The sequence below is a fragment of the Synechococcus sp. C9 genome, from assembly GCF_022984075.1.
Classification (GTDB): Bacteria; Cyanobacteriota; Cyanobacteriia; order Gloeomargaritales; family Gloeomargaritaceae; genus Gloeomargarita.
Window position 1 is genome coordinate 1,893,071 of record NZ_JALAAD010000001.1, and the last position, 57,671, is coordinate 1,950,741.

General features: G+C 54.4%; 56 protein-coding genes, 1 tRNA gene and 1 riboswitch (1 of these 58 cut by a window edge). Of the genes, 32 read left to right on the top strand and 25 right to left on the bottom strand.

From position 1 onward, the window contains the following. Positions 1–348: 348 nt before the first annotated feature. Positions 349–422, bottom strand: a tRNA-Pro gene (locus tag MLD66_RS09280). Positions 423–523: 101 nt separating this feature from the next. Between MLD66_RS09280 and eno the strand changes: the two genes are divergently transcribed. Continuing rightward, positions 524–1,822, top strand: a complete 1,299-nt coding sequence (gene eno, locus MLD66_RS09285) for a phosphopyruvate hydratase (RefSeq protein WP_247217205.1) — start codon at positions 524–526, stop codon at positions 1,820–1,822. A gap of 10 nt (positions 1,823–1,832) precedes the next feature. Here eno and MLD66_RS09290 read toward each other — a convergent pair whose 3' ends face one another. Then, positions 1,833–1,970 carry a photosystem II reaction center protein K gene (locus MLD66_RS09290; protein WP_247217207.1) on the bottom strand — a complete coding sequence of 46 codons (138 nt, stop codon included), beginning with the start codon at positions 1,968–1,970 and terminating at the stop codon, positions 1,833–1,835. A gap of 63 nt (positions 1,971–2,033) precedes the next feature. After that, the gene (locus MLD66_RS09295; RefSeq protein ID WP_247217209.1) at positions 2,034–2,945 is read right to left on the bottom strand and encodes a pentapeptide repeat-containing protein; all 912 of its coding nucleotides are present in this window, start codon (positions 2,943–2,945) and stop codon (positions 2,034–2,036) included. Between the two features lie 475 nt (positions 2,946–3,420). Between MLD66_RS09295 and MLD66_RS09300 the strand changes: the two genes are divergently transcribed. Then, the gene (locus MLD66_RS09300) at positions 3,421–4,572 is read left to right on the top strand and encodes a response regulator (RefSeq protein ID WP_247217211.1); all 1,152 of its coding nucleotides are present in this window, start codon (positions 3,421–3,423) and stop codon (positions 4,570–4,572) included. Here the strand turns inward: MLD66_RS09300 and MLD66_RS09305 are convergent. Next, positions 4,569–4,889 (bottom strand): phasin family protein, encoded by a 321-nt coding sequence (locus MLD66_RS09305; protein WP_247217213.1) that lies wholly within the window; start codon positions 4,887–4,889, stop codon positions 4,569–4,571. The two genes, MLD66_RS09300 and MLD66_RS09305, sit on opposite strands and share 4 nt — an antisense overlap. A 35-nt stretch (positions 4,890–4,924) precedes the next feature. On the opposite strand from MLD66_RS09305, the gene MLD66_RS09310 reads away from it, so the two are divergent. Beyond that, the gene (locus tag MLD66_RS09310; RefSeq protein WP_247217215.1) at positions 4,925–5,383 is read left to right on the top strand and encodes a L,D-transpeptidase; all 459 of its coding nucleotides are present in this window, start codon (positions 4,925–4,927) and stop codon (positions 5,381–5,383) included. 518 nt (positions 5,384–5,901) lie between these two features. On the opposite strand, the gene MLD66_RS09315 is transcribed toward MLD66_RS09310, so the two are convergent. The 3 genes from MLD66_RS09315 to MLD66_RS09325 all read right to left on the bottom strand — a co-directional run bounded on the left by MLD66_RS09315 (position 5,902) and on the right by MLD66_RS09325 (position 8,351). After that, a complete protein-coding gene (locus tag MLD66_RS09315) occupies positions 5,902–6,330 on the bottom strand; it encodes a hypothetical protein (RefSeq protein WP_247217217.1) in 429 nt (142 codons plus the stop codon). Between the two features lie 141 nt (positions 6,331–6,471). Continuing rightward, positions 6,472–7,743 (bottom strand): valine--pyruvate transaminase, encoded by a 1,272-nt coding sequence (locus tag MLD66_RS09320; protein WP_247217219.1) that lies wholly within the window; start codon positions 7,741–7,743, stop codon positions 6,472–6,474. Between the two features lie 47 nt (positions 7,744–7,790). Next, complete coding sequence (locus tag MLD66_RS09325; RefSeq protein WP_247217220.1) at positions 7,791–8,351, bottom strand: DUF2808 domain-containing protein; 561 nt, start codon at positions 8,349–8,351, stop codon at positions 7,791–7,793. A 166-nt stretch (positions 8,352–8,517) separates the two neighbouring features. On the opposite strand from MLD66_RS09325, the gene MLD66_RS09330 reads away from it, so the two are divergent. Both MLD66_RS09330 and MLD66_RS09335 read left to right on the top strand, forming a co-directional pair. Further along, positions 8,518–10,035 carry a serine/threonine-protein kinase gene (locus MLD66_RS09330; protein ID WP_247217222.1) on the top strand — a complete coding sequence of 506 codons (1,518 nt, stop codon included), beginning with the start codon at positions 8,518–8,520 and terminating at the stop codon, positions 10,033–10,035. A gap of 74 nt (positions 10,036–10,109) precedes the next feature. After that, positions 10,110–11,705, top strand: a complete 1,596-nt coding sequence (locus tag MLD66_RS09335; RefSeq protein WP_247217224.1) for a TolC family protein — start codon at positions 10,110–10,112, stop codon at positions 11,703–11,705. A gap of 299 nt (positions 11,706–12,004) precedes the next feature. Here MLD66_RS09335 and MLD66_RS09340 read toward each other — a convergent pair whose 3' ends face one another. After that, the gene (locus MLD66_RS09340) at positions 12,005–12,496 is read right to left on the bottom strand and encodes a hypothetical protein (RefSeq protein WP_247217226.1); all 492 of its coding nucleotides are present in this window, start codon (positions 12,494–12,496) and stop codon (positions 12,005–12,007) included. 310 nt (positions 12,497–12,806) lie between these two features. Then, positions 12,807–12,951, top strand: a riboswitch (cobalamin riboswitch). Between the two features lie 22 nt (positions 12,952–12,973). On the opposite strand from MLD66_RS09340, the gene MLD66_RS09345 reads away from it, so the two are divergent. From MLD66_RS09345 to mraY, 6 genes are all read left to right on the top strand, one after another. Continuing rightward, on the top strand, positions 12,974–13,732 hold the full coding sequence (locus tag MLD66_RS09345) for an energy-coupling factor ABC transporter permease (protein WP_247217228.1): 759 nt from the start codon (positions 12,974–12,976) through the stop codon (positions 13,730–13,732). A 5-nt stretch (positions 13,733–13,737) separates the two neighbouring features. Next, the gene (locus MLD66_RS09350; protein ID WP_247217230.1) at positions 13,738–14,049 is read left to right on the top strand and encodes an energy-coupling factor ABC transporter substrate-binding protein; all 312 of its coding nucleotides are present in this window, start codon (positions 13,738–13,740) and stop codon (positions 14,047–14,049) included. 33 nt (positions 14,050–14,082) lie between these two features. Further along, a complete protein-coding gene (gene cbiQ / locus MLD66_RS09355) occupies positions 14,083–14,871 on the top strand; it encodes a cobalt ECF transporter T component CbiQ (RefSeq protein WP_247217232.1) in 789 nt (262 codons plus the stop codon). After that, positions 14,868–15,698, top strand: a complete 831-nt coding sequence (locus MLD66_RS09360; RefSeq protein ID WP_247217234.1) for an ABC transporter ATP-binding protein — start codon at positions 14,868–14,870, stop codon at positions 15,696–15,698. Before cbiQ ends, MLD66_RS09360 begins: the two co-directional genes overlap by 4 nt. A 336-nt stretch (positions 15,699–16,034) precedes the next feature. Further along, positions 16,035–16,334, top strand: coding sequence for a DUF3134 family protein (locus MLD66_RS09365; protein WP_247217236.1), 300 nt, complete (start codon positions 16,035–16,037; stop codon positions 16,332–16,334). Positions 16,335–16,359: 25 nt separating this feature from the next. Continuing rightward, positions 16,360–17,421 (top strand): phospho-N-acetylmuramoyl-pentapeptide-transferase, encoded by a 1,062-nt coding sequence (gene mraY, locus MLD66_RS09370; protein ID WP_247217237.1) that lies wholly within the window; start codon positions 16,360–16,362, stop codon positions 17,419–17,421. Here the strand turns inward: mraY and acs are convergent. Beyond that, on the bottom strand, positions 17,409–19,379 hold the full coding sequence (gene acs, locus MLD66_RS09375) for an acetate--CoA ligase (RefSeq protein WP_247217239.1): 1,971 nt from the start codon (positions 19,377–19,379) through the stop codon (positions 17,409–17,411). The genes mraY and acs overlap by 13 nt on opposite strands. 188 nt (positions 19,380–19,567) lie before the next feature. Between acs and MLD66_RS09380 the strand changes: the two genes are divergently transcribed. Further along, complete coding sequence (locus tag MLD66_RS09380) at positions 19,568–19,918, top strand: thioredoxin family protein (RefSeq protein ID WP_247217241.1); 351 nt, start codon at positions 19,568–19,570, stop codon at positions 19,916–19,918. Positions 19,919–20,031: 113 nt separating this feature from the next. On the opposite strand, the gene MLD66_RS09385 is transcribed toward MLD66_RS09380, so the two are convergent. From MLD66_RS09385 to MLD66_RS09405, 5 genes are read right to left on the bottom strand one after another with little or no spacing between them, the layout of a single operon-like run. Beyond that, positions 20,032–21,201: a pentapeptide repeat-containing protein gene (locus MLD66_RS09385; protein WP_247217243.1), complete on the bottom strand. Its 1,170-nt coding sequence runs from the start codon at positions 21,199–21,201 to the stop codon at positions 20,032–20,034. A 44-nt stretch (positions 21,202–21,245) separates the two neighbouring features. Then, positions 21,246–22,226: a UDP-glucose 4-epimerase GalE gene (galE, locus tag MLD66_RS09390; RefSeq protein ID WP_247217245.1), complete on the bottom strand. Its 981-nt coding sequence runs from the start codon at positions 22,224–22,226 to the stop codon at positions 21,246–21,248. Continuing rightward, positions 22,220–23,155 (bottom strand): UDP-glucuronic acid decarboxylase family protein, encoded by a 936-nt coding sequence (locus MLD66_RS09395; RefSeq protein WP_247217247.1) that lies wholly within the window; start codon positions 23,153–23,155, stop codon positions 22,220–22,222. The genes galE and MLD66_RS09395 overlap by 7 nt, the downstream gene beginning before the upstream one ends. Next, on the bottom strand, positions 23,155–24,513 hold the full coding sequence (locus MLD66_RS09400; RefSeq protein ID WP_247217249.1) for a UDP-glucose/GDP-mannose dehydrogenase family protein: 1,359 nt from the start codon (positions 24,511–24,513) through the stop codon (positions 23,155–23,157). Before MLD66_RS09400 ends, MLD66_RS09395 begins: the two co-directional genes overlap by 1 nt. Before the next feature lie 48 nt (positions 24,514–24,561). Beyond that, entirely contained in the window at positions 24,562–27,711 is a 3,150-nt protein-coding gene (locus tag MLD66_RS09405) for an EAL domain-containing protein (protein ID WP_247217250.1), read from the bottom strand. Positions 27,712–27,943: 232 nt separating this feature from the next. Between MLD66_RS09405 and MLD66_RS09410 the strand changes: the two genes are divergently transcribed. The 3 genes from MLD66_RS09410 to MLD66_RS09420 are packed head-to-tail and all read left to right on the top strand — an operon-like array spanning position 27,944 to position 29,810. Continuing rightward, positions 27,944–28,156 carry an NAD(P)H-quinone oxidoreductase subunit O gene (locus MLD66_RS09410; protein WP_247217252.1) on the top strand — a complete coding sequence of 71 codons (213 nt, stop codon included), beginning with the start codon at positions 27,944–27,946 and terminating at the stop codon, positions 28,154–28,156. Beyond that, positions 28,147–28,803, top strand: coding sequence for a diacylglycerol/polyprenol kinase family protein (locus MLD66_RS09415; protein WP_247217254.1), 657 nt, complete (start codon positions 28,147–28,149; stop codon positions 28,801–28,803). The genes MLD66_RS09410 and MLD66_RS09415 overlap by 10 nt, the downstream gene beginning before the upstream one ends. After that, positions 28,779–29,810 (top strand): ABC transporter ATP-binding protein, encoded by a 1,032-nt coding sequence (locus tag MLD66_RS09420; protein ID WP_247217256.1) that lies wholly within the window; start codon positions 28,779–28,781, stop codon positions 29,808–29,810. The genes MLD66_RS09415 and MLD66_RS09420 overlap by 25 nt, the downstream gene beginning before the upstream one ends. On the opposite strand, the gene MLD66_RS09425 is transcribed toward MLD66_RS09420, so the two are convergent. Beyond that, positions 29,791–30,204, bottom strand: coding sequence for a hypothetical protein (locus MLD66_RS09425; RefSeq protein ID WP_247217258.1), 414 nt, complete (start codon positions 30,202–30,204; stop codon positions 29,791–29,793). The genes MLD66_RS09420 and MLD66_RS09425 overlap by 20 nt on opposite strands. 127 nt (positions 30,205–30,331) lie before the next feature. Between MLD66_RS09425 and MLD66_RS09430 the strand changes: the two genes are divergently transcribed. The 9 genes from MLD66_RS09430 (at position 30,332) to pstB (ending at position 37,987) form a co-directional block, all read left to right on the top strand. Beyond that, entirely contained in the window at positions 30,332–30,997 is a 666-nt protein-coding gene (locus tag MLD66_RS09430) for a rhomboid family intramembrane serine protease (protein ID WP_247217260.1), read from the top strand. Positions 30,998–31,041: 44 nt separating this feature from the next. Next, complete coding sequence (locus MLD66_RS09435) at positions 31,042–32,178, top strand: glycosyltransferase family 61 protein (protein WP_247217262.1); 1,137 nt, start codon at positions 31,042–31,044, stop codon at positions 32,176–32,178. Positions 32,179–32,280: 102 nt separating this feature from the next. After that, entirely contained in the window at positions 32,281–32,712 is a 432-nt protein-coding gene (locus MLD66_RS09440; RefSeq protein ID WP_247217264.1) for a SufE family protein, read from the top strand. A 351-nt stretch (positions 32,713–33,063) separates the two neighbouring features. After that, positions 33,064–34,176, top strand: a complete 1,113-nt coding sequence (pstS, locus tag MLD66_RS09445; protein WP_247217266.1) for a phosphate ABC transporter substrate-binding protein PstS — start codon at positions 33,064–33,066, stop codon at positions 34,174–34,176. A gap of 17 nt (positions 34,177–34,193) precedes the next feature. Continuing rightward, complete coding sequence (gene pstC, locus MLD66_RS09450; RefSeq protein WP_247217268.1) at positions 34,194–35,150, top strand: phosphate ABC transporter permease subunit PstC; 957 nt, start codon at positions 34,194–34,196, stop codon at positions 35,148–35,150. Between the two features lie 13 nt (positions 35,151–35,163). Beyond that, the gene (locus tag MLD66_RS09455; protein WP_247217270.1) at positions 35,164–35,421 is read left to right on the top strand and encodes a hypothetical protein; all 258 of its coding nucleotides are present in this window, start codon (positions 35,164–35,166) and stop codon (positions 35,419–35,421) included. A gap of 83 nt (positions 35,422–35,504) precedes the next feature. After that, positions 35,505–36,455 carry a transposase gene (locus tag MLD66_RS09460; RefSeq protein WP_247214935.1) on the top strand — a complete coding sequence of 317 codons (951 nt, stop codon included), beginning with the start codon at positions 35,505–35,507 and terminating at the stop codon, positions 36,453–36,455. A 44-nt stretch (positions 36,456–36,499) separates the two neighbouring features. Next, complete coding sequence (gene pstA, locus MLD66_RS09465) at positions 36,500–37,153, top strand: phosphate ABC transporter permease PstA (RefSeq protein WP_281438599.1); 654 nt, start codon at positions 36,500–36,502, stop codon at positions 37,151–37,153. 33 nt (positions 37,154–37,186) lie between these two features. Next, complete coding sequence (gene pstB / locus MLD66_RS09470; protein ID WP_247217274.1) at positions 37,187–37,987, top strand: phosphate ABC transporter ATP-binding protein PstB; 801 nt, start codon at positions 37,187–37,189, stop codon at positions 37,985–37,987. On the opposite strand, the gene MLD66_RS09475 is transcribed toward pstB, so the two are convergent. From MLD66_RS09475 to MLD66_RS09495, 5 genes are all read right to left on the bottom strand, one after another. Next, positions 37,984–38,787, bottom strand: coding sequence for a sulfurtransferase (locus MLD66_RS09475; protein WP_247217276.1), 804 nt, complete (start codon positions 38,785–38,787; stop codon positions 37,984–37,986). The genes pstB and MLD66_RS09475 overlap by 4 nt on opposite strands. Positions 38,788–39,235: 448 nt before the next feature. Continuing rightward, positions 39,236–40,240, bottom strand: coding sequence for a phenylalanine--tRNA ligase subunit alpha (gene pheS / locus MLD66_RS09480; protein ID WP_339396958.1), 1,005 nt, complete (start codon positions 40,238–40,240; stop codon positions 39,236–39,238). A gap of 24 nt (positions 40,241–40,264) precedes the next feature. Then, positions 40,265–41,647, bottom strand: coding sequence for a M50 family metallopeptidase (locus tag MLD66_RS09485; protein WP_247217283.1), 1,383 nt, complete (start codon positions 41,645–41,647; stop codon positions 40,265–40,267). Positions 41,648–41,652: 5 nt separating this feature from the next. Next, positions 41,653–41,877, bottom strand: a complete 225-nt coding sequence (locus tag MLD66_RS09490; protein ID WP_247217285.1) for a ferredoxin family protein — start codon at positions 41,875–41,877, stop codon at positions 41,653–41,655. Positions 41,878–41,917: 40 nt separating this feature from the next. Continuing rightward, entirely contained in the window at positions 41,918–42,859 is a 942-nt protein-coding gene (locus MLD66_RS09495; RefSeq protein ID WP_247217288.1) for a serine hydrolase, read from the bottom strand. 38 nt (positions 42,860–42,897) lie between these two features. Between MLD66_RS09495 and MLD66_RS09500 the strand changes: the two genes are divergently transcribed. From MLD66_RS09500 to MLD66_RS09510, 3 genes are all read left to right on the top strand, one after another. After that, the gene (locus MLD66_RS09500) at positions 42,898–43,344 is read left to right on the top strand and encodes a DUF2752 domain-containing protein (RefSeq protein WP_247217289.1); all 447 of its coding nucleotides are present in this window, start codon (positions 42,898–42,900) and stop codon (positions 43,342–43,344) included. Positions 43,345–43,416: 72 nt separating this feature from the next. Then, entirely contained in the window at positions 43,417–44,808 is a 1,392-nt protein-coding gene (gene secD / locus MLD66_RS09505) for a protein translocase subunit SecD (protein WP_247217291.1), read from the top strand. 291 nt (positions 44,809–45,099) lie between these two features. Beyond that, positions 45,100–46,254, top strand: a complete 1,155-nt coding sequence (locus tag MLD66_RS09510) for an alanine--glyoxylate aminotransferase family protein (protein WP_247219050.1) — start codon at positions 45,100–45,102, stop codon at positions 46,252–46,254. Here MLD66_RS09510 and rlmD read toward each other — a convergent pair. Together rlmD and MLD66_RS09520 are read right to left on the bottom strand one after the other, a co-directional pair. Further along, entirely contained in the window at positions 46,237–47,601 is a 1,365-nt protein-coding gene (rlmD, locus tag MLD66_RS09515) for a 23S rRNA (uracil(1939)-C(5))-methyltransferase RlmD (protein ID WP_247217293.1), read from the bottom strand. The genes MLD66_RS09510 and rlmD overlap by 18 nt on opposite strands. After that, on the bottom strand, positions 47,598–49,424 hold the full coding sequence (locus MLD66_RS09520) for an ABC transporter ATP-binding protein (RefSeq protein ID WP_247217295.1): 1,827 nt from the start codon (positions 49,422–49,424) through the stop codon (positions 47,598–47,600). The genes rlmD and MLD66_RS09520 overlap by 4 nt, the downstream gene beginning before the upstream one ends. Positions 49,425–49,851: 427 nt before the next feature. Between MLD66_RS09520 and MLD66_RS09525 the strand changes: the two genes are divergently transcribed. From MLD66_RS09525 to MLD66_RS09535, 3 genes are all read left to right on the top strand, one after another. Further along, positions 49,852–50,250, top strand: a complete 399-nt coding sequence (locus MLD66_RS09525) for a DUF1622 domain-containing protein (RefSeq protein ID WP_247217297.1) — start codon at positions 49,852–49,854, stop codon at positions 50,248–50,250. 113 nt (positions 50,251–50,363) lie between these two features. Next, the gene (locus MLD66_RS09530) at positions 50,364–51,629 is read left to right on the top strand and encodes a pitrilysin family protein (protein WP_247217299.1); all 1,266 of its coding nucleotides are present in this window, start codon (positions 50,364–50,366) and stop codon (positions 51,627–51,629) included. After that, a complete protein-coding gene (locus MLD66_RS09535) occupies positions 51,602–52,909 on the top strand; it encodes a pitrilysin family protein (RefSeq protein ID WP_247217301.1) in 1,308 nt (435 codons plus the stop codon). Before MLD66_RS09530 ends, MLD66_RS09535 begins: the two co-directional genes overlap by 28 nt. Here MLD66_RS09535 and MLD66_RS09540 read toward each other — a convergent pair. Continuing rightward, positions 52,906–53,727, bottom strand: a complete 822-nt coding sequence (locus tag MLD66_RS09540; RefSeq protein WP_247217303.1) for a shikimate dehydrogenase — start codon at positions 53,725–53,727, stop codon at positions 52,906–52,908. The genes MLD66_RS09535 and MLD66_RS09540 overlap by 4 nt on opposite strands. A 111-nt stretch (positions 53,728–53,838) precedes the next feature. Between MLD66_RS09540 and MLD66_RS09545 the strand changes: the two genes are divergently transcribed. Further along, on the top strand, positions 53,839–55,323 hold the full coding sequence (locus MLD66_RS09545) for a serine/threonine-protein kinase (protein WP_247217305.1): 1,485 nt from the start codon (positions 53,839–53,841) through the stop codon (positions 55,321–55,323). 49 nt (positions 55,324–55,372) lie between these two features. Continuing rightward, positions 55,373–55,615: a ferredoxin-thioredoxin reductase variable chain gene (locus MLD66_RS09550; RefSeq protein ID WP_247217307.1), complete on the top strand. Its 243-nt coding sequence runs from the start codon at positions 55,373–55,375 to the stop codon at positions 55,613–55,615. Here MLD66_RS09550 and MLD66_RS09555 read toward each other — a convergent pair. Both MLD66_RS09555 and MLD66_RS09560 read right to left on the bottom strand, forming a co-directional pair. Next, positions 55,612–56,526: an HMA2 domain-containing protein gene (locus MLD66_RS09555; protein WP_247217309.1), complete on the bottom strand. Its 915-nt coding sequence runs from the start codon at positions 56,524–56,526 to the stop codon at positions 55,612–55,614. The genes MLD66_RS09550 and MLD66_RS09555 overlap by 4 nt on opposite strands. 89 nt (positions 56,527–56,615) lie before the next feature. Further along, positions 56,616–57,671: the 3' portion of an EAL domain-containing protein gene (locus tag MLD66_RS09560; RefSeq protein ID WP_247217311.1), read on the bottom strand. It continues 627 nt past the right edge of the window; the window shows 1,056 of its 1,683 coding nt (coding positions 628–1,683); the start codon falls outside the window, past its right edge — the gene reads right to left on this strand; its stop codon occupies positions 56,616–56,618.

Consider the following 57,671-nt stretch of genomic DNA (forward strand, 5'->3'; position numbering starts at 1 on the left):
CAAACAACAATTCTCCAGAACCAAGGACGGGGGCGGTGCCCCTGCGACCCTTGTTCTAAACTTACTTGGGATTGCTATGGGTGCGAATACCAAGATTACTAAAAACCAGTACGGGGGCGATGCCCCTGCGACCCCTGTTCCATTCTCATTTAGGACTGCTATATTTATTTGAACCAATCATAAATCTGATCATGGAAATGCCCATAAGGGCGGGGGTGCCCCATAGCCATCCAACTTGACCAGCGACCCCTATGTCATGCTCATTGAGGATTTTTAGGGCGGCAATCCTCATACTTAGTTATTACAGGTAATATTTAGGAATGGCTTGGTCATTGAGTTTTAAGGTGATCGGGATGACAGGATTTGAACCTGCGACCCTCTGCTCCCAAAGCAGATGCGCTACCAAGCTGCGCTACATCCCGCTGGATTTATCTTAACCTGCAGATGCTTGAGATTTAGTGAAGTTCCCCAACAATTTCCTCAACAGCCCCTAGGATGCAAGTGGAACTTGGAGGAATTGCTTATGTCTGCCTTGGTCACGACCACGATTGATAGCATTCGCGCTTGGGAAGTGTTGGATTCCCGCGGGCGGCCCACCCTTGCCGTGCAGGTGGATTTGGCGGATGGGGATGTGGGGATGGCGATGGTGCCTAGCGGTGCCTCCACCGGAACCTTTGAAGCCCACGAATTGCGGGATGGGGACCCCCAACGTTACGGGGGAGCGGGGGTGCTCAAGGCAGTGGCCAACGTGATGGAGACGATTGAACCGGAATTGCTGGATTTGGATGCTACGGATCAGCAGGGGATTGACCAGGCGCTGATTGACCTGGATGGCACCCCCAACAAGAGCAATCTGGGAGCCAACGCCATTCTGGGGGTTTCCATTGCCGTGGCCAAAGCGGCGGCCCGGGCCCTGGGTTTGCCCCTGTATCGGTATCTCGGTGGCCCCATGAGCAGTGTCCTGCCCGTGCCCATGATGAATGTCCTCAACGGGGGGGTTCACGCCGACAACAATGTGGACATCCAGGAATTTATGATCGTGCCGGTGGGGGCATCCAGCTTCCGGGAAGCCCTGCGGTGGGGGGCGGAGGTCTTTGCCACCTTGAAAAAGGTATTGAAGGAGAAAAAACTCAATACCAGTGTCGGGGATGAGGGCGGGTTTGCCCCGAATTTAGGTTCCAATCGGGAAGCCCTGGATTTACTGTTACAAGCGATTGAAACCGCAGGCTACAAACCCGGTGAACAAATTGCCTTTGCCCTGGATGTCGCCGCCAGTGAATTTTATCAAAATGGGCAATATACCTACGATGGACAGAGCCGTACCCCTCAGGAATTGATTACCTACCTGGCGGAATTGGCACAAAGTTACCCCATCGTTTCCATTGAAGATGGCTTAGCCGAAGATGATTGGGAGCATTGGCAAATTCACACCCAAAATCTGGGCCAAAAAATTCAACTGGTGGGGGATGATTTGTTCGTGACCAACCGGGTACGCCTGCAAAAAGGGATTGACCTGGGGGTCGCCAACGCCATTTTGATCAAACTCAACCAAATCGGCACGGTTACGGAAACCCTGCAAACCATCCATTTGGCCACCCGCCGGGGATACCGCTCCGTGATCAGCCATCGCTCCGGGGAAACGGAGGACACCACCATTGCCGACCTGGCCGTGGCAACCAATGCGGGGCAAATCAAAACCGGCTCCCTCTGCCGCAGTGAACGGGTGGCGAAATACAATCGCCTGCTCGAAATTGAAAACGAGTTGGGGGATACGGCGGTCTATGCCCCGCAAATGGGCTTGGGGCCGAAGTTTTTGGGTTAGTTAGGGTGATTTAACGAAACCCAATGGCCGCTTGCCAAACGAAGGCCAACAGCAGGAAAAAGACGGGAATCACCGGCAAAATGTCCACCAAGGGGTCAAAGATGGCGTAGGCTTCTGGGAGTTTGGCCAGGAGTAAGGTCAGTTCCATAGGGTCACAGCAACTCAGGTAATTTTTAGATTATCACCTTGGGGGGCGGTGATGCCAAAGGAACTAGGTGCGAATGGAGCCATCGGGCATTCGGGCACCGCTCAAGTCCACCCCCACCAGGGTTGCCCGTCCCAAATCCGCCTTGGTCAAATCCGCCCCGCTCAAGTCCGCTCCGGTCAGATTCACCTGGGTGAGGTTGGCGCCCACCAAATTGGCTCCTTCGAGGCAAGCCCCACTGAAATTGGCCTGACTCAGGTTGGCCCCGGCCAGGTCTGCCCCCTGGAAACAGGCCCCGACAAAGACGGCATTATTCAGGGTCGCCCCGCTGATGGTTTCCCGGCGGATATTTCCGGCGGCATTCAGGATAATCCCCCGCAAATCCGCCCGCACCAACGTCACCCGGGTCATACAGGCACGGGTCAGGTTGGCTTCCGTCAGGTTCACGCCGCTGAGGTTGGCCTCGCTCAACAGCACCCGGGTCATGCTCGCCTGGGATAAATTGGCTTCCTTGAGGTTGCAACCGGTCAAATCCGCCCCGCTCAAGTCCGCCCCCTGGAGGTTAATGCTACGGAGGTTGGCACCCCGGAGGTTGACCCGGCTGAGGTTGCACCCCTCCAAAATCGGCGCATTCAGGGTGGCTTCACTCAAATCCGCCCCGCTCAGGTTCGCCCCGCTCAGGTTCGCCCAACTCAAATCCGCCCCGCTGAGATTGGCACCGCTCAGGTTGGCATCCCGCAAATCCGCCTGGATCAGTTTTACCTTGGTGCAATTACTCAAGCTCAAATCTGCCCCCCGCAGACAGGTGCCGCTGGCATTGCTCCAGACCAGTCCACACCCCTGGAGGTTGATCCCGGTCAAATCCAGGTGAATCAAAACCGCTTCGCTCAGGTTGAGCCGGCCAAAGTCCCGCTTGCCGTTTTGGTAATGCCGCAACAACTCGTCCGGCTCGATCAGTCCCATCTCTAGCATGGTCATCGGTGGGAGCAATGGCTCACATCCATCACCCTAGCAGATTCCCAGGCGAATATCTGTCCCCCCCAAGCAAAGCCGTTCCCCAGGGTGAAATGATAGACCTGTATCGTAATATTAAGTTTTTTGATAAAGTTCCAAGGGATAAATTTATGTTTATCTTTTGTCTATTTTCGGGCGGTGAAAATACGGATTTGTATCTTAATATTAATTTCTTCATAAAATTTTAAGGTTAAAGTCTGTATTTATTTTGTAATTCAAGTTTTTAAGATAAAGTGCTAGTATCAGGCGGGTTTAGGGGATTTGATGCTTGGCATTGCCCAGGAGTTGCCCCAGGATTCCGTGAGCCTGCGGGGGCGGTTTTTACGGGGATTCGTTGATTTTGCGGTGGTCAGGGGGTTGCACCTTCGGTAGATTAAGTTTACTCAGTAAAGTCTGTAGTTTTATAACCAATTAGCAACCAAGATTAAGGAGCCGACCGATGATGCACCAAGAACCGCTACTCAAGGGTCTGATGTGGGCCAAGCAAAAGCAGGAAACCGGCTGTTTTGTCTTCAGTTTGGGGGAACACCGCTGGCGATTTTATTTATTTATGGGGCGGTTGGTGTATGCCACGGGGGGGGTGCATCCGGTGCGGCGGTGGCGGCGGTTGTCTGCCCAGCATTGGCCGGGGTACAGCCCCAAACCCCAACGGGTACCGGCGGAATTGCCCTGGGAGTATGGCTTGGTGGCGCAGGGGTTGGCGCAGGGGGAATTGACCAAGGAGCAGGTGCAAACTTTTGTGCAAGATTGGTCAAACGCTACCCTATTGGAATGTTTGATGACCTGGGGGCGGCAAGCGACCCTTTCCCCGCAGATGCAGTGGCAGGCGGGGCAGGAACTCCCCCAGCGGTGGATGCTGGTGCAGGTGGATTATTGGTGGCAGACGGCTTTGGGGCAACTGCGGCAGTGGCAGACTTTGGTGCCGGTGGGGCTGGAACAGGTGCCGGTGATTGACCGCCATGGCAAGTTGAAAAATTTAGTTTCTCCCGCCGCCTATCAGCATTTGACCCAGGTTTTGGACGGCAAGTCCACGTTTTGGGAAATTGCCCAGCGGGTGGGTCGCCCGGTGGAACAGGTGGTGGCTTCCCTGCGGACGTTTATTGAGGAAGGGGTGGTGATTCTGCAGGAGGTGCCCGATTTACCCGCCCCCGTGATGCAGGTGGTGGCTAAGCCGGTGGTGGCTCAACGCCCGGTGATTGCCTGTATTGACGACAGCCCGGTGGTGGGGCAAGCCCTGCGGCATATCCTGGAACCGGTGGGGTATGAGGTGCTGAGCATTACCGACCCCCTGCGGTCTGTGTCTTTGCTGTTACAAAAGAAACCGGTGTTAATTTTTCTGGATTTGGTGATGCCGGAAACCAACGGCTATGAAGTGTGTACCTTTTTGCGTAAGAGTGCGGCGTTTCAGTCCACCCCGATTGTGATTCTCACGGGGCAGGGGGGGGTGATTGACCGGGTGCGGGCCAAACTGTGCGGTGCCAATGACTTTATGGCTAAACCCCCGGTGGCGGAGCGGGTTTTAGAGGTGGTGCAAACCCTCATCCCGGCGGCCACTCCAGCCACTGCTCCCTCCCTGGCAACAGCCTGTTAGGACCAGAGGCGGTTTTCCAAGTCCCGCACCTGCCGTTCCAGGCGGTCAATCCGGCCCCGCAATTCATCCACTTCGGTTTGGCTGGCCAGCCCCAATTCCCGCAGGATGTCCCGCATTTGGCGGCGGGCTTGGACTTCCCAGGCACCTGTTTGCCCCAGCCGCCCCACCAGGTCATTGATCAAAGCGGTGGCCTGTTCCGGGCGCAGGCGGCCATTTTGCACCCACTCATCCCCCACTTCCCGTACCTTATCCACCACCAGGGCCGTGGTGCCGATGCCGAGAAGCAGTAATTGCCGCAGGAGATTGTCCTGTTCCATAATCAGGGTTGACCGTACAGTTCCTATTGTGACAGATGAATTGGCGACCCATCACCGGATTGACCCTGGTTTTTTGGTGGCTCATGGTGGCTCCGGCGGTTGCCCAGGTGTGGCTGGAACTGATCCTCAGCCAGCGGCGGGTGCTGGTCTGGCGGGACAACCGGGTGATTCGCAGTTATCCGGTGGCGGTGGGCAAACCCGGCTGGGAAACCCCCCAGGGGGATTTTGTGGTGGAAGTGAAGGTCAAAGACCCGGTCTGGCAAAGTTTCACCAGCAGTACCCAAATCCCCGCCGGTCACCCCCGCAACCCCCTCGGTCGGCATTGGATCGGGTTTTGGAGCGATGGGGTGGATGAAATTGGGTTTCACGGCACCCCCCACCCGGAAACCGTGGGCAAAGCCATCAGTCATGGGTGTGTGCGGATGTATCCCCGGGATATTGCGGAATTATTCAACCTGGTGGAACTGGGAACCCCCGTGCGGGTCAGACGTTGAGGGGCTTGACAAATATTTAATTTTAGAGCTAAGTTAAAAAAAGGATGTAGCAGACTTGGAATTATTCCAAGACATCCCGTTACCCGCATAGGGTCGAGGAAATCCGGTAAAGACGTTCTGAATATTGAAACATTTCCACTTCAAAAAGAAAATGTTTCAGCGGAGGCTCCCTAAGGAGCCTTTGTTATTTAGGAGGTTGTGGAAGCTTTTTATTATGCAGTAGGTTCTTGGCAATTGCGAAAAAGTTGACTTTCTGTATCTTACCCAACCCCTCATATCTCGGATAGGCACTTTTGATATGCAGTCTGAGTTTTTTACTCTCCCTAAATACGACAAAAGGAACAAAATAATCAACCTCGCAACCGTTAGAATTTAATACCTTAACAACCGCATAGTTATGATAGCCAGCATGACAAACTATAGCTAAGTACGGTTAGGTTGTCGCCTCAAAAATTCTAGAGAACAAGCGCGTGGCTACGCCCTGCGACCCATATCTATGTCAACCTTTGCGTGTTTAGCTATAGGGTTTCCTTGTTGCCCAAAGATTTGATAATATTGGGTAAATTTTTTGAGAGTTCATATCTTTCAAAATTAAATGGTCTTGATTCCCTTGGGGCGTTGTACATCAGTCGCTGTGATTCTTCCCTAGACATTCCCTCCACTTCTTTGGTAAAACAATGTAGGCCGTAGGTGACAATAAATTTATAGGTAATAGGGTTTTCTGAATTTCTTGTGTCGAGATACTCAACCCATTGGGCATCAAGATGAGATAAATCATAAACCATTCCGTCTAAAATAAAATTTCTCCATTGGGTTACCTCATGAACAGTGGCAAACTTCATAATATTCTCAGAATCTAAGATGGGATCAGTGACCGTTAACTCTAAGTTTTTAGAGGCTTGTTTATGGCTCATTTCATTTGTATATACCTTGGGATTGTTGGGCATTAACCCGTTCTTGTTGAATGGCTACCCCATAATTCCTTGAATAGATTTTTTTATGCTTAGGAAATATGCCGTAGCCTCAAATCTTGAAAGTGGGCAAGATTATCAACGATAGTGGCTACGCTGTCAAGCTGGAGATGCGGGTCAGACGTTGAGGGGGATGCGCTGATAAACCCGTCGCACCACCTGGGTCAGGCGTTCCACCCCCCGTTCGATGTCCGTGAGGGAGGCGGTTAAACTGATCCGCACACATTGACGGGCGTGGCTCCATTCCTGGCGCAAACCCGGGAAAAACGTATGCCCCGGCACCACAATCACCCCCACCTGTTTCAGTTCCTGGTAGAGTTCCCAGTCGCTCATGGGCAAATCCCGCAACCACAACCAGGCAAATACCCCGCCCTCGCCCCGATGCAAAAACCAGGGCAAATCCCCCGGCAAGCCCGCCCGCAGACCCTCAGCCAACACCGCCAACTTGTGCTGATAATGGGGGCGGATCACCGTCGCCGATAAATGGGCCAATGCCCCGGACGCAATCGCCTGTGCCGCCAACGCCTGCCCATACCGGGACGCATGGATACAGGCATTGGTCAAAAACCCTTCAATTGCCCGCAAAATCCCCTCATCCCCGATGGCAATCCCCACCCGCTCCCCCGGCAGACCCGCCTTGGACAGGCTGATGCAGTGGACGATATTGGGGGCAAATACGGGGGTCATGGGCGTAAAATTCAAGCCCGGATAGGGCGCCGCATAGGCCGAATCCACCAGCACCGGAATGTCCCGCTCGGCCGCCAACGCCGCAATCTGCCGCACCTCCCCCTCCGACAACACATTCCCCGTCGGGTTGCAGGGGCGAGAAAAAATCACACAGCCCGTTTCGGCTCCAAATTCCAACTGGTCAAAATCGGGACGGTACTTAAATTCATGCCCCTGTTCATCCACCGCCAAGGCTGGTCGCACCGCCCGCAGGGATTCCGGCACCAAACAAATCCCCCCATAGCCCGTATAATCAGGACTCAGGGGCAGAACAATCTCCCGCCCCACCCCGCCAAAGGCATTCGCCGCAAAAAAATACAGGGATTGACTGCCCGGCGTCACCAACACATTCCGGGGAGTGAGCGTTAACCCATACCGCTGGTTAAAATCCGCCACCACCGCCTCAATCAAGGGCTGATACCCCTGGCTGGCACCATAGCGGCACACCACCTCCCCATAGTCGGGACTGGCCAACAACGCCTGGGTGCAATCCCGCCACAACTGCTCCACCTCCGGCAAAATCACCGGATTCCCCGCACTCAGATTGATCAAATCCTCCCCCGCCCGGGCTTGCAGGGTTTCCACAATGTCCTTCATGATCGCCCGCACCCCCGTCAGGCGGCTCATGGTGGCACCAAAATCACTCAGTTGTGGGTTCAGCATGGTTTGGGATCAGGCAAATAAAGGCTATTTTAGCCCAGAATTCATCCCTAACTGCCTGTCCCCAGGGTAATCACCCAAGTTCCCACCTGCCGGGGCAAGGGAATATCCCCGGGACTCAACACCTGTAGATTGAAAAAATACATCCCACTGTTGCGGGGGTTTTTCACATTGGATAGGACAATATCCACCGGCGTATCGGCGGGCACCGGGTCAACCAGGGCAATGCGCAGGAGGCGGTTCTCCTTATCCAAGACCGCTTCCCCCACCCGGAATTTTTGCTGGTCCTTGCCCCGGGTACGGCTCCGCACCACCTCCACCGCCTTGGGGTCCAATTCCCCCCGATAGTACTCGGGATAGGTGATGTAATACTCCGCCACCGCAATGCTCTGCCGGGGCACATTCAGGTAATAGCGGTCCCATTCCCCAATTCGGCCCGAATCCGCCGAATAGCGCAGTTCTTTTTTCGGCCCCCCCCAGAGGGTCCAGCCCGAACCCTGCGCCACCGCCACCCCCGCACTACTCACCACCGTCAGCGCCGCCAGGAGCGTCCAGGCGAAGCGTTGGGAAACGTTTGGGCGTACCATGAATTTTTGCAACATACGCAACATAATTTTACTCCCGACGTTTGCCGGTACCGCAAATTCCGAATTCCCTGATCGTACCATTCCCAAAAAGTTCCCGGTTGAGGATTTCAGTTTAACCGTGTATCTGCCCTATCCTGTCCAGGGGAGAATAAACTAAAGTGGAAGAAACTGTCCTAACTGTGGGTCCCAGGTGAGTTACTGCTTTAACCCCTCCTGCACACGCCCCCAAAACCCGGAAGGTGCCCTGGTCTGCGGCAATTGTGGGTCACGTTTGATCCTCAGTCACCGGGGACGGGAATATCGGATGAAAAAATGTCTGGGCTATGGGGGGTTCGGTGCCACCTTTGCCGCCGTGGAGGAAAATCTCCCGGGTAAGCCCTTGTGCGTGATCAAACAACTGCGCCCGCCGGTGGACAACCCCGATGACCATGTGTACCAGATGGCGAAGGAATTATTTGAGCGGGAGGCAGAAATTTTAGGGCGGTTGGGGAACCATCCCCGGTTGGCGAGTTTGCGGGATTATTTTGCCGAGCCGCCCCATTTCTACATGGTGCAGGAGTTTGTGGATGGGAAAACCCTCCAGGCGGAGGTGCGGGAAAATGGCCCCTATGAGGAGGGTTCGGTCAAGCTGTTTCTACGGCAGATGCTCCCGGTTTTGCAGTACATTCACGAGCATGGCACCATCCACCGGGATATTAAACCCGCCAATATCATGCGCCGCAAAGCGGACGGGGAATTGATTTTGATTGACTTTGGGGCGGTAAAACAGGTGGGACAAATCCCCAGTGGGGCGGAGGGGGAACTGACCCAATTTGCCATTGGCACGGCGGGGTATGCGCCCCCGGAACAGTTGTCCATGCGCCCGGTCTATGCCAGCGATATTTATGCGTTGGGCGGCACCTGCCTCTACCTACTCACGGGCAAATCCCCCAAGGAATTGGAAATTGACCCCCAAACCGGGGAAATCCGGTGGCGGCAGTACGTGCGGGTGAGTGATGCCTTTGCCCAGGTGTTGGACCGGATGCTGGCGGTTTCCCTCAAACAGCGCTATGCCACCGCCGGTGCCGTGATGCGTGCCCTGGATTTGGAACCCCATTACACCAACCTATCCCAGGGGTTACGCACCCAAAAAACCACCCCCCCTGCGCCCCTGCCCACCCCCCCCGAAGCCACGAGTGGGGACAGTCAAGCCAGTCGGTTGGCGGCGGCGATTCGTGCCCGCAAAGCCCGTGCCCTCAACCTGGAAAGCGGGGAAACCGACAGCGGCAAACTCACCCCCAGTCGCTTGAAAGATGCCCTGCGCCGGGGCAGAAAAGATTTTGCGGGTCAGGACTTTCGGGAGTATGACCTCCAGGGGGAAACGATGGTGGGCTGTATCCTGACGGAAGCGATTTTGAGCAAGGCGAATTTGCGGGAAAGTATTTTGGAAGAGGCGAATTTGGGGCGGGCGAATTTGCAGGGGGCGAATCTGCAAAAGGCGAATTTACACAAGGCTTATCTCAGTTTTGCCAACCTCCAGGGTGCCGATTTGCGGAATGCGGATTTAACCGAAGCCTATCTCCGCAATGCCAACCTCCGGGATGCCAACCTGTGCGGGGCGAATTTGGAGGGGGCTTTGGTCGCCGAGGACCAACTGGCGGGGGCACGTACCAACTGGGCAACCAAACTGCCTGTGGGTATCAAACGGGGCAACTGGTGGCCGCTTTAGGAGCCGAGGCACTCCCGAATTGTCAAAAAATGAAGCCAGGGGGTATGGTGGGAATGGTGTGAGGGTACAGCGGCATGAAGTGGAATCCGGTACGCTGGTGGCTGTCTGGCATGGTGGCAGTGGGAATCGCCTACGGAGTCCTGCCTCCGGGGATAGCAGAAACGAACCCCCCTGGGGAGGTGCCGGGATTACCCAACCTACCACCGGTGACCCCCGTACCCCCCAATTCCCCTGGCAGTCAGGATTTTCGCAATTTACCGCCCCTGTTAGCCCCAGTTTTACCGGCGGCAAACCCCCTCGATACGCCTACCGAGCCAACCCAGGTGGAGATCAAAACCGACCAGGCCCTGAGTTTGCGCCAAGCCCTGGAACTGGCGGCCCAAACCAACCGGCAGTTACAGGCCGCCCGGGCCCAGATTGAAGCCGCCCGCGCCGGGTTACGCCAAGCCCAGGCCGCTTTGTTTCCCACCCTGGAGTTCCAGTCCAATTTTCAGCGCAGTGAGTCGGCGCAAGCGGAAATTTCCGCCCGGGTTGCCCGGATCAACGCCGCTCAAAATCCCCTCGCCCGTTTGGTGGGGGGTGGGGGCAACGATGGCCCTTCCCTGACCTGGGATGGCACCTTACGCTTGAATTACAACATCTATACGGGGGGGCAACGGGGTGCCCGGATTCAACAAGCCCAGGAACAACTGCGGCAAGCGATCCTGAATGGGGTGCAGGTGGCGCAGGAGTTGCAGTTGAATGTGGCGAGAGCCTACTACGACTTGCAAAATGCGGATGCCCAGGTCAACATCGGTCAGTCGGCGGTGCGGAATGCACAGGTGAGTTTGCGGGATGCGGAGGCGCAATTGCGGGCGGGGGTGGGGACCCAGTTTGCCGTCCTGCAAGCCCAGGTGCAGTTGGCGAATGCCCAGCAACAATTGGTGAATGCCCAGCGGGATCAGCAGGTGGCTCAGCGAAATTTGGTACAAATTCTCAGCCTGGGGAATCAGGTGACCGTGACCGCTTCCGACCCGATTGAAACGGCGGGGGAATGGACGATTCCCTTGGATCAAAGCATTATTTTGGGGTGGCAACAGCGCCCGGAATTGGTCACCCAACTCTCCCAACGGCGGTTCCAGCAGGCACAGCGGGAGTTGGCGCTCTCCGGGATTCGCCCTAATTTGAGCCTCTTTGCCCAGACGGACTACCTGCGTTTTTATGAAAGCCCGACGGGTTTGGAGCAGGGCGGTTTTGGGCAGGGCTATGTGTTCGGTGTGCAGTTGCGGTTTAGCCTGTTTGATGGGGGGGCAGCCTTTGCGGGGGCACGGCAAGCGGAGGCGAACATCGCCGTGGCGGATATTAACTACGCTAATGTCCGTAACCAGGTGCGCTTCCAAGTGGAGCAGGCGTTTAGTGACCTGCGGGCAAATCAGACCAATATCAAAACCGCCGCCCTTGCCCTAGAACAGGCGAATGAAAGTTTACGGCTGGCACGTCTGCGCTTCCAGGCGGGGGTGGGCACCCAAACCGATGTGATCAACCAGGAAAATGCCCTCACCCAAGCCCAGGGAAATTTGGTGACCGCCGTATTGGGTTACAACCGGGCGTTGGCGGCTTTGGAGCGAGCGGTGGGGAATGCGCCGTTTAATTTTGCCCCTCCGCCGGAACTGCCTACCAATTCCCCTTAACGTCAAAGGTCAAAACGCATCCGCAGGGTCAGAACCCACGTTCCCTTTTTGTATGGGTAATTGCAGTAAGGTCGGGGCACCCAATTCCACCCCTGGGGTTTGCAGTTGTTGGGATTCCGCCTCAATTTTTTGAACTTCCGGGGGGTCGCCACTGGATTCTAATTCTAATGTTCCAGAACCAAATACGGAACCCCTATTCCATTTTCATTTAGGATTGCTATAACTAAATTAATCCCCAAAAGGGCGTGCTAAGATTGGACAATTTAATTCTATTATGGTTTACCTACAGGGCACAAAACCTAAATTCCCAGGCGCACAAACCGGTCATTTTGCCAACGCAAACGGTAGAGCTTTTGGTTGCGGCGATTTACCACAATAATGTCCCGTCCCACTCTGGGTAATTGGTAGGTTAGGGTGGGATCAAAAGGTACGGGTAACAATTCCCGGGTCACATTTCGCCATTGTCCCTGACGATAGTCCAACAAAATTAACTGGGATAAACCGGGTTGTTCTGGGAAAGAAACCGGGTCATAGGGCACGCTATACGCCGCTAAATATTGCCCATTATTTTTGCGGAAAATAGCAAACTCAAACTGTTGGGGATTATCGCTGGCTTGATAGCGAATATAACCATTCGGAACATCCACGGTGGCATAATGCAAATAACGCTGACGGTTTTCAGTAGAACCCAAGGGCAAGAGGGGGGCGGGAATTCCCAGGAAATGTTCTTGGACAGAGCGAAACGGACGGGTCAGCCCAGGACTGCCTTGCAGGAATAACACGATAGTCATGGTTACTATGCCGGTCAAAATAGAATGGGAAGTCTTCATAAGCTCTAGCAAACCAACACCCTATAAACGTTAGATATTTTATCTTAATCTTAACTGAATATGGTCTGAATCATGGGGTTCCAAGGTTTATAATAATCTTAATCCAGTTGATAATCGGGGTCACCCCCGTCCTTGGTTTTGGATAGCCTGCGTAGCGTAGCCATGAGTATGGGTATTCCGGCGAAATAATCTTCTAGTAATGCAAATACATAGAGGTGCCCTTAATTATTATTTACATGAGAATTGATCTGGGGAAAGAATAGTATTGTAAGCTATAAATCTAGCCGTCGGTTTCGTTGGGGAACAGCCAACGGATGTGAAGGGGAAAGCACGGTGTGAATCCGTCACTGTCCCGCAACTGTGATGAGGTTTGGTGCCTCTAAGTCAGGATGCCCGCCGCCGGTTGACAACATAGACCAATCTGCGAGGTACGGATTGATGTTCCAGATATTGCGGCGTTCCCGGCTGGCTCTGTTGGCTGGGTTGGGTGTGTATTGGGTGGTTGGGGCGGCACAACCGGCACAGGCGATGCACATTATGGAGGGGTATTTGCCCCCTGCCTGGGCGATTTTTTGGTGGGTGGTTTTTTTGCCGTTTTTGGTCTGGGGATTTTTTGCCTTGAGGCGCATCACCCGTGAATTTCCCGAGGCCAAGTTGTTGTTGGCTTTGGCTGGGGCGTTTACGTTTGTGTTGTCGGCGTTGAAATTGCCTTCGGTGACGGGGAGTTGTTCCCATCCGACGGGGACGGGGCTGGGGGCGATCCTGTTTGGCCCTGGGGTGATGTCGGTGCTGGGGGGGCTGGTGTTGCTGTTCCAGGCGTTGCTGTTGGCGCACGGGGGGCTGACCACCTTGGGGGCGAATGGGGTTTCGATGGCGGTGGTGGGGCCGTTGGTGGCCTATGGGGTGTATCAGGGGGTGATGCGGATGACCCGGCGGCAAACGGTGGCGGTTTTTTTGGCGGCGGCGCTGGCGGATTTGATGACCTATGTGGTCACGTCTTGGCAGTTGGCACTGGCATTCCCGGCGGTAACAGGGGGAGTTGGTGCCGCTTTTGCCAAATTTGCCACGATTTTTGCCATCACCCAGGTGCCTTTGGCGGTGAGTGAGGGTCTGCTGACGGTGCTGGTGTGGAATTGGCTCCAGACCTATAGCCGACCGGAGTTGGAGTCGTTGGCGTTACTCAAAGAAGGAGCGTGAGGGCGATGCAGAATTCTTCCAAATCCATGACCGGGCTAAATTGGCTATTGCTGGCGGGGGTGGTAGGGCTGGCGGTACTGCCGTTGGTCATTACCCGGAATGGGGCGTTTGAGGGGGCAGATGGTGCGGCTACGGAGGCGATTGAGGCGATGCGACCGGATTACCAGCCCTGGGTGAACCCGGTTTTGGAACCGGCCAGTGGGGAACTGGAGTCCCTGCTGTTTGCGGTGCAGGCGGGGTTGGGGGCCGGGGTGATCGGCTATGTCCTGGGGCGGTATCAGGGGCGCAGTGCGTCCGCTCGGGATGAGCAACATTAAGGCTCGCCCTGGGCTTAAGGCGGATGAACCGGGATGCACCATCATCTGGATGTTTATGCCTATACCAATGCCCTGAGACCCCTGCCGCCGACGCAGAAGGTGGGGTTTGCCCTGGGGATGCTCACCCTGGCATTGGTGGGACAGCCGGTGACCCAAGGGGTGATTGGGCTGTGGATGAGCCGTTGGATTCTGGGGGCGGCGGGGATTCCCCTGGCGGTTTATGGGTCGTTGGTGGGGGGAATGGTGCTGTTTTGGTTAGCGAGTCTACCCGCTCTGGTGGTGGAGGTTGCGCCCATGACATCGGCTGTGCCTACCCCTGGCGTTGCCGTCGGTGCCTGGTGGGTTTCCCTGAGTGGGGCGGGGATGACCCTCGCCTTGGGCATTGGTCTGCGGGGTTTGGCAACGGGGGTGTGTCTGCTGTTTCTCCTGCTGACGGTGCCCTTTGCGGAATTGCTCCAGGTTTTGCGGGGTTGGCGATTGCCCGCTATTTTGCTGGATATTTTACTGCTGATGTACCGCTTTATTTTTCTGGCGTTGGAGGAACTGGTGCAGATGCAACTGGCGCAACGGGCACGGGGGGGTGACCGGCACTGGCGACGCAGGATGTACAGTCTGGGGTTGTTGACCAGTCAGTTGGTGGTGCGGTCGTTGCAGCGGTATCAGGGGTTTCGCCTGGGGCTGGCCGCCCGGGGGTTTGCCGGGTCTCTGCGGGTGGAATCGTTTGCCACCTATCGCCGTTGCCGCCGTTATGAATGGGAGGTGCTGGTGGGTGTTGTCGCCTTGCTGACGGGGGAATTGTACTTACGTTGGGTCGGGGTGTGAATGGTGCTTTACTGACATTGCACGCCGTGACCTACACCTATCCGGGCACTTCTGAACCCTGTTTACGGCAGGTGGATGTGGCGATTCCGGCGGGGCAAAAAACGGTGATTTTGGGGCGGAATGGCTGTGGCAAGTCCACCCTTTTGCTGGTGGCGGCGGGCTTATATCCGGTACAGCAGGGGGTGATTATCTGGCGGGACAGTCCCTTACCCCGGGGCGGGCATTTGGCTTGGGAATGGCGACGGCGGATTGGGCTGACGTTGCAAAACCCGGAACACCAACTGGTGGCGGCGACGGTGGCGGAGGATATTTCCTATGGTCTGTGCAATTTGGGGTTCGACCGTTCTACGGTTTTGGATCGTTTGACCCGAACCTTGACGGATTTTGATTTAGAGGATTTGGCGCACGTCCCTTTGCATCATCTCAGTTTGGGGCAAAAACGCCGGGTGGCGCTGGCGGGGGTGATGGCGCTTGAGCCGGAATTGCTCCTGTTGGACGAACCGACCACCTATCTGGATGACCCGCAAACCCAAACCCTCCTGCAACACCTGGCACGGATTCACGCCCAAGGGACAACGCTGGTGATGGCGACCCAGGATTTGGATTTGGCCTACGCCTGGGCGGATTGGGTGATTCTTTTGGAGGCGGGGCGGGTGGTACTGGCGGAGCCGGCGGAACGGTTTTGGGCTAATCGGGAACTTTTGGCGGCTTACCCTCTAGCATTGCCGACCCTGTTGGCGGCGTGGGAGGCGCTCCCGGCGGTTTGGCGGGGGGGTCGGGTGCCACCGAAAACCCTGACCGCTTGGCAACAGTGCTGGCAGTCCTAAATTTTAGGTTGAATTGAGGTTGCTCAATGTTTTGGGGGAAACTTTTACTTGTGGGCTACTTATAGGGCACCTCTCTAAATTGCAAATTGGCGGTCCCAGGGGGGCAACCCCATCCTTTGTTGTGGGGAATAGGGGCATTCCCAGGATGGGATTGATGATTGGTTTAAATAAGTCAAGGTTTCCTATAGGCACTATGGCAATATCCCTTAAATCGAAATGTGAGTACAAGTTTCAAATTTTATGGTTGGAACATCAAGGGTCGCAGTTCTGGTTCTCAGAGGTGCCTGCCTAATTTTTTTGTTATGATTAAGGGTGGCTTTCGTAACCTTTCCAACCATGACCAACCCCGAATCTGGGGCATTAAACCCCTTGGCGGATACGCCGATTGTGATTCCCACCCTGCGGGAAACGCCGATCAATGAACCGGCGGGCTTGATCCCCACCCCTGCCAACGCTTCGATTGTGAATTGGCTGGAGGCGACCGGGCGGATGGATGTCAACCCGGTGCAGGATTACCGTTCCCTCTACGATGAGGACGGGGAAGCGATTGATGACTTTACCGCCGATGAGGTGGATTTGTACGACGAAGATGAATTGGGGGATGAGTTGGCAGAGGACGAGGGCGATGATTATTAGGTTGTTTCGCCCCTAATCCCTGTCCATGAGTGCCCCTGCCTGGTTGGTCATAGGATTGGCGGCGGGTCTCGTCCTCGCCCTGGGATGGTTTGCCCCCAATGCGCCTTGGCTACTGTTAACCCTGGGGTTGGCAACGGGGGGGGCGGCGGGGATGGGAGCTTTGGTTCTGCCCTGGTTGCGCCGGTTGAAAATGGGGCAGATCATTCGCCGGGAGGGACCCCAAGCGCATCTCAAAAAAGCGGGTACGCCCACGATGGGGGGCATTTTTTTCCTGCCGGTGGCGCTGGTGGTGACGCTGTTCGTTTTACTCATCCAACCGCAAGGGGTATCGGCGCATCTGTGGGCGGTGATGGCTTTGACCTTGGCTTGCGGGGCGATTGGGGCGTTGGATGACTGGTTGATTTTGCAGGCGCAGTCCAATCAGGGCTTGGCTCCCAAGGGGAAATTGGCTTTGCAAATCCTGGCGGCGGTGGGGTTTACCCTTTGGCTGTGGTGGCAGGGGACAACGCCCACGACCATTGCCCTGCCCTGGGAAATCACCCTCAATCTGGGGCTGGGGTTTTGGGTGCTGGCGGGGTTTGTGCCGGTGGCGCAGAGCAATGCGGTGAATTTGACCGATGGGTTGGATGGTCTGGCGGCGGGAACCTGTGCGGTGGCTTTGACGGGGTTGGGGGTCGCCGGTGCTGGTACCCAGCCGGATGTGAGTGTGTTTGCGGTGGCGATGGCGGGTGCCTGTCTGGGGTTTTTGGTGCATAATCACCATCCCGCCCGGGTGTTCATGGGGGATACGGGTTCCCTGGCGCTGGGGGGGGCACTGGCGGGGATTGGCATTGTCACCCAACAGTTGTGGTTACTGCTGATCCTGAGTTTGCTGTTTGTGTGGGAAACCCTGACGGTGATGGCGCAGGTCTTTTATTTCAAAGCCACTAAGGGACCCGATGGGGTGGGCAAACGCCTGTTCAAAATGACCCCTTATCACCACCACCTGGAACTGAGCGGCTGGTCGGAAACCCAGATTGTCGCCTGCTTTTGGGGGATTGAAGCGATCCTGTGGGGGGGGTGGCTGTGGGGACACTACTGGGGCTGATCCCGCAGGGCTTCCAGGACTCCCTGATCCTCCAGAGTGGAAATGTCGCCCTTGGGGGATTCCCCCGCCGCCAAAGCCCGCAGTAACCGGCGCATGATTTTCCCGGAGCGGGTTTTGGGCAGTACATCCGTAAATTGCAGACTACTGGGACGGGCAATGGCACCGATTTCTTTGACAACGTGGTCGAGCAATTCCTGCTTGAGGGCATCGCTGGGTTGGTAATGGCTTTCTAGGGTGACAAACGCCACCACCGCTTCCCCTTTGATCTCGTCCGGTCGCCCCACCACCGCCGCTTCCGCCACCGCCGGATGGGACACCAACGCCGATTCGATTTCCATCGTCCCCAAGCGATGACCCGCCACGTTGATCACATCATCCACCCGCCCCATCACCCAAAAGTAGCCATCCTCATCCCGGCGTGCCCCATCCCCGGCAAAATAAAAATACTGCCCATTGCGGGGGGGAATTTGCTCCCAGTAGGTGCGGCGAAACCGTTCCGCATCCTGATACACCGTCCGCATCATCCCCGGCCAGGGGTGGGTGACTACCAAATACCCCCCCTGGTTGACCGGCACCCGTTCCCCCCGCCTGTCCACCACCTGCGCCTGAATCCCCGGCAACGGTAAGGTCACGGAACCCGGTTTGGTGGGCGTGGCTCCTGGTAAAGGCGCAATCATAATCCCGCCGGTTTCCGTCTGCCACCAGGTATCCACAATCGGACAACGTTCACCCCCAATCACCCGGTGGTACCACATCCAGGCTTCCGGGTTAATCGGTTCCCCCACTGTACCCAGCAACCGCAGGCTGGATAAATCCCGTGCCTTTGGATGTTCATCCCCCATCTTGATAAATGACCGAATCGCCGTCGGTGCCGTGTAAAAAATGGATACCTTATGGGTTTGGATCACATCCCAAAAACAGCCGGGATTCCCCGCATGGGGTGCCCCCTCGTACATCAGGGTCGTCGCCCCATTGGACAGGGGACCATACACCACATAACTATGCCCCGTGATCCAACCCACATCCGCCGTACACCAATACACATCCTCTTCCCGCAGGTCAAACACCCATTGGGTCGTCATGTGGGTGTACAAATTATATCCTGCGGTTGTATGAACAATACCCTTGGGTTTCCCCGTCGTTCCCGAAGTATAGAGAATAAACAGCATCTCTTCGCTATCCAGGGCTGTGGCGGGACAATCCGGGGACATCTGGGGTTGGAGTTCATGCCACCAGACATCCCGTCCGGCGGTCATCGGGCAATCCCCCGCCCGTTGCACCACCAACACCCGCTGTACCGAAGGCACCTGCCCAGCCGCCAACGCCTGATCCACCTGGGGTTTGAGGGGTACCACCGCCCCCTTGCGCCACCCCCCGTCCGCCGTCACCACCACCTTCGCCTGCGCCGCCCGCAACCGTTCCTGCAACGCCTGGGCACTAAAGCCCCCAAAGACTACCGTATGCGCCGCCCCAATCCGGGCACAGGCCAACATCGCCATCGCCGCCTCGGGAATCATGGGCAAATAAATCCCCACCCGGTCGCCCCGTTGCACCCCCAGGGCTTTGAGGGCATTCGCCATCTGACAGACATCGTGATGCAATTGTTCATAGGTAATCACCCGCACCTCCCCCGGTTCCCCCTGCCAGATGATTGCCGGTTTCGTGCGACGGGGGGTGTCCAGATGCCGGTCTAAACAGTTGTAGGATAAATTAATCTGCCCACCCACAAACCAACGCACCTGGGGCGGTTGCCAGTCCAACACCTGTTCCCACCGCCGAAACCAGTGCAATTCCCGCTCCGCCAGCCCTCCCCAAAAACCCTGGGGATCACGTTGAAATTGCTCGCACAACTGCTGATATTGTTCTAAAGATGCAATCCTCGCCTGGGCACGGAACCCATCCGGGGGTGGAAATTGCCGCTGTTCGTGTAATACGGATTCAATCAGGATGTCGCTCATCGCTACCGGTTTCGCCCATGTTTGTAATATGATATCGCACTTTGGGGATAGGCTCTGTTAGTACAAAAGATTTAATCATCATTGCCATTAGGAAAAATTTTAATTTTCGGCGATCCCCACCCCTAGCCCTCTGATCCCTGACCTGTTATCATAAAAACACTTTACAAACGCCCATTAGGATTTCTACCGTGAAACTCATTTCAGAAGCTGACTTTACCCCCCAGGTTTTACAGGCGACCGTACCGGTGATTGTGCATTTTTCCGCCCCTTGGTGCGGTCTGTGCCGGTTGATTGAACCCCTGCTGACTCAATTACAAGAGCAGTACGGGTCACAGATGCGGGTCTTTACGGTGAATGCGGATGAGAGTTTGCATTTGGCGAACCGTTACCGCCTGCGGATGTTGCCGACGTTGCTGGTGATTCGGGATGGGCAAGTCCAGCATCGCTTGGAAACCTTCCAAACTCGGGATCAACTGTACCAGCAATTGCACCAAGCTGTACAGACGGTTTTGACCCTGCCTAAGGTGGCTTCGGTTTAGGGATTCATGCACCGAGTCCGGCAGTTACCAAGATGATGCTCCCCAGGTTCCCCACTTGGGAATTTTCGCCTCCTGGGGATGAATTTTTTCAACTCCCTGCTCTTAGCCGCACCTTACCCCTCCGCCCGGTACAATTTGCTGGGGATGCCCTGACAACCGCCGGGGATGGTATTGCGGGTGCGTGTCCCCCCCCAGGAGCAGAGGTAAAACCGTTGTTCCGCCGATAGGTTGTAAACGCCGGTGAAATCCGCATCTTCCACAATCGCCCCAGTAAATTCGCCGGTCTGGAAGTTGGGGCGTTCCCCATTCGTCCAGGGCTGGTAGGGGCTGGCGTAATCCAATTTTTCCGGCTCCCCGTAGAAGAAAATTGCCCCCTGGAGATTGGCACCGGTGAATTTGGCACCCTGGAGGTTGCTCATGGCGAAGTTGGTGCGGGTGAGATTGCAATTGCTAAAATTGGTGCCGCTCAAATCCGCCTTACTAAAGTCCACCCGGCGCAAATCCGTACCACTCAAATCCGCCTCGGACAGCATATTTTCCAGGTCAATCACCCGCTCCCCAAACTCCCGATCCTCCTGGTAGAGACCATTCCCATCCAAAATCGGTCGCCCTAGCCGTTGATCCCGTTTGAGGGGCGTGAGCAACTTCGCCATGGACAAAAACCGCACCACCTTGGCTTTCCCTTCGGCGTTGACACTGCTGAGTAGGGCCGCCGTCCGTCCCTCCGCAATCATCCGCTCCTGGGGCCAATCTTCTAAAAACCCATCTTCATCCAGTGCTAATTCCGAAATGCCCTGGAAATAGGCATCAATCGTCTGCTGTTGGGTAATGCGGTTTTGTTGCTCGGTTAATACCTTGGAAATCACATACTGTTGCCAGGAAATCACGGCGGCTACCAACGCCACCAAAATTTGCCCCACCGCCCCCAAACTGTCCCCCAAAGCCGAGGCAACATTCCAATCAATCCGCAGTCCCCCCCGCCCCCAGAGCCAGACCAGGAAACCCACAAACCCGGTAAACAGGGTTACGCCCCCCAGGAAAAACGAAGATTCCTCGGGATGGACGACTTGGAAAATCTCCCGTAAGGAGTCCCAAAAAAGTTCGATAGTCAACAGAATGGACAATAGGGTCACCAAGCCCGCCAACCAATACCACCCCGCCAAAATCGCCACCATCAGCAGGGCGACCGTTCCCAAGGTGAGGGGAACTTGGGCTTTTTTGAACCATTTGCGAAAGGGGAAACGGGAAGATTTAACCGGCGGGGAATAGGACATCTCGGTCATGGGTTGCCAGGGTGGAATGAATCGTTACGGCAGGCATGGCTCAATCATTCAACCTTAGCATAGGTCTTACGGTGCCAATGCCAGGCGGTTTCCACGATGGTGGGCAGGTCAGAATACTGGGGTTGCCAATTGAATAACGCTTTTGCCAAACTCACATCCGCCACCAACATGGGCGCATCCCCCGGTCGCCGCCCCATCTCCCGCACCGGCACCCGTTGCCCCGTCACCTGCTCCACCGTAGTAATCACCTGCCGCACCGAATAGCCCCGCCCCGTGCCCAAATTGACCGTGAGATTCGCCTGCTGATTTTGCACATGGTCCAAAGCCCGTACATGCGCCTGCGCCAAATCCGTGACATGGATAAAATCCCGCACCGCCGTCCCATCCGGGGTATCGTAATCCGTACCAAAAATCGGCACCGGTTCCCCCCCCAACAGGGAAAACAAAATCCGGGGAATCAAATGGGTTTCCGGGTCGTGGCACTCCCCCAACGCCCCATCTAAATCCGCACCGGCGGCATTGAAATACCGCAGTGCCCCATAGCGCAACCCATAGGCGTGGCTGAACCAATGGAGCGCCCGTTCAATCGCCCGCTTCGATTCCCCGTAGGGATTGACCGGGTTTTGGGGGTGGTTTTCGGTCAAGGGCAACCACTGGGGTTCCCCATAAATCGCACAGGTGGAGGAAAAAATACAGGTCTTTACCCCGCTGGACACCATCGCTTCCAAAAGATTTAACGTATTGACAAAATTATTACGATAATACTTAGCAGGGTACTGCATGGATTCCCCGGCTTCGATGCTGGCGGCACAATGGATCACCGCTTGAATGTCGTAGTTTTGGAACACCGCCTGTAGCCATTCCCGGTCGGCTAGATCGCCGGTGAGGGCTTCCCCCCATTGCACTGCCCAGGGGTGTCCTGTACTAAAATTATCCAGCACAAGGGGGGTTAAACCCGCCTGCGCCAGGGCTTTGCAGGTGTGGCTCCCGATATAGCCCGCCCCGCCGGTCACAAGAATCAACATCGCCGCTGTAAATCCGCAATCGTGTGCCTCAACCCGGTACGCAAATCCACCCGGGGGTACCAATCCAGTTTGGTGCGGGCGAGGGTAATGTCCGGTCGCCGTTGTTTCGGGTCATCCTGGGGCAAGGGGCAAAAGTGAATCGGGGATTGGGTGCCGGTCAATTCCTGAATCACCTGCGCCAAAGCCAATACGGTCAACTCCTCGGGGTTGCCCAAATTCACCGGGTAGGGATAGTTCACCCCCATCAACCGCACAATGCCCTCGATCAAATCATCAATATATTGAAAACTGCGGGTCTGACTGCCGTCCCCATAAATCGTCAGGGGTTCCCCCCGCAACGCCTGCTGGATAAAATTGGTCACCACCCGCCCGTCGTCGGGGTCCATCCGGGGACCATGCGTATTGAAAATGCGAATAATCCGTACTGCTAAACCGTACTGCCGATGAAACGCTAATGTAATTGCTTCCGCATAGCGTTTTGCCTCGTCATAGACACTGCGGGGACCCGTACAGTTCACATGACCCCAGTAGTCCTCCCGCTGGGGATGCTCCAACGGGTCGCCATAGATTTCGCTGGTGCTGGCTAAAAAAAACTGCGCCCCCTGCTGCCGAGCCAACTCCAGCAGGTGATAGGTGCCCTCACTGTTCACCCGCAACGTCGCCAAGGGCAACCCCAGATACTTGGGCGGAGAAGCCGGGCTGGCAAAGTGCATCACCCAATCCAAGGGTTCCGTCACCGCCAATGGGGTAATGACATCGTGTTGAATTTTTTGCACCTGGGGATGGTTGTCCCAATGGGCTAAATTGTCCCAGGAACCCGTACTGCAATTGTCCACCGCAATCACCCGATAGCCCTCCCGCACCAGGCGATCCGTGAGGTGACTGCCCACAAACCCTGCCGCCCCGGTGAGCAGTACCGTGCCCCCCATCAGCGTCCCAGCCCCACGTAGGTAAAGCCCGCCCGCCGCAAGCGTTCCCGGTCCAAAAAATTCCGCCCATCCAACAGCAGGGGGGAGCGCATCAGGGTGGCCAAATGCTCCCAGGGCAAATTCCGATATTGGGGCCAATCCGTCACCAACACCAACCCATCGCAGTCCTGGGCGAGGGTCTCCACCGCTTCGCAGTACTGCACCTCCAGCTTGGGCCATTCCCGTTGCGCCCGGGGTAAGGCCACCGGGTCATGCACCCGCACCCCCACCCCCCGTTCTAACAACTGCTGGGCAATGTCCAGAGCCGGGGCATCCCGCAGGTCGTCCGTGTGGGGCTTAAACGCCAATCCCAACAGGCCAATCCGGCGGCCTTTGAGAATTTTCAGGGTGTGTAGGAGTTTTTCCACCACCCACTGTCGTTGCTGGGCATTCACCAACCGGCTGGCCTGGACAATCCCCATCCCCAACCCGTAATCCCGGGCCGTGGCAATCAGCGCCGCCGTGTCCTTGCCAAAACAGGACCCCCCCCAGCCGATCCCCGCCTGCAAAAACTGACTGCCAATCCGTTTATCCAAGCCAATCCCCCGGGCAATTTGGGTCACATCCGCCCCCACCCGTTCCGCCAACTGCGCCATTTCATTGATGAAACTGATTTTCAACGCCAAAAACGCATTGGCCGCATATTTAATCAATTCCGCCGAGGTCAAATCCGCCGTGATCAGAGGCACCGCCGCCACATCCACCGGTCGGGGCAAAAAACTGGGCGGGGTAAAGGTTTGTTCCAGAATTGGTTGGTACAACGTATAGAGCACTTCCAGGGCTTGGGGGTTTTGGGTGCCGAGGACCACCCGGTCAGGGTAGAGGGTGTCGTGCAGGGCAGAGCCTTCCCGCAAAAATTCCGGGTTAGAAGCCACCGCAAACCGCACGGCAGGATTGGTACGGGTTTTCAGGGCTTCTTCGATCAGGGTTTCCACCCAGTTGCCACTGCCGATGGGCACGGTGGACTTATTCACAATCACGGTAAACGCCTGCCCCAAATGCCACCCCACCCCCTGGGCGGCCTGGCGCACGTAGGTCAAATCGGGATTGCCATCCGGGAGGGACGGGGTACCGACGGCAATAAACACCACCTGGGCCGGGGGAATGGCCGTGGCATAGTCGGTGGTAAAGGTGATGTTGGGGCGGGCCAGTTGCAGTAATTCCGCCAGATGGGGTTCATAGATGGGAATTTCCCCCCGTTGCAGGCGGGCGACTTTCTCCCCATCCACATCCAACCCCACCACCTGATGCCCTAAGTAGGCTAGAGCCACCCCCGTGGTCAACCCGACATAGCCCGTACCGATGATGGCAACCTGCACGCCAGCCCCTCGCCAAGGATTTCCTTATTTTAATCGCCAAGGGGTCGCTCACGGTGCGTGCCAACGCCCGGGTTGGTGCAGGAGGGCCGTGGCCGCCGCCGCCGGTAAGGGGGGTGCAAACCAATACCCCTGGCCGTAAATCCTGGTTTGGGGGCTGAAACTGCGTAGGAGTGCCAATTGTTCCTGGGTTTCGATGCCCTCCGCCACCACCTCCTTGTCCAGGGTCAAGGCCAGGGTGACAATCGCCCGCACCAAATCCCCCCCCTGGGTAAGCTGTTGGATAAACGAGCGGTCAATTTTCAGGCAATCCACCGGCAACCCCTGCAACCGGGCAAGGGAGGAATAACCGGTGCCAAAATCATCAATACTCACCTGCACCCCCTCCTGACGTAAGGCATTCAACGCCTGCCCCACCGTCTGCGGGTCGGCCATCAACACCCCCTCCGTCACCTCCAGCACCAACGCCTGGGGGGGCAAATGCCATTGCTGCAGGACTTCCCGCACCTGCGCCACCCATGCCTCGGCCCGGCGGAACGAGCGACCCGACACATTCACCGCCAGGGTCAAATCCGGTTGTACCTGCCGCCATTCGGCTAACTGGGCGCAGGCCGTCTGCATTACCCACTGGCTCAAGGGGTGAATCAACTCCGACTCCTCCGCCACCGGGATAAATACCCCCGGGGACACCAACCCCACCCCTGGCCGTTGCCAGCGCACCAGGGCTTCAAACCCAACAATACTGCCCCGCTGTACATCCACCACCGGCTGGTAGTGCAAGACCAATTCCTGTTGCGCCAAACCCTGCCTGAGGGCCGTTTCCAGTTCCAACTGTCCCTTGATCTGGGCGTGCATCCCCGGGCGGAATACCTCCACCCCACAGCGTCCCACCAGTTTCACCCGGTACATGGCAATATCCGCATTGCGGAGAATATCGGCGGGGTCATAGTCCGGGTCGTCATTCACACACACGCCAATACTGGTGCTGACCACCAACTCCTGCCCCTGCACCCACAACGGGTTTTGTAATGCCTCCAAAAGTCGCTGAGCCACCTGTACCGCCTCCGCCACCCCCGTCACCGGCTCGAGCAAAACCACAAATTCATCCCCCCCCAACCGTGCCAGCATATCCCCTGGCCGCATTTGGGACTGCAACCGGTTGGCCACCTGCCGGAGCATTTCATCCCCCACCGAATGCCCCAGGCTGTCATTGACCAATTTGAATCGGTCTAAATCCGCAAACAGCACGGCGTAGTACGTCCCCGCCCGCACGGCCCGCTGGTGTACCTGGTGCAGACGGTCCATCAAAAAATTCCGGTTGGGCAGACCCGTGAGGGCATCGTGCAGGGCATCGTGGAGCAGACGGGCTTCCATCCGTTTGCGGGCCGTGATGTCCCGGTACACCCACACCCATTCATCGGTCCGGGCCGCCGAACTGGACAGGGATAACACCGTCAATTCCACCCAAAAATCCTGATGGTGTTTGTTATACAGCACCAATTCGGTACGCACTGAAGCCCCCTGTTGGCGGGAATGTTGCAGATATTCCCACTGGGTGAGGTCGGTTTTTTCGCCACACAATTCCCCCAACCCCAACTGTTGAATTTCCTCCCAGCCATAGCCGGTCATCGCCAAAAAGGTGGGATTGGCGTAGATCACCTGCTGTCCCTGGGTAATGACAATGCCATCGTTGGCACAGACCACCACCGCTTCCATCAACTGCAACTGTTGCTGGACTTGGTGCGCCTGGGTGACATCCCGACCGACCCACTGCATTTCTACCAATTCGCCCCGGTCGTTGAGAATTTCCTGGGCTTGCCATTCCACCCAGCCCAGTTCCCCGTTCCCCCGGCGCAGGGGCTGTTTCCGCACCGCCAAGCCCAATTCCTGCCGGGAGCGTTGGAGCACTTCCGTGGCCGGCTGTCCCAGATAACGGCATAGCGCCGGATTGGCAAAGGTCAAGCGTCCCTGGGGGTCATGGCGACAGATGAGTTCGGTTTGGGCGTCCACAATCTCCCGGTAGCGGGCTTCCTGTTGGCACAACCGTTCCACCAACTCCGTCCGGTGCAAGGCCAACCCCAGGTAATTGGCCACCTGCTGGGCTAGGTCAATTTCCCCCTGTTGCCAAATATGGGGACGGGTGCAGTGGTGCAGGATGAGCAGACCCCACAGGGATTCCCGATGGCGGATCGGCAAAACCAAATTGGCTTGGACGCCAAACCGTTGCAATAGCTCCCGGTGACAGGCTTCCAGCGGTGCCGTCGCCACATCCGCAATGGCTAACACCCGCCCCCGGCGATAGCGTTCCAGGTACTGTGCCGTAAAACAATGATCCTGAATTTGGGTGTGGAGCATCTGGAATTGGGGGTCACTCAGGGCTTCCACGGCAAAATAGACCGACCCATCCGCCCGCACCGGTGTAATCGCCACCCGATCCGCCCCCAACAACTGCTGGAGTTTGGTCACCGCACATTGCATCACCGGTTCCACCTCGAGGGATTCTAAGATTTCCGTGCTGAGTTTCACCAAAAATTGGCTGGCGGAATCCTGGATTTGGGTAAGCTGTTCCGCCTGTTTGCGCTTGGTAATGTCCCCACAGGCCCCAATTAACCCCATGACTTGCCCCTGGGGATGGCGTTGGGGGTAGCCCATACACTCCAGCCAGAGGTCGGTGTTGTCCGCACAACGCACCCGAAAATCCACCTGGTAGGGCACCCCATCCCGCACCGCCTGCTGATAAACCGCCGTGACCGTCGCCCGTTCCTCCGGATGCACCAGGTCAAACCAGTTGTGCCCCAACGCCTGCGCCACCGGCCAACCCGTCATCACCGTCCACTGCCGGTTCACATAGGTGACGTGCCCCTGGGTATCCGCCAACCAGATCAAAACCGGTGCCTCATCCACCCCCGCCCCCGCCACCATCGGGAGCCACACCCCCACCGCCGTCGTTGCCGATACCGGGGTACATTCCACCCAATAGGGTTGCCCCTGCCAGAAACAGGCTTGCGCCTGGGGGGTTTGGGAGCGCAGACAGTCCGCCGCCATTGCCACTAGGGGGGACTCCTCCTGCCCGCTAATCTTTTCCCAAGCCGGATTCAGGCTCTGAACATCATAGGTACCGTCGGCTTTCTGCTCGATCCAGACCAAGGGATAGGGCAACCCGTGCAAGACTTTTTGAAAAATGGTTTCCCCCCCATTCATCGTGTTTGTCCGTGACCGTGAGGCAGAGAAGCATTGTTAAACATGGTCAGCATGGGAAAATTGTCTGAAATTAGACATTTATATTGGACATCTAAGGTTCCTTTATGCCTATCCTAGCCCAACGCCGCATTTTTTGGCTTGCTGGCCGCTTCCCCGCTGGCGTGACTTTTTGGGTAAATTTTAATTACTATTAATACTATTAATAATCAACAGCCCCAAAGGAGTAAGACGCATGGCCATCAAAAAAGGCGGGTTGGTACGGGTGCAACGGGAACGCCTGGAAAATAGTCTGGAAGCCCAGGCGAATGATACCCGCTGGTCCGCCTACATCTTTGAATCCCCGGCGGAAGTGCTGGACATCCGGGGCAACTATGTACAGCTGAAATTCCGGGTGCCGACCCCGCCCGTGTGGTTGCGGTTGGATCAGGTCGAGGAATGCACCTAGACCCGACCCTGCTGGCCGTCGGGGGGGTAACTGCCTGGTTGGCACTGGTGCTGACGATAGCTGGCGTGGTGGCGCAGAGAACCACGGTTGCCCCGGAGACCGTTCGCAAAATTGTCCACATTGGTACCGGGAATGTGATTTTGCTGGCCTGGTGGTGGCGGGTACCCACCTGGATGGGGGTAGGGGCGGCGATTTTGGCGGCAGTGGTGACCTTGATTTCCTACTGGGTGCCCCTTTTGCCGGGGATTGATAGCGTCAACCGCCGCAGTGCCGGGACGTTTTTTTATGCGGTCAGTATTGGCATACTCATGGCCTGGTTTTGGCCCCACGCCCATTATCAGTACACCGTCCTGGGCATTCTAATCATGGTCTGGGGGGATGGTCTGGCCGCCGTGGTCGGGCAACGCTGGGGCAAACACCCCTACGCCTTGCTGGGAATTCACAAAACCTGGGAGGGTTCCCTGACGATGGCGGGGGTGGCGGGGCTGGTGGCGGGCTGTGTCTTGGGCTGGACACCCCTGGTGCTGGTGGTGGCGGGGGTGGCGGCGGTGCTGGAGATTTTTTCCTACTACGGCTTAGACAATCTCACGGTGCCGGTGGGGACGGCGGCAGTGGCGTTTTGGTGGCAACAGGTATGGCCGGGGTAACGCTAGAGCAGGTGACGCAACGGTTTGGGCGGCAGGTGGCGGTGGCAGAGGTGTCCCTGCGGATTCCCGACGGGGAATTTTGGGTGTTGATGGGGCCTTCCGGGTGCGGTAAATCCACCTTGCTCCGCACCGTGGCGGGGTTATTGCCGGTGCAGGAGGGGCGGTTGTGGCTGGGGGAACGGTGTGTGAACCAGGTACCGGCCCGGGAGCGGGATGTGGCGATGGTGTTTCAAAACTACGCCCTCTATCCCCACCTGAGCGTGGCGGAGAATCTCGCCTTTGGCTTGAAAATGCGGGGGGTGCCCCCGGCGGTGCGCCAACAGCGGGTGCAGTGGGTGGCGGAATTGTTGGGGTTAACCCCCTTACTGGGGCAAAAACCGGGGCAACTCTCCGGCGGTCAACAACAGCGGGTGGCCTTGGGGCGGGCGATCGTGCGTTCCCCCCAGGTATTTTTGATGGATGAACCCCTGTCGAATCTGGACAGCCGCCTGCGGGATCAGACCCGGGCAGAATTGAAACGCCTGCATCAGCAGTTAAAAATCACCACCCTCTACGTCACCCACGACCAAACCGAGGCCATGACCCTGGCGGAGCAACTGGTCATCATGCACCAGGGACGGGTACAGCAGGTGGGCACCCCCCAGACCTTGTACCATCAACCGGCTAATCAAATCGTCGCCTCTTTTCTGGGCAATCCCCCCATGAACTTCCTGCCCGCCTGGTTTTTGCCCAATGGTCCCCCCGATGTCACCATCGGCATCCGCCCGGAAGCCATCCGCATCACCACCCCAGAAGCGGGAATGCGCCGGGGGCAGGTCACCGTCGTCGAACCCCTAGGGGATGTCACCCTGGTGCAGGTGCAGTTGGAAGCCGTCAGTCTGTGGGTCAAAACCCAGACCCTGCCCACCGTTGGGGAATCGGTGGGACTACTGCTACCGGCCAGCCATTGTTATTACTTCCACCCCCAGACCGGCCAACGCTTAGAACTTAAAACTGTAATTGGCTGACGTGAATCCACCCCATGGGCCCGCACACATCGGTTTGGTGCCATGACCCCTGGCGTTCGTACAGGTTAATCATCATTTTTTCCCGCACCGCGCAAATAATTTGGCCATTGGGAAAAGCCCGCACATTCGAGGGTGGATCAAAGACCAAAGCTACCCCTGCCCGGGTAATCGGCGGTTGGACGGGCGGCTGTGGCGGCACCCCAGCGACAACCCCACCCCTGCCTGCCACGGGCACCGTAGGGTCGGTCACGACTGGACTCGGCGTTGGGCTAGGGGAAAAGGTCAAACGCTGGTCAGCAGTAGGGCGGCGCTGTCCCCATACCAAGACAATCAGAATGCCCAACACCAGACATACCCCCCCGGAAATCAACGACCAGAGTAAAGCCTTGGGCATGGCGCATTTAATTACGGCGAGGCAATAGTAATTTAATTTTAATTCCCTTGGGATTGCGGTTTCCCTAACTCCTGGATTAGCATTAACTTAATTTAATAACCCCCTGGGCAGATATTGCTAAAAATTCATGAGCGAACCCGACCCCAAAATTCAAGCCAAGCTTCGTAAGTTGGAGCGAGAACTCTCATCCCAACCCGCCCGTGTCAGTCCTGATGCTTCGCCAGTACAAGAACGCCCCATTTCCCATCGGTTTGCCATCCCTTTGTATTTTTTAGCTATTGCTTGGGGGCAACAGATCATTGACCAAATTGCCTTTGCCGGACGGTGGAACCTGCCCCTTATTCCCCGGCGGGTGGTGGGTATCCCTGGTATTATCTTTTCTGCTTTTTCCCATGCGGATTTTGCCCATTTAATCGCCAATAGTATTCCCTTTATGATCTTCAGTTGGTTAATCTTAATCCAAAGTTTTCGAGACTATTGGATTACCCTTTTAGTGGGCTGGCTAGGGGGTGGTTTTTGCTGTTGGTTGCTTGGCCCCAAGCCAGTGCATGGGTTAAGTGGTGTTGTTTATACATTGTTTGGTTATTTACTATGGATTGGCTGGCAGGAACGACGGATCATTCCCCTAGTGATTTCCGTATTTGTCTTGGTGAATTATGGGGGATTTATTTGGGGCGTATTACCGCAGGACCCACGGGTGGCCTGGTGGGGACATCTTATCGGTTTTATTTTGGGAATTGGCACCGCTTACCTTTTGGGAAAAAATCAACCGAAGGATTTGGCAAATCAATGATCAATTTATCCATAATCTATCCGTAAAATATTCTCCAAACTTTGATGAAATTAGGTGATAAAATTCAGCGCAGTTGGCGTAAATTACTAACCCCCCTGATCGGTAACATTCCGGCGCAAGGGTATTGGTCAAGTGCCTGGGATTATTATCAACATTACCAGCAGGAGGGGCTACCAGGTTTGTGCTATTACCCCTACTGGTCCACCTATCAGGAATATTACCCGGTTCCCCGTTCCATTTATCCCCAACCGCATGGGGCTTTTTACTGGACAACTGTTACCATGCCGGAAAGTTATTGGGTCAGCATTCCCAAGGCTAAAGTATTAAGTGGTCGGCAGTCGGTGGGCAGTGTAATTGCTCATGATGGCAAGGTGATTCATGATTCCTCCCGACAATGGGCAAACCAGCCTGAACAGAATGAAGCCTGCTATCGCAAATTTCCCAAGCCAATTCCTACTGAAAAAACGATTGCCGTATTGGGCATTGGCGGGGGTGGCATGAATTATTACCATTGGTTGACGGATGTACTACCCCGGATTCATCTGTTAAAACATGGGCATATTTGGTCGAAAATTGACTCCTTTTTGGTGGATGAACCGAGTTCAAACTTAGCCATCACGTTAGATATACTCGGCATTAGCCCCTCCCAAATAATTTATACCCATCATTATTTCACCTTAGCCAGTCCGCTGGTGGTCATGCCCCAATTTCCCCGGGCACAATACCGCTGGCGCATTGATTTTTTAAGAGAGACATTTCTATCCCACCGAGATACCACAGCAACTAAAATTGAAAAGATTTATATCAGTCGTTCTAAAGCCAGTCGCAGACGTGTCTTAAACGAAGCAGAAATTTTAGATTACCTCACCCCTTTGGGGTATGTCCCCTGTTGGTTAGAGGATTTGAGTTTCCTAGAGCAAGTGAGCTTATTTTCCCAAGCTAAATATGTGATTGGATTGCATGGGGCTGGGTTGACGAATATCGCTTGGTGTCCAGCGGGGGCACGGGTGCTAGAGATATTTCCCAGTGAGTCTATTCCCAGTTATTATTGGGTGTTAGCCAGTCAGGTTGGTGTGGATTATTATTATTTACTTTCCCTCCATTCCCCCCCCTTACCCCAGGATGATACGGTGCTCAATCTCAAACAATTTCAACAAGCCGTAGAACATTTGGAATCTTGAGACCCTTTTTAGCCTGTTTTATGCCCTGGGAAGATGGTGCGACACCAGTGGACTCGATAGAATAGAATATGGGTCGTTTATTCCTTCATTTACTGTTAGGTTATGCCTGAATCCCTAACCCATTTGCCCGCTCCCCTGACCAAAATTGTGGAACGCTTGCAACGGGCGAACCCCGCCCGGATGAAATACGAATTGCTGATTCGCTATGCCCAGCAGGTGCCCCCCCTGCCCATAAGTGCCAAAATTCCCGCCAATCAGGTGCAGGGCTGTACCTCCCAGGTGTGGTTGGTGACGGATTTGGATGCGCAGGGCAAGGTGCAGATCAGCGGCGATGCGGATTCCCAGTTGGTCAAGGGGTTGTTGGCAATGCTGGTGCTGGGTTTGGGGGGAGCGACCCCGCAGGAGATTATCGCCCTGTCGCCGGATTTTATTCAACTCACCGGGTTGGATGTGAGCCTCACCCCGTCCCGCAACAACGGCTTTATCAGTATGGTGAATTTTTTGAAAAAACAAGTGATGGCGTACCTGGATTAGGCGGCGTGAAGGGAAAAACCCCGGTGGGAGATGAATCGGAAACGAAAGGGCACCTCTATCAATTCAAACAAAGTTAGCGGTCGTAGCACCCTTGGGTTCTGGGTACTATGGGTATGCCAACGATGAAATTGATGGCTACGCCACGCAGGCTATGGGTTGGCTTAAATAAATACAGATGCCCTAACGCCAACGATGGCACCGCCATAACCTTTTCTTTACCTGAACGTGTTAAGTTGCCTTTGAAAGCTGGTTGACGGTTTTCATCCCACCAAGCGGTAACGTTTGGCTTTGGATTTTTGATTTGTACTGTGTTTGTTTGTACTATGCCTGCAAAAAGTTGAGGAGTGGATTATGCTCAAGCGGTTCGGCTTGGCTCGGCGGTGGATGAGTTTTGTGACCCTTTTCCTCTTGGTGGCGGGGTTGACAACGGCTTGTGATTTTGGGGGGCAACCACCAGAGGGTTCTAAGTTACCCATTACTGGTGAGGTGAGTCTGACGGGTCTGGGGGCTTCCTTCCCGGCACCTTTGTACCAGAACTGGGCGGTGGGGTTGAACCGAATGCACAGCAATATCCGGGTGGATTACCAGTCCCAGGGGAGCGGCGCGGGGATTGAGAATTTTATCCAAGGGAATGTGGATTTTGCCGCCAGTGATATTGCCATGAAGGATGAGGATATTCCCAAGGTGCAGCGGGGGGTGTTGATGTTGCCCATGACGGCGGGCAGTATCGTTTTGACCTACAATTTGCCGGGGGTGCCGGAGGGGCTGAAGCTGAGCCGAGACGTGTATGTGGGGATTTTCAGTGGTCAAATTCGCCGCTGGAATGACCCGAAAATTGTGGCGTTGAATCCGGGGGTGACCTTGCCGGATCAGGGGATTACGGTGGTGCATCGTTCCGATGGCAGTGGGACGACGGCGGTGTTTACCAAGCACCTGAGTGCGATTAGCCCGGCGTGGCAAAAAGCCTTTGGGGAAGGGACGACGATTCAGTGGCCGAAAACGGGGAGTTTTGTCGGTGCCAAGGGCAATGAAGGGGTGACGGCGCAGATTCAACAAACGCCGGGTGCCATTGGCTATGTGGAATTTGGCTTTGCCCGCAACAATAAGCTGACGACGGCGGCGTTACAAAATAAGGCTGGCGAGTATGTGATTCCCACACCGGAATCGGGAGCGGCAACCTTAGCGGCGGGGGCACTGCCGGAAAATCTGCGGGCATTTATCAGCGACCCGGAAGGGAAAGAGTCCTACCCGATTGTCACCTACACCTGGCAGTTGCAGTACCAAAAGCAACCGGATGCCAATAAGGCGGTGGGGTTAGAAGTTTGGGTTGAGTATGGACTGAATGAAGGTCAAAAAGCGGCGCCGGAATTGGGATATATCCCTCTGCCCAAGGTGGTGCGGGAGCGGATTGCCAAGGCGGCTGATACCATGAGTGACAAGTACACGATCACCCTGAAGGATTAGGAAAAGGACGGCCAAGGATGACCCCAAGCACCGCTCTACCGGAACGTCGTTCCCGCTCCCCCCAGGAACGGTTGATTGACCGCTTGTTTGTCCGCTCTACCCTGGTCTTGGCGGTGCTGACCGGGGTACTCTTGGCTTTCATCGTTTTGGTGATTGCCTGGCGGTCTCTCCCGGCGGTGCAAGCCTTTGGGTTGAATTTTATTACTGGTTCGGCCTGGAATCCGGTGCCGGGACGGGAGGATTTTGGGGTCTTTCCCATGCTGTACGGGACGTTGGTCAGTTCGATTATTGCCCTGCTGATTGCGGTGCCTCTGGGGTTGGGGACGGCGATTTTTTTGAGTGAGGATTTTATTCCCCCCCAGCCCCGGTTGGTGATTTCGTTTTTGGTGGAATTGTTGGCGGCGATTCCCAGTGTGGTGTATGGACTGTGGGGGATTTTTGTGTTGATTCCCCTGATTCAACCCGTGGCGCAGTGGTTGCACGCCAATTTGGGCTGGATTCCCCTGTTTGGGACGGAGCCGGTGGGGCCGGGGATGTTGCCCGCTTCCCTGGTGTTGGCCATTATGATTTTGCCGATCATGACGGCGATTGCGAAGGATTCTTTGGCGGCACTGCCCCCGGAGTTGCGGCAGGCGTCCATGGGGTTGGGGGCGACCCGCTGGTGGACGATCTTTCGGGTGTTGATCCCGGCGGCGATTTCGGGGATCGTGGGAGGCACGATGTTGGGTCTGGGGCGGGCGTTGGGGGAAACCATGGCGGCGACCATGCTGATTGGGAATGCCAACCAGTTTCAGTGGTCCTTGTTGGCACCGGCGAATACGATTGCTTCCCTGTTGGCGAACCAGTTCCCGGAGGCGCGGGGGATTCAGGTGTCGGCGTTGATGTATGCCGCTGTGCTGTTGATGCTGATGACCCTGATTGTGAATATCCTGGCGGAAGTGATCGTCAACCGTCTGAAAGCGAAGTACGAATAGGAGGGGGAAAATCATGACCACCGCAACCCTAAATCCGCAAGTGGCTGGGCTGATCAAACGCCCCCAACTCCGCAACTGGGTGGGGGGTATCATGACGGGGCTGGTGGGGTTATGTGCCCTATGCACGGTTATTCCTTTGTTTGCGGTACTGGGGTTCGTGCTGGTGCGGGGGATCAGCCGCTTTAGTTTGACCCTGTTTACCCAACTGCCACCGCCACCGGGGTTGTCGGGGGGGGGGTTTGGCAATGCGTTTATTGGCACGATTCAGTAGTGTTGAATGTTAACGAAAGGGTGGAAAAGGGAGACTAAAAATGGTATTTTAGATTGGTAGAAACCACGAGTAACAGTATTTTTATGAGACGACAAATTCAGGGACTTATCAAGCCCTTGCTGAACCTTCTTCCCAAAAACGACTATCCAGTCTTGGATACTCGCTTGTTTGTACTCATATGGATGCACTTCATTTTAGATGCAAGAGTCGCCACCATGCGGGGCTTATTCTTCCTCTTGAATCATCTCAATTTTAAAGTTGACATATCAACGTTTTCTAAGGCGTGTAAACATCGTAGCACCGAGCCGTTTCAAGTGATCCTAAGAGAACTGCAAAAACGGCTTAAACATCATCAAGGTGAATTTAAGCACTTATTCCCATTAGATTCTACCATTATCACCCTGACCAGCAAATTATTCTGGCACTACAAGCAGGTAAAATTGACGCTTGGCCTGGATATAAATGAGGGCAATATCGGTGACGAATCAATTATATTTGGAAAGACTAATGACCATAAAATTGGGCATCTTGTGATTGGGACGATACCTGAGAATGCCGTTGGTATCATGGATAGGGGTTTTGCTTCCTGGAAATTAATGGACGAAATGTGTAAACGAAATACATTGTTTATTGTGCGGATTAGAAATAATATGAAGTTGCAACCTGACAATCCGGATATTCGGGTAATTCAATTTTTTAATGAAGAGGAAAACACAGAATATAGGCTAGCGACTAACGTGACTTCGATGACGGATGAAGAGATTTGTTCAGCCTATCGTTTGCGCTGGCGAATTGAGTTGCTTTGGAAGGCACTAAAGATGCACTTGAAATTGGATAGAATCATTACCAAGAATGAGAATGGTGTGCGGCTACAGATTTATGCCGTATTGATTGGTTATCTAATTTTAAGATTGCTGGAGATAGGTCACAATAAGACCTATGAATTGATTGACAAGTTGCGATATTTACAAATAGAAATAGGCCGACACTGTAGCTTCATGGAACTCGTAGGGGTAGAGCCGCTCGTAGGATAACCCTGACCCCTTATGTTAAGTTTTATTACGGACATTCAACACTACTGGGCACGATTATTGTTGTTTTGCTGGGTACTCTGATTTCGGTGCCGTTTGGGGTGTTGACGGCGGTGTATCTGTCGGAATTTAGTAGCACCAAAGTCCAAAAGGAAGTGGCTCGCTGGGTGCGGTTTGGCATCAATGTGTTGGCGGGGGTGCCTTCGATTATTGCGGGGGTGTTTGCCTATGGGCTGTTTGTCACCACCGGGATTTTTGGGTATTCGGCGGCGGCGGCGGGGGTGGCTCTGGCGGTGTTGATGTTGCCGACCATTGTCCGTACCACGGATGAAGCCTTGAAAATTGTGCCCCAGGAGGTGCGGTGGGCGTCGGTCGGGTTGGGGGCTTCCAACTATTACACGACGTTGCGGGTGGTGATACCGGCGGCGTTGCCTTCGATTTTGACGGGGGTGATTTTGGCGATGGCTCGGGCGGTGGGGGATACGGCGGCGTTGATCTTCACGGCGTTGTTTTCCAGTTTCTGGCCCCGGGGACTTTTGGAGCCGATTGCCACCCTATCCGTGCTGGTGTACAACTTCGCCTCGGTGCCGTTCAAACCCCAGCAGGAGTTAGCCTGGGCGGCTTCGTTCTTCCTGGTTATGCTGATTTTGGTGGCGAGTGTGGCGTCCCGTTTGGTGATTCGTCGCCAGCCCATGCGTTAGGTTTATAGTCCTATAGTTTCTGGAGGTGTCGTGATGGTGAATGGAGCGTCCCCCCAAGGGCAACCGGTGTTCCGGGTGGAGAATGTCAATATTTACTACGGTAATTTCAAGGCGGTGCGGGATGTTTCCATGACCATTCCCAAAAATCAGGTGACGGCGTTTATCGGCCCTTCGGGTTGTGGGAAAAGTACGATTTTGCGGTGTCTCAATCGCTTGAATGACCTGATTGCTTCCTTCCGGCTGGAGGGAAAAATTACCTACCACGATAAAAATATCTATGACCCAGATATTGACCCGGTGGAGGTGCGCCGGAAAATTGGCATGGTGTTTCAAAAGCCCAACCCTTTTCCCAAGTCCATTTACGACAATGTGGTGTACGGGGCGCGGGTGATCAATTACCAGGGGGATTTGGATGAATTGGTGGAGCGTTCCCTGCGGCGGGCGGCGCTTTGGGATGAGGTGAAAGATAAGTTAAAACAAAGTGGGTTTTCCCTTTCCGGGGGGCAACAACAGCGCTTGTGTATTGCCCGGACGATTGCGGTGGAACCGGAGGTGGTGTTGATGGATGAACCCTGCTCCGCCCTTGACCCGATTTCTACCCTCAAGGTGGAGGAATTGATGCATGAATTGAAGAATAATTACACGATTGTGATTGTCACCCACAATATGCAACAGGCGACCCGGGTGGCGGATATGACGGCCTTTTTCAATGCGGAAGCCACGCCCAAGGGGGGCAAGGTAGGCCATTTGGTGGAGTTTGATTTGACCAAAAATATCTTTGGTTCCCCCAAACAACAGGCGACGATGGATTATGTGAGCGGGCGGTTCGGCTAGGGTTGGGGGTGACGGCACCACTCGCTCCAACCCCCCACGTAGAGGCGGCCAGGGGCATACCCCGCCCATTCCAGGGTGAGTAAATTCACGCAGGCGGTGACCCCGGAGCCACAATAGCAGATGACTTCCCGGGGGGGTGTATTCAGGGCGTGCCAGCGTTCCCGGTAGGGTTGGGGGGGCAGGAGTTCCGTCCAGGGCAAATTCACTGCGCCAGGGATGTGACCAGCGACTGGGTCAATCGGCTCCCATTCCCCCCGATAGCGGCGGGGTTCCCGGGCATCCACCAGCAGAACATCCGGGTTATTTGGGGCGGCGACCACCTCTGCCCGACTAGCAATGTACTGATTTTGGACATGGGGGGTAAAATCACCGGGGCGGGGGGTGGGCAGGGCATGGCTCACGGGATAACCCGCTTGGACGTAGGCTTCCCAACCGCCAGCCAAGAGACTGATCCGGGGGTGCCCCAGGTAGCGCAACAGCCACCAGAGTCGGGCGGCGTAGGGCAATCGTCCCTGGTCGTAGGCAATCACATGGGTGGTGGCAGTTAAACCCATTTGATTTAGTTTGCTGGTCAATGTATTTACATCAGGTAGGGGATGCCGTCCGCTTTGGGCTGTTACCGGGCCGGATAAATCCCGATTCAAGTCCAGGTAAAAGGCTCCGGGAATATGGCTGGTCTGGTACTGGGTTTGTCCCCAGTCCGGTTGCGCCAGGTCAAACCGGCAGTCCAGGATCAGGAGCGCCGGGTCATCCAAACGATCGGCTAAGGCGGCAGGGGTGATTAGATTTGTTAAGGACATGGGGCATGGGGTTTCGTTTATGGGTATCACCAGGGTTGCGACCCTTGATTTCCAGTTATCAAATTTTTATCAAATTTTGTTCAGAATATCACGTGTGCTTGCCATGTAGGGCACCTCTGTCAATTCAAAGTTAGCAGTCGCAGGGGAATGCCCACAATTCGATGACAGTGGTTATAGCAATCCTAAATGAGCATAGAATAGGGGTCGCAGGGGCACCCCCGCCCTTGGTTCTGGAGAATTTTTGTATGCCTACGGTACGCAAGCTAACGTTAAACAAGTAGGATTACTATATAGCAATTTCATTTGAAATTATGCGTAAATTTTATATTTTTTTATGCTTAGAAATTCAGTGGTTTTAAGTAGCCTGGTTATTCACAATAAATTGCCTGGGATTCTCAGCATATAAATCCCTGAACAGGAACTACGGATTGAACCGATTTTGCCCTACTTAAAACTGACGCAGAAACCGTAAATCACTGGTGTAAAAACGGCGAATGTCATCAATTTCATGGAAAATCATCGCCAGCCGTTCCACCCCTAAGCCCGCCGCAAAGCCAGTATATTGCTCCGGGTCGTAGCCCACCGCTTGCAGTACATTGGGGTCCACCATGCCACAGCCCAAAACCTCTAACCACCGCCCCCGCCATTGCAAATCCACCTCCGCCGACGGTTCCGTAAACGGGAAATAACTCGCCCGAAACCGCACCGGCACTTGCCCAAACAACGCCTGGATAAACGTTACCAGGGTGCCTTTCAAATCCGTAAACGTCAAACCCGGCGCTACGGCTAAAATTTCCACCTGATGAAACATGGCGGAATGGGTCGCATCCACCGCATCCCGGCGATAAACCCGCCCTGGCACCACGATCCGCACCGGGGGTTGGTGGGCTTCCATATACCGAATTTGTACTGTTGATGTATGGGTACGCAATAACCGTCCATCCGGGAGATAATAGGTGTCCTGCATATCCCTAGCCGGGTGGTCGGGCAGAAAATTCAAAGCCGCAAAATTGTAATAATCCGTTTCCACTTCGGGGCCTTGCACCACCTGGTACCCCAACCCCACGAACACATCCAGTACCCGGTGCATCATCTGTTGCAAAGGATGGGCGTGACCGGGCGTTTGACCCAACCCCGGCATGGTCACATCCAGGGTTTCTGCCTGCAAACGAGCCTGCATTTGTACTGCTTGTACTTGGGCGACCCGTTCCGCCAACGCCTCCTGGAGCCGGTCTTTCACCTGATTCGCCAATGCCCCCACCTGGGGTCGCTCCGCCGGGGGTAGTTGTCCCATCCCCCGCAAAACCTGGGATAATTCCCCCTTTTTACCGAGATAGTCCACCCGCAACTGCTCCAAAACCGCCGGGGTCGTCGCCTCCCGAATCGCCGCTAAACCATTGCGCTCCAAATCCTGTAACGCCTGCGCCAAATCCGCCAACGTTGGTGCCCCCATCAGCCCCGATTCCTCCTATTCATCTCATCGCCGCAGTAGTTGGACACAAGCATACCGCCAGTAGTTTTGGTAACGATAAAGTCCCCAAGTCGCCAGGGGGGTCAATACACATAATAGCCCAAAAAGCACCACCACTAGGGACAAATTCACCCGTAAAAATTCCCGGGCAATCCGCACAAAGTCATGGTCTAAGACATCCCCTTTCCCCATAAAATATAATTCTCGCATCACGGGGTCAAATAATAATTGGCGGACAAAATTTAAGTCATAAAATAACATGAAAAATCCCAAAATGCCATATAGAGATTGTTCTCCGGGTTGTTGACAAGACCAGCCGGTTATTGCCCTGTATAAAAAAATGCCGATAAATAATAATTCCAACCCATGCCCCATCGAAATGACCAGTAATTGGCTCAAACGGGTGAAATAAATGAGGGTATAAAAGAGCGCAACAATTACTAGGGTGATTAGCGTTAAACGATTGCGGCGAAAATAATAGATTAACCCGCCCAAACCGCTGTAGATAACTAGGGGAATGAATGCCCACCGTTCGCTCAATTGCAAGGTAATCCCTCCCCCATAGATAAAATCAAAACTAGGAATGGAAGGATAACCCATCAACCAGCCCGCCACCGTATGCCCCAATTCATGAATGATAATCACCAGGTAACTTAATATAAATCTTATCCAAGGAGTTAAACATAATAAAAAGCCCGTAATCGCTCCTACCAGCAAGATATTTTTCCCGGTTGGATCGAGGGAATAGAGCGGCAAAGTTCGCCATGTATGGGAAGCTGGTTTTGGGGAATGAGTTTTTTTGTCAACCGCTGAGGAATGGGGGGGTAAATGCCCTAGAGTAAATTCTGTTTCCCAGGTGTGATGGGCATCGTGAGCCGTTACTTGAATTTGGGTTAAAGAAGGCATTTTATAGCAACGTAATTCCTGGTCAATCAGTTTAACCAATAATGCCTGTTCCGGCAGTTGATGGGCGTTTAATTCAATGTGAAATATACCGTTAATTTGTTTAATTTTTACTTGGATATTTTTGTGCGTTAATGCCCGTTCTAATATGGTGGTCATCGCTTCCATATCCCCCTGTTTCACCCTTTGCCATAGGGGTATTGGTTGTACCGGTGGCGGTTGAAATGATTGACCTAGTTCACCTTCGTATTCCCAAACCGGAAAGGGGTCATCCGGGGTTTGGGCGTAGATTTTTAACCCCGTAATTCCTGGGGGTGGAGATTCATTGAGGCAGTTAATAATTTCGGGGATAATCTCATGTTGATTGGGTATTTTTGTCCCTTTAAGTGCCAGATGTAAGGTATGATTTTGCAGAAAAATAGTGCAATCAAAACCCTTACCCATTAAGCGAGTTTGCAAGGCGGTTTGCCATTGGGATGCGGACACGGTTTTTAGGGGTTTTTTTGTAAGTCCGGGCGTTCCTCGGGCAGAATTGCGCCTTCTACTGGGCACACCTGCAAACAAATGCCGCAATCAATGCAAATGCCAAAATCAATCCAGTACCAGTCGGTGCCTTTGGCATTTTTACCGGAGCCGGGATGGATGCAGGCGACTGGGCAGGCGGCGACGCAATCGGCTACCCCTTCGCACACATCGGTCACAATCGTATGCGCCATAGTGCAGATGGATACAGAGTTTTTTCTAGGGTAACATTTGCTAGACCAGGGGTTCCCGGTGCAACTGTTCATAGACCCGGCGGCTCAGGTCGGGCAGTAATTTGGCATTACGGCTTTGTGCCTCCCCCACCGTAAACACCACCAGCATATAGGCTTGGTCACTGCCCCATTCCACGTAGGCGCAGTCGTGGCGGACTTGGCTGGTATAGCCCGCTTTCGACCACAGTTTCACGTCCGGGGGTAATCCCTCCCCCAAAAAACCCTGCACCTGATTTTCCGGGTCGTTTTCATAGTCCGCTGGCACCAGGGAACGGCGGCACACATCCACCATCTGCTGGGAACGGCGGGGGGAGACGGCAATGCCCCCCAAAATCGTGTGGAATAACCGGGCGGTGGCGAGGGGGTTCAGGCGGTTGCGGCTTTCCCCGTTGGGTCCCAAAAATGCCCGCTCCCGTCCGTAGGGACCGTCACACCAGGTTTTTTGATTGAGATTAATGCCCGCAAATTCCGCCCATTGCCAGGACTGGAAATAGCGGTTAATTAAATTGCGCTGGTACTGCCAGGTGCTAAAGGGACCGGGGGCTAAATCGGGTCCACTGGTGGTGCCGGTCAAGACATCCACAAGGTAGCTGGTGGCATCGTTGCTGGAGTGTTGGATCATGTCGGTGATGGCTCGGTCAATTTCCGGCTCCGGGGGGATCATGCCCCGTTCCAGCCATTCATGAATCGCCACCAGGTAAAACAATTTCACAATGCTGGCGGGATAAACATTCACCTCTCCCCGATGGCTCCAGCCCCAAGGGCGTTGTTGCCAAAAGGTTTGCGGGTCGAGGGCACCCCCCGTATTTACCCGCACGCCGCCCCCATAGACCAGCCAAGTGATGCCGATGTCCGCCGGGGTCAGGGCATGGTCAGCGCATATTGCTTGCAGTAGGGTTTCCCCCCAGTGGGCGAGGGTGTGATGGGGTTGATAAAAAGGCATTTGTTTACAATAAATATCGTTCTCGTATTTATCATCCCATGATTGGCTCTGCACCTTTAAGCCCTGGGGAACGCCGCCATCGCTGGTTGTTGGTGGGTATCCTATTTTCCCCGGTGGTGGGTGCATCGTTGTATAATCAGGGGTTCCACATTCCGGGGCTGATTTGCCCCATGTACCATTTCACGGGCATCCCCTGCCCCAGTTGCGGGCTGACTCGCTCGTTTATGGCGGTGGCACGGGGGGACTTGATGCGAGCGGTGCAATTTCACGCCTTTGGACCCCTGCTCTACGGGGTGTTTTTGCTGTTGGGAGTACATATCATTCTGGAATTACTGCTAAACCGGGTCATTACCGTCCCCTACTGGCGGTGGCTCGAGCGGCAACGGCTCCAGTGGGGCATTTTGGGCGTATTTTTGGGCTATTATCTCCTGCGGCTGAGTATCTGGCACCAGCGGGGGGAATTGCCGGGGCGGGTGGTGTGGTAATCTTCGCCCTGGGGAACGCAGTATCATAAAGTAATTTAAGTAATTTCATTTCCATTTCCCCGGATAAACCCTATGGTCGGTCGGCAACGGTTGATTATCCTGCTGGTGGTGGGGCTGGTTTTAGCCGCCCTGCTGGTGATTAATCGCATTCCCGTGCGTCTAGGGCTGGATTTGCAAGGGGGAGCGCAGTTGACCCTCCAGGTGAAAACGACCGCTGAGGTGAAGGAGATTACGCCTGCGGTTTTGGAAGGGGTGCAACGGGTGGTGGAAGGGCGGATCAATGGGTTGGGGGTCTCGGAAGCCGTCGTCCAGACTGTTGGCAAGGATCAACTGCTCGTCCAACTCCCTGGGGTGAATGACCCGCAACAGGCGGAACGGGTTTTGGGGGGCACGGCGCAGTTGGATTTTCGCCGCCAAAAGCAGGGCACGGATGTTCAGCAAATTCAGCAATTGTACTTGGTACGGGAGCAAATTTTAGCCATTCGCAAACAACCCAACAGTGGGGCAGACCCGGAACAGTTACAAAAAGACCTAAAACAGGCGGAAGAGGCGTTGGCGGCTTTTTATGAACCGACGGGATTGACGGGCAAAAACCTCAAGGATGCGGTCGCCCAGCCCCTACCAGCGGGGAATCAATGGCAGGTGGCAATTCGTTTTGATGCGGAAGGGGGGAAAAAATTTGCCGAATTAACCAAGTCCATTGCGGGCACGGGACGCACCCTGGGGATTTTTTTGGATGACACCCTGATCAGTTTTCCTTCGGTGAGTGCGGAATTTGCCGCCGCTGGGATCACCGGGGGAGCCGCTGTGATTACCGGGAATTTTACCGCCGAATCCGCCAACGATTTAGCCGTCCAACTGCGGGGGGGAGCCTTGCCGGTGCCGGTGGAAATTGTGGAAAATCGCACGGTGGGAGCCACCCTGGGGCAAGACAGCATCCAACGGAGTTATTGGGCGTTTGCGGGGGGGATGGTGTTGGTTTTAGCCTTTATGGTGTTTTACTATCGCCTACCGGGTTTGATTGCGGATTTGGCTTTGCTGATTTATGCGTTATTGACCTATGCGGCTTTTGTACTTTTGGGGGTTACGTTAACCTTACCGGGGATTGCCGGATTTATCCTCAGTATTGGGATGGCGGTGGATGCCAATATCCTAATTTTTGAACGCACCCGGGAAGAATTGCAAGCTGGAAAAAGCCTGTATCGCTCGGTGGAATCTGGTTTTTATCGTGCCTTTAGTAGCATTTTGGATGGGAATGTCACGACCTTAATTGCCTGTGCCGCCCTGTTTTGGTTGGGGACGGGTTTGGTCAAGGGTTTTGCCCTCACCTTGGGATTGGGTGTTTTAGTCAGTATGTTCACCGCCCTCACCTGTAGTCGCACCTTTTTATTATTTGTTTTGACCATTCCCAGCCTCAGACGGGTGGAATTTTATACCCCGAAATCCGCCCTGGTCAAAAGTTAGTGATGGACTAATTAAGGGGCACTTTTAAAAATAGGTCGCAGGGGCGTAACCCCCGTCCGTAGTTCTCCTGAATATAAGGGTTCCAGCGAGATAATTTTGTATCGTTGTGAATAAATAGAGGTGCCCTTAATTACTGATCAATTACCTGCATTTTGGTTGTCCCTGGCATTGTTTAGGTGAGAATGTTTGGTCAATCCAGGTGTCCTGTTTGGGGTAGGCGTGGTATGCTAGATTACTCAGGCAATGCCCAGTAAACAATTGGGACAGAAAACCAACGGGAAAACCTGTACTATGGCAGACCGCTCTTTGCTATTGATCCCTGGACCCACCCTGGTGCCCGAATCCGTACTCCAGGCGATGGCGCAACATCCCATCGGTCATCGGAGCGGGGAATTTAGCACCCTGATGGGGGAAGTAACCGCCGGGCTAAAATGGCTCCACCAAACGGCGGGGGATGTGCTGATTTTGACCGCCTCCGGCACCGGGGCAATGGAAGCGGGGATCATCAATTTTCTCAGCCCGGGCGACCGGGTGTTGTGTGGATGTAATGGCAAATTTGGGGAGCGATGGGCGGAACTTTGTAAAGCCTTCCAATTACAAGTAGAAACCATCACTGCCCCCTGGGGGCAACCCTTGAATCCCGATGACTTTGCTGTCAAACTCGCCGGGGATCACGATAAAACGATTAAGGCGGTGATTATTACCCACAGTGAAACCTCCACCGGGGTGATCAATGATTTAGAGGCGATTAATCGTCATGTGCAAGCCCACGGTCAGGCGTTAATCATCGTGGATGCGGTGACCAGTTTGGGGGCGACTTCGGTGCCGGTGGATGAATGGCAATTGGATGTGGTCGCCTCCGGTTCCCAAAAAGGCTATATGATCCCGCCGGGATTGGGGTTTGTGGCGGTGAGTGAGCGGGCGTGGCAAGCCTACAAAACCGCAAAATTACCTAAGTTTTACTTTGATTTGGGTTTGTATCGCCAGGATGGGGCGAAAAACACCACCCCCTTTACCCCGCCGGTGAACCTCTTTTTTGCCCTGCGTCAGAGCTTGGCGTTAATGCAAAAAGAAGGATTACCCCAAATTTTTGCGCGCCACAACCGGACAGCGGGGATGGTACGGGCGGCGGTGTCGGCTTGGGATTTGCCATTACTTTGTCCTAGCGAATCTGCCAGTCCAGCGGTGACGGCGGTTGCGCCCAAGACGGTAGCGGCTGAGGACGTGCGGAGCCTGCTGAAAAAACAATTTGGCATTGCCATCGCCGGGGGGCAAGACCAACTCAAGGGTAAAATTTTCCGCATCGGGCATCTGGGCTTTGCCGGGGAGCGGGAAATGTTGACGGTGATTGCCGCCCTGGAATCGGTACTCCATCAGCTTGGGCATCCCCTGACCCCTGGCAGTGGCGTGGGAGCGGCGATTCAATTTTTAGCGTCCACAACGTAAAAAACTGATGGATTCGACGTGGTGGGTTTGGGGAAAAAAATCGAACGGCACGACCGCTTCCAAAAGATAGGTATTTTGGTTGCACAATTGTCGTAAATCCCGTGCCAAGGTAGCGGGATTACAACTCACATAAACCAAACGCTCCACTGGGTTAGTTATTAAAAAATCAATCACTTTGGGGTCACAGCCTTTGCGGGGTGGGTCGAGGAGAACCACATCTGGTTTTAATGCCAATTCGGGTAATAATTGCTCTACCGTACCGCAGTAAAATTCAGCATTGTTAATCCCATTAAATTCCGCATTAAATTGGGCTTGTTTGATGGCATTTAGCTGAACTTCTAAACCAATGATATTTCGCACCTGATGCGCTAGAGGTAAACTCAACGTACCGATCCCACAGTAGGCATCGAGGATACATTCATTCCCCTGTAAAGACAAATGATTCTTCAGATAATTCACTAGCAGTTCTGCCTGTTCCGTATTCACTTGAAAAAAAGTATCGGGGCGAATTTGCCACCGTAATCCGCAAAACTCTTCCCACAGATAATCCCGTCCCCAAATACAGTAGGTTTTCCCGGCAAAAATCGCATTGCTGGGGTGAGGATTCACATGGACACAGACCCCCACGACCTGCGGATACTGTTCCTGCCATTGTTGAGCTTGATTTTCTAAGTTAGTTAATTTTAATGTAGTTGTTACTAAAGTAATTAACACTTCGCCAGTGCGACGACCAATCCGTAATCCGAGATAGCGTAGTTGCCCTTTTTGGGTCTGCTCATTATAGATAGACCAGCCCTGGGTTTTAATGTCTTTTTTGATTTGTTGCAACAGAGGATTAAATCCCTGATCCTGTACTGGGCATTGGTTGAGATTAATAATTTTATGGCTGTTTTTTTCATAAAATCCGATTTTAATCTCCCCAGTTAAACTCACTCCCAAGGGATAGGTAACTTTATTACGATAAGCCAAAGGCTGATAAGAAGACTGGATATTTTGTATGGGTGGGTCATCAAATCCCCCTAATCGGATTAGGGCTTGCTTGAGTTGATTTTGTTTGCTGATTAACTGATAACTATAATCAATATGTTGCCACTGACAACCACCGCAATCTTGAGCCAAAATACAGGGTGGTTTGATGCGATGGCAAGAAGGATTAGCGATAGCAATTAGTTTCCCATAGGCGTAACTTGATTTCACTCGAATTAAACGCACTTGAATTTGATCCCCCGGCACCGTATCGGGGACAAAAACCACCCGTTGTTCAAAACGTCCTACCCCCTCTCCTTGGTCATTGAGGTCGGTAATTTTTAAGCTAATGATCTGTCCCTGTTGCCAGCTTACATTCACAGTAAATCCCCCGATGCCTGCAGGGTATGCAAACGATGATAAATCCCCTCACCCTCAATGAGTTCCTGATGGGTTCCCACCTCCACAATTTGCCCTTTATCTAGCACCACAATCCGATTGGCTGACCGCACCGTACTCAGACGATGGGCAATAATAATCGTGGTTCTTTGCCCTTGAATTTCTGCCATTGCCCGTTGAATGGCTCGCTCCGATTCATAATCCAAACTCGAGGTTGCTTCATCAAAAATTAACACATCCGGTTGCACCAATAATGCCCGAGCAATCCCAATTCTCTGCCGTTGCCCGCCGGATAAACGCACCCCCCGTTCCCCCACAATCGTGTAGTATTTTTGGGGTAATAAATCAATAAATTCATCCACCCTGGCAATGGCACAGGCGGCTTCCACTTCTGCCATCGTTGCCTGGGGATAACCATAGGTCAAATTGCTCAGTAATGTCCCATTAAATACATCCACGTCCTGATGCACCACTGCTAAACGACGACGGTAGCCCGTGATGTCTAAATGTTGGATGTCGTATCCATCAATTAAAATACGTCCTTTCTGGGGAGCAAAATAGCGCAGAAGTAACTTGATTAAAGTAGATTTACCTGACCCAGAACGCCCGACCAAAGCAATGGTTTCATAGGGTTCAATTAAAAGGTTTATTTCCCGCAAAACTGGGCGACCAGGGGAATAGCCAAATTCTATATCTTCTAGGTTGATTTTGCCAGTGAATTTGTATTTTGTGTAGTGTAAATTAATTTCACGGTTGGGGAGAATCAATGGTTGGGAGTCCGGGGCATCGGGTAGGGCAAGAAATTCATGAAAGCGCACCATAGAAGCATAACGGCGAGCCAAAACCTCTAATAAATTGCTCATGGGTTCAATTTCCGCATACCCCATACTAGCAATAGTATATAGGGTGACAAAATGCCCTAGGGAAATGCGTCCGGCGACGGTTTCGGTGAGGGTAAAACCCAGAATAAAAAATAGGCAACTTTGGACAATGGTACGCTGATAGGTGGCTAACCGCACATAACCCAAATGAATCCGATGAATAATAAACTTCAATTCCCGATTGAGACGTTCGGTTTGCCGTTGCAGTTCCCAGGCTTCAGTGGCAAAAGCTTTCACGGTTTTGATGTTGGTAATTAACTCGGAAGTATGACTTTCGGTATTTTCTTGATGCACATCAACCGCTTGTTCTTTGTGAATCAGATAATTTAATTTGCGAAAGCTAAAACTGAGAATGAAAATAAACGAACATAACATGAACATAGCCATGCGCCATTCTAACCAAGCGGTTACCGCCACAATCCCCAGCACCCGCACCATTTTGGGAATGAGTAAACCGGCGATGTCAGGATAGGTCCAGGTATGATTGGACAAACCCCGAGCCACCCTGCCTGCGATGCGTCCCGGATTATGGGTGTCATAAAAATCCAAAGGCAGACTCAGAATTTTGGCAATCGCCCGTTGGGTCTGTTGATGCCGAGACCGCAGGGTAATCTCCCAGTGAAAATAACCGCTGAACCAGGGTTGAAGGGGTGCCCGCACAACGGTCAATAAAAACATTAAAGCTAGTAATATATTTAGGCTAAAACTGGTATTAACCGTCCAGGAACCCCAAGCGGCAATCGAGTTAATTAAACCCTGTATCCCGCCATCCAAGGGTTGCTGGGAAAGCAAATTCAAGGTTTGTCCAATGAGGTAGGGAACCACTAAATCTAAAAGTTCAAAAACACTTGATGCGCTAATACTAAACAGGGCAAGTCCCCAGTAATCCCGAAAATAACAGATAATTTGCCACAGACCTTGCATGGTATTACCCTCCCTCCGTCTTCAGGGTAACATTTGAATTTTTACTTCGACAACTTCTGGGGGTAGGGATGATCCCTAAACCGAGCTATCCAAGATATTTTTATTCATGCAAAAGATAGGGTCACAGGGATATGGTTTCTGGATTTGATTCTCCAAAATCTCTGCTTTTTTAAGGATGGGATTTTTGGCAATTTGAATTAAGGGCACCTCTATGTTATTGCCACCACTGGAAGATTATTTCGCTAAAATGCCCATATTATTGAGAACCAAGACGGGGGCTACGCCCCTGCGACCCATTTTTAGAAGTGCCCTTAACTGGGGTAAAATTACTCTCTACGGTTGCATTTTTTATGAATGTTTGTGAAAATCAGTAACATTCCGGGGGCGGTATCCATGCCATAACCGGGTTGAATATGGGGTTTTTGCCATGCGGATTAATGTACCTAGTATTGCCGAAGATAGCTTATTTCGCCGTTTGGAAATGGGACTGGCGGAATTCGCAGGCGTCGTTAAGGTTTTTTTAGAATTGATTGCCATAGTTCTGATTGTCTATGCGATTGGGCTGGCTCTGCATCAATTTATCCGCCATTCCCGCCGTTCTAAGTTTGATACGGTACAGCGGGTTTTACGGTTGGAGTTGGGGCGGTATCTGATTTTAGCTTTGGAACTACTCCTGGCGGCTGACATTGTCGCCACTGCCGTTTCTCCCACCTGGGATGCGATTGGTCGGTTGGCGGCGATTAGTTTGATTCGCACGTTTTTGAATTATTTCCTGGAGCGGGAGGTCAGGGAGTTGGAGACGAGGAAGGGGTGGGAAATGGACTGAATCCGTGAACAAAATGGAATAAACACGCTATAATGCAGAATTACTTGTCATCCGGTTGGGCGTGGGAATAGCGACATCGTGCCCCAAAATTGTCTCTGGGGGAAGGAGTCTCTGTGTCTCAATTGCTCTGCCCAACCTCACCTATTCATACCACGACTTTACCCAGTGGTTTGCAGGTGGTTTATCAGTATGTCCCGGCACCAGTGGTGGCGATTGATTTTTGGGTGCGGGCGGGGGCGGCGGCGGAACCGGAATGTTACAACGGCTTGGCTCATGCCCTGGAGCACATGGTTTTTCGGGGCAGTCAAGACTTTCCGGCTGGGGCGTTTGACCATCTGATTGAAAAGCATGGGGGGATGACGAATGCGGCGACCAGTCAAGACTATGCCCATTACTACATCCTGACCGCTCTGGAGTATTGGCGGGAGGGGCTGACGGCGTTGGCAGATATTTTATTGCGGCCTAGTTTGAGGGAGCAGGAATGGGAGCAGGAACGGGCGGTGATTGCGGAAGAACTGCGGCAAGCCCAGGATCACCCGGACTGGGTGGGGCAACAGGTGTTGTGGCGGCATTGCTACGGTGCCCATCCCTACGGACGACCGATTTTGGGAACGGCAGACAGTTTGGCTCGGATTACCCCGGAGGTGCTACGGGAATTTCACCAGCAGTATTATCATCCGGGCAATATGACCGTGGTGGTGGTGGGAGCCATCCCCTGGGAGTCTTTGGAGGCGGTTTTGGAGCAGGTCTGTCCAACGGTGGCGGGGGCAGGAACGGTGCCGCCCTTGGTCTGTCCTCTGCCTCGGGTGATGCCCTGGCGTTCCCAACTCCATCTGCCCCAGGCGGAGCAGAGCCGGTTGTGGTGGGTGTGGCCAGTGGCGGGGGTTCGGGAGGTGACGACCGGGTGGGGGTTAGACCTGGTGGCGACCCTGTTGAGTGGGGGGCGGCTGGCGCGCTTGACCCAACGGCTCCGGGAGGAATTGGGGTGGGTGCAGGACATTGACTGCCATTATCATCAACAGGTGGCGGGGGGTCTCTGGCAAATCACTGCCTGGTTGAGCAACGCCGAGGGGTTGGAGGCGGTGGAGGCGGTTTTGCACCAGGAGGTGACGCTTCTCCAGGAAGAATTGGTGCCCCGGGAGGAATTGCGCCGTGCCCAACGGCAACTGTGCCATGCCTATACCTTTGGCACGGAAACCCCCCAACAGATGGCCCGCCTCTATGGTTATTATCATCAGATGGGTTGGTTGGAGGAAAGCCTGGGATACAGGGAGCGGTTGCGCCAGTTCCGGCCCGAGGAGGTGCAACGTTTGGCGCAAATGTATTTGTCCCCCCAGCAGGTGGTGCGGTTGTGGCTGACCCCAGAGGAGTCGGCGTGACGCTGGAATTGCAGGCGAGTGGCTCCCTCCAGGGGCGGTGGTATCGTTGGGTGTTGGACAACGGGTTGACCCTGTTGGTGGTGGACAATCCGGCGGTGGACATTGTGGCGGCGCGGTTATTTTTGCGCCCAGGGATGTTGGGGGAAACGCCCCACCAATGGGGGCTGAATCATCTGGTGGCGGCGACCTTGACCAAGGGGACCCACCAACGCTCGGCGCAGGCCATTGCCCTGGCGGTGGAATCCCTGGGGGCCAGTTTGGGGACGGAGGCGGCACCCGATTATTTTGTGCTGGGGTTGAAGGCGGTGGCGGGGGATTTTGCCGAATTGTTTGCCCTGGCGAGCGAGTTGTGGCGTTGTCCCAGTTTTCCAGCAACGGAGGTGGCTCTGGAACAGCAGTTAACCCTTCAGGGGCTACGCCTGCAACAGGAACAGCCCTTTACCCTCGCCTATGACCAACTGCGGCGGGCCCTCTACCCGGATCATCCCTACAGTGTCAGTACCTTGGGCACCCAAGAATCGGTGATGAGCCTAACGGCTGAAGATTTACAGGCCTACCACCAGCGGTATTTTTGCCCTGCCCATACGGTGGTGAGTATCTGTGGCCGGGTAGAACCCCAGCGGGTACGGGACTGGGTAGAACGCTGTTTGGGGGATTGGCAGGTGCCCTGTGCGGATTGGGAACTGCCGGTTTTGCCCACCCCATCGCCCCCCCCGGCACCCCTAAGTCTGGCTCGCCCCACCCACCAAAGTCTGGTCATGCTGGGGTATCAGGGGCCAGCCGTTACCTCTGCCGATTACCCAGCCATGAAGCTCCTGAGTACCTATCTGGGCAATGGCCTGTCCAGCCGCCTGTTTGTGGAACTGCGGGAGAAACAGGGGTTAGCTTACGATGTGTCCGCCTTTTACCCCACCCGCTGGCAAGCCGCCCCCTTTGGGGTGTATCTGGGCACCGCCGCCGCCAACACCCGCCTGGCCTTGGGCAAACTGGCCGCCGAGATGCAGCGGTTACTGGCCGCCCCCCTGCCGGAAGCCGAACTGCTCACCGCCCGCAGTAAATTATTAGGACAATATGCAATGGGCAAACAGACCAACGCCCAGATTGCCCAACTCTTGGGGTGGTACGAGGTCTTGGGGTTGGGAGCCGACTACGACTTGGAATTTCCCCGCCTCATCCAGCAGATGACCCCGGAACACCTGTGGCGGGCGGCCCAACATTACCTGCGGCAACCCTGGGTGTCCCTGGTGGGGCCGGAACCAGCCCTGGCGGAAATTACCTAACCCTGCCAGTAGGCTTCCAAACTCCGGGTCATCACCTCCACGGGAGCGGAACGTTGGAACCAGTAGGACCACGCCGCCGCCCCCTGGGCCACCAACATCGCCAGCCCATCCTGGGTGCGATAACCCCAAGCCGCCGCCATTTGTAATAACTTGGTCGGTCGGGGCGTGTAGATCAAATCGTACACCCAAGCCCCAGGGGGTAAGGTGTGCAATTGCTCTGCCGTTAACGGACTGGCGGTCACGTCGGGAGCCATCCCCACCGGCGTGGTATTCACCAGTAATTCGCATTGGGGTAAATACTGCTCCACCTCTGACCAGGCATGGAACTGCACCGCAGGAGCCTCAACCGTTAATTTTTGTGAACGGCGGGTTATGATGTGAATTTCCCGGCAACCCAACTGCCCTAAGCCCCACACCACCGCCCGTGCCGCCCCTCCATACCCCAACACCACCGCCCGGGTGCCCTGCCACTGCCGTAGGGGTTCCATAAACCCCAACCCATCCGTATTGGCACCACACCAACCCGATTCCCCTCGGTACAATGTATTCACCGCACCCATAGCAACCGCCTCCGGGGTGATCCGAGTTAAATGGGCCATCACCGCCTGTTTGTGGGGAATGGTGATATTCAAGCCGAGAAATTCCATATCCCATAGAGCCGTGAGAATACTCCCCAAGCCAGATTCGGGCACGGGCAAAGCCACATAACAGATATCCAGACCGGCTTGCGCCAAGGCCGCATTGTGCAGTACGGGGGAGAGGGAATGGCGCACTGGGTCGCCCAAAACCGCCAGTAAACGGGTGTGGCCAGTGATCACGGTCGCAAAGATGGAGCGAGGGGGCAATGGGGAATGATCATTTTCGCAAGGAAGTCGGGAACTATGGGTCATAATAATAGGTAACCGTGACCCAGCAACGGGGGCAGGGACATGAAAGCGGGCGACAAATTGGCGGGACGCTATTTGGTGGTCAAAACCCTGGGAGCCGGTGGTTTTGGTACGACCTATTTGGCACAGGACACCCAACGACCCGGACAGCCCCTCTGTGTGGTGAAGCACCTGAAACCGGATAGCCAGGATGAATTTGTCCTCACCACCGCCCGTCGTCTGTTCACCAGTGAAGCAGAAATTTTAGAAAAACTGGGGAAACACGACCAGATTCCCGCTTTGCTGGCTTATTTTGAGGAAAATGGGCAGTTTTACCTCGCCCAGGAATTTATCGAAGGCCATCCCCTCAGCCAAGAAATCAAGCGGGGTGTCCCCTGGCCCCAGGACAAGGTGGTGCGGATGCTGGCGGATGTGCTGGGCACCTTGGATTTTGTCCACCAAAACGGCGTGATTCACCGGGATATTAAGCCAGATAATCTGATTCGGCGCAAAAGTGATGGCAAATTGGTCTTGATTGATTTCGGGGCGGTCAAAGAAATCCAAGACCCCAAGGCCGCCGCCCAGCAACGTACCGGGGCAACGGTAGCGATTGGCACGGTGGGCTATGCCCCGGCGGAACAGGCGCAGGGAAAACCCCAGTTTGCCAGCGATATTTACAGCCTGGGAATTGTCGCCATTTGTGCCCTGACGGGTAAAGAACCCGACCAACTGGAAAGCGACCCCCAAACCGGGGAACTGGTCTGGCGGCAGGGAATCACCGTCAGTCACGCCCTGGGCACCGTGTTAGACCGGATGGTACGGTATCAGTACAGTCGCCGCTATGCCAATGCGGGGGAAGCCCTAGCCGCCCTGCGGAGTTTTAACTTAATTGGTACGACTGCGGTGGGCACCCCGAGTACGACCTCCTCCAGCAAAGTGGCGGCAACCCCCAAAACCCAAATCCGCCGTGCCCCAACGACTACCCTGGTTTCCAGTAGCGGCGTGGATGGGGTGGTGTGGAAGTACGGCATTATCACCGTGATTGCCTTGGTCATCATGGGGATTTTATCCATTCCCCTGCAATCAATCCTGAATCAACGGGTGAGCCAAGTCCGATCGACACCCACAACATCGGCATCGGAGACGCAGCCGTCTGTCAAAGAATACGATGTGCCAGATGAACTGTTTACGGCAGGGTCTTGGCGTACGGAAAATATCATCCGAGGGGAACAACGGCACATCTACCGGATTTTAAGCAACATCACCGAGATTAAGCTCTCCTGGCGGGTGGAAACTCCCAATGTAGTTGCCGCATTATTCGACCCCTATGACAACCTACTCGAATCGGCGGCGCAACGGGGTTCTAAGACCCTGCGGCGGGAGGACACGCCCTATCTTTTGGTGATTGGTGGACAGCCGGGGCGGTATGGTTTGTCATTACGGGTCAGCCGGGTGGAACCCTCCCCTACTCCCACGCCAGAAAAAGAAGAAGAAGAACCTCTCCGTGTCCCTGACAATACGATTGAACCCCGGTTACCCGGACGTTGATTCGGTACCATTTCGTGTCAGGATCAAAACAGGAGTTATTGTATCCATCATGAGTCAGGAATCAACCTTTACCGTTGGGCAAAAAGTACGGGTAAAAACCAATGTTATCGTGTACCACCATCCCCAGCACAAGGGCAAACCCTACGACCTCACAGGTCATGTGGGCGAAGTGGTGGAAGTGATTGAGACTTGGCAGGGTCGCCCCCTGACGGCTAACCTACCTGTAGTGGTGAAATTTGACGCTAAATTTAAGGCGCATTTAGAAGCAGAGGAGTTAGAACCTGTAGATTAACCGTTGGCGGGCGGTTCAGGTTTTTTGCGAGTGCGGGGTTTGCGGGGACTGGTACGGCGGGATGGTTTCGTTGGCGGTGGGGTATTTACCCGTTCTGGGGTGATTTCAGTAGTCGCTGTGGACGAAACTTCATCAGCAATTACTGCCGGTTCTGGGTCGGGGATCAGGGATTCTGAGGTAATTTCAGTGGTTGATGTAGAAGAAATATCATTAGTAACTTCTGTTAATTTCGCATCGGTTAATTCCGTAGCAATTACTGCCGGTTCTGGGTCGGGGATCAGAGATTTTGAGTTAATTTCAGTGGTTGTTGTAGAGGAAATATCATTCGTTAATTCTGTTAATTTCGCATCGGTTAATTCCGTAGTAATTACTGCTGGTTCTGGGTCAGGGATCAGAGATTGTGCAGTAAGTTCGGTGGTTGCTGTAGAAGAAACATCATTCGTTACTTCTGCTAATTTCGCATCGGTTGATTCCGTAACAATTACTGCCGGTTCTGGGTCAGGGATCAGGGATTCCGGTTGGGTAATGGCTGGGTCGTCAGTCACTGGATTCGCCATTTCTGCAAGGGCAACCGTTCGTTCTTGATAGGTGCCATTTGTCTCAGAAACAGCCATTTCCTCTCGGTCTTGATGATTAACGTTAGGCGCAAAAAACTCCTGGGTAATTTGGGTAATCAGTTGATAAATTTGTGTCTGAGTCATCCCTTCTGCCTGGGGACGATAATTAATAATAATCGAATCGGTAGCATGACTGATACGCACGGTTTCCACCGCCGGTGTCGCCTTCATCTGGGCTTCTAACGTGGCTTTCAAATCAGGACTGGTCTGCAAACTGGGTACTCGTACCCGCAAACGACCGGGGATACCATGAATAATCTTTGGCTGGAATAACGGACGAGCCATCAGGGACATGGAAATAAACCTATCTTAGAAGCGTAACAGAACCTGACCCCAAAGTACATTCTTGCTCTTTACTATAGCACTACATTTTGCGACATTTTCTACCACTGGGGCGGATGGGTAAGCAATGCTTCCGCTTCGGCAACATCCACCGGGGGCGAAAAAAGATACCCTTGCCCGTAGGCACAACCCATTTCCCGCAATTGCGCCAGTTGGTCCTGGGTTTCAATACCCTCAACCACCACCGTTTTACCGAGGGAATGGGCAAGGGCAACGATCCCCCGCACAAAGGCAAGATTTTGATCATCCAACGATTGAATCAGGGATTTGTCCACCTTCAACACATCCGTAGGCAAGGTTCGCATCCGTGCCAAATTGGAATACCCCGTGCCAAAATCATCCATCAAAATCTGCACCCCCAGTTCCCGCAGTTGGGACAACATGGCAATCGCCGCCTCTTCACTTTCCATCAATAAACTTTCGGTCAATTCCAATTTGAGATGATTCCCCGGCAAACCGGTCTTTTGTAAAACTTCGGTAATCTGTGCCACCAAATCCGTCTGGATAAATTGCTTACTGGAAACATTGACACTCACGGTCAGGGGATGGGCATGGGGGAAGCGCATTTGCCATTGGCACAACTGTTGACAGGCAGTTCGCAGAACCCACAGACCGATGGGCATGATTAACCCAGTTTCCTCGGCAATGCTAATCAATTGGTCAGAGGGAATCCAACCCGTCTCCGGATGATGCCAACGCACCAGGGCTTCAAAGCCGACAATCTGACCACTAATCAAGGACACAATCGGCTGATACCGCAGGGACAATTCCCCTCGTTCGATGGCACGGCTCAGGTCGGTCTCCAGGCGTAACCGATTCCCCGAATCCTCCATCCCAGGTCGAAAAATTTCCAAACGCCCCCGTCCCAAGTGTTTCGCCCGATTGGTCGCCGCCCGGGCAAACCGCAACCAGTCCTCCGGCTGAGTCACGGGCACATGGCTAAATGCAACCCCCATACTGACGGTGATAAAGGCTTCCTTGTCCTCCAGGGTAAAAGCGGCGGCTAAATCCCGCTGGATGGCTTCCGCAAGGGCAAGGGCATCCTCCGTATTCGCCACACTTTCCAACAGCAGGGCAAATTCATCCCCCTCCAACCG

Coding starts and splice junctions, on each gene's coding strand:
- eno (WP_247217205.1), top strand. CDS start 524: ATGTCTGCCTTGGTCACGACCACGATTGATAGCATTCGCGCTTGGGAA.
- MLD66_RS09290 (WP_247217207.1), bottom strand. CDS start 1,970: ATGGAACTGACCTTACTCCTGGCCAAACTCCCAGAAGCCTACGCCATC.
- MLD66_RS09295 (WP_247217209.1), bottom strand. CDS start 2,945: ATGACCATGCTAGAGATGGGACTGATCGAGCCGGACGAGTTGTTGCGG.
- MLD66_RS09300 (WP_247217211.1), top strand. CDS start 3,421: ATGATGCACCAAGAACCGCTACTCAAGGGTCTGATGTGGGCCAAGCAA.
- MLD66_RS09305 (WP_247217213.1), bottom strand. CDS start 4,889: ATGGAACAGGACAATCTCCTGCGGCAATTACTGCTTCTCGGCATCGGC.
- MLD66_RS09310 (WP_247217215.1), top strand. CDS start 4,925: ATGAATTGGCGACCCATCACCGGATTGACCCTGGTTTTTTGGTGGCTC.
- MLD66_RS09315 (WP_247217217.1), bottom strand. CDS start 6,330: ATGCCCAACAATCCCAAGGTATATACAAATGAAATGAGCCATAAACAA.
- MLD66_RS09320 (WP_247217219.1), bottom strand. CDS start 7,743: ATGCTGAACCCACAACTGAGTGATTTTGGTGCCACCATGAGCCGCCTG.
- MLD66_RS09325 (WP_247217220.1), bottom strand. CDS start 8,351: ATGTTGCGTATGTTGCAAAAATTCATGGTACGCCCAAACGTTTCCCAA.
- MLD66_RS09335 (WP_247217224.1), top strand. CDS start 10,110: ATGAAGTGGAATCCGGTACGCTGGTGGCTGTCTGGCATGGTGGCAGTG.
- MLD66_RS09340 (WP_247217226.1), bottom strand. CDS start 12,496: ATGACTATCGTGTTATTCCTGCAAGGCAGTCCTGGGCTGACCCGTCCG.
- MLD66_RS09345 (WP_247217228.1), top strand. CDS start 12,974: ATGTTCCAGATATTGCGGCGTTCCCGGCTGGCTCTGTTGGCTGGGTTG.
- MLD66_RS09350 (WP_247217230.1), top strand. CDS start 13,738: ATGCAGAATTCTTCCAAATCCATGACCGGGCTAAATTGGCTATTGCTG.
- cbiQ (WP_247217232.1), top strand. CDS start 14,083: ATGCACCATCATCTGGATGTTTATGCCTATACCAATGCCCTGAGACCC.
- MLD66_RS09365 (WP_247217236.1), top strand. CDS start 16,035: ATGACCAACCCCGAATCTGGGGCATTAAACCCCTTGGCGGATACGCCG.
- mraY (WP_247217237.1), top strand. CDS start 16,360: ATGAGTGCCCCTGCCTGGTTGGTCATAGGATTGGCGGCGGGTCTCGTC.
- acs (WP_247217239.1), bottom strand. CDS start 19,379: ATGAGCGACATCCTGATTGAATCCGTATTACACGAACAGCGGCAATTT.
- MLD66_RS09385 (WP_247217243.1), bottom strand. CDS start 21,201: ATGACCGAGATGTCCTATTCCCCGCCGGTTAAATCTTCCCGTTTCCCC.
- galE (WP_247217245.1), bottom strand. CDS start 22,226: ATGTTGATTCTTGTGACCGGCGGGGCGGGCTATATCGGGAGCCACACC.
- MLD66_RS09395 (WP_247217247.1), bottom strand. CDS start 23,155: ATGGGGGGCACGGTACTGCTCACCGGGGCGGCAGGGTTTGTGGGCAGT.
- MLD66_RS09405 (WP_247217250.1), bottom strand. CDS start 27,711: ATGAATGGGGGGGAAACCATTTTTCAAAAAGTCTTGCACGGGTTGCCC.
- MLD66_RS09410 (WP_247217252.1), top strand. CDS start 27,944: ATGGCCATCAAAAAAGGCGGGTTGGTACGGGTGCAACGGGAACGCCTG.
- MLD66_RS09415 (WP_247217254.1), top strand. CDS start 28,147: ATGCACCTAGACCCGACCCTGCTGGCCGTCGGGGGGGTAACTGCCTGG.
- MLD66_RS09425 (WP_247217258.1), bottom strand. CDS start 30,204: ATGCCCAAGGCTTTACTCTGGTCGTTGATTTCCGGGGGGGTATGTCTG.
- MLD66_RS09430 (WP_247217260.1), top strand. CDS start 30,332: ATGAGCGAACCCGACCCCAAAATTCAAGCCAAGCTTCGTAAGTTGGAG.
- MLD66_RS09435 (WP_247217262.1), top strand. CDS start 31,042: ATGAAATTAGGTGATAAAATTCAGCGCAGTTGGCGTAAATTACTAACC.
- MLD66_RS09440 (WP_247217264.1), top strand. CDS start 32,281: ATGCCTGAATCCCTAACCCATTTGCCCGCTCCCCTGACCAAAATTGTG.
- pstS (WP_247217266.1), top strand. CDS start 33,064: ATGCTCAAGCGGTTCGGCTTGGCTCGGCGGTGGATGAGTTTTGTGACC.
- pstC (WP_247217268.1), top strand. CDS start 34,194: ATGACCCCAAGCACCGCTCTACCGGAACGTCGTTCCCGCTCCCCCCAG.
- MLD66_RS09455 (WP_247217270.1), top strand. CDS start 35,164: ATGACCACCGCAACCCTAAATCCGCAAGTGGCTGGGCTGATCAAACGC.
- MLD66_RS09460 (WP_247214935.1), top strand. CDS start 35,505: ATGAGACGACAAATTCAGGGACTTATCAAGCCCTTGCTGAACCTTCTT.
- pstB (WP_247217274.1), top strand. CDS start 37,187: ATGGTGAATGGAGCGTCCCCCCAAGGGCAACCGGTGTTCCGGGTGGAG.
- MLD66_RS09475 (WP_247217276.1), bottom strand. CDS start 38,787: ATGTCCTTAACAAATCTAATCACCCCTGCCGCCTTAGCCGATCGTTTG.
- pheS (WP_339396958.1), bottom strand. CDS start 40,240: ATGGGGGCACCAACGTTGGCGGATTTGGCGCAGGCGTTACAGGATTTG.
- MLD66_RS09490 (WP_247217285.1), bottom strand. CDS start 41,877: ATGGCGCATACGATTGTGACCGATGTGTGCGAAGGGGTAGCCGATTGC.
- MLD66_RS09495 (WP_247217288.1), bottom strand. CDS start 42,859: ATGCCTTTTTATCAACCCCATCACACCCTCGCCCACTGGGGGGAAACC.
- MLD66_RS09500 (WP_247217289.1), top strand. CDS start 42,898: ATGATTGGCTCTGCACCTTTAAGCCCTGGGGAACGCCGCCATCGCTGG.
- secD (WP_247217291.1), top strand. CDS start 43,417: ATGGTCGGTCGGCAACGGTTGATTATCCTGCTGGTGGTGGGGCTGGTT.
- MLD66_RS09510 (WP_247219050.1), top strand. CDS start 45,100: ATGGCAGACCGCTCTTTGCTATTGATCCCTGGACCCACCCTGGTGCCC.
- MLD66_RS09520 (WP_247217295.1), bottom strand. CDS start 49,424: ATGCAAGGTCTGTGGCAAATTATCTGTTATTTTCGGGATTACTGGGGA.
- MLD66_RS09525 (WP_247217297.1), top strand. CDS start 49,852: ATGCGGATTAATGTACCTAGTATTGCCGAAGATAGCTTATTTCGCCGT.
- MLD66_RS09545 (WP_247217305.1), top strand. CDS start 53,839: ATGAAAGCGGGCGACAAATTGGCGGGACGCTATTTGGTGGTCAAAACC.
- MLD66_RS09550 (WP_247217307.1), top strand. CDS start 55,373: ATGAGTCAGGAATCAACCTTTACCGTTGGGCAAAAAGTACGGGTAAAA.
- MLD66_RS09555 (WP_247217309.1), bottom strand. CDS start 56,526: ATGTCCCTGATGGCTCGTCCGTTATTCCAGCCAAAGATTATTCATGGT.